The organism is Pantoea sp. JZ2, assembly GCF_035191405.1.
In the GTDB taxonomy this organism is placed as follows: Bacteria; Pseudomonadota; Gammaproteobacteria; order Enterobacterales; family Enterobacteriaceae; genus Pantoea; species Pantoea stewartii.
The window spans coordinates 1,146,813-1,202,545 of record NZ_CP045247.1 but is presented as its reverse complement, the minus strand read 5'-3'; the positions used below and the strand labels follow the sequence as shown (position 1 = coordinate 1,202,545).

At 53.0% G+C, this 55,733-nt stretch carries 62 protein-coding genes, 5 tRNA genes, 1 pseudogene and 1 other annotated feature (2 of these 69 cut by a window edge); of the genes and pseudogenes, 13 read left to right on the top strand and 55 right to left on the bottom strand.

All coding sequences use genetic code 11. From position 1 onward, the window contains the following. The 19 genes from GC087_RS05955 to GC087_RS05870 all read right to left on the bottom strand — a co-directional run. Positions 1-372, bottom strand: partial view of a hypothetical protein gene (locus tag GC087_RS05955; RefSeq protein ID WP_324029947.1) — the 5' portion only. Its footprint begins 225 nt before the window's first position; only the first 372 of its 597 coding nucleotides appear in the window; it begins with the start codon at positions 370-372; the stop codon falls past the left edge of the window. Then, a complete protein-coding gene (locus GC087_RS05950; protein WP_324029945.1) occupies positions 365-1,549 on the bottom strand; it encodes a baseplate J/gp47 family protein in 1,185 nt (394 codons plus the stop codon). Before GC087_RS05950 ends, GC087_RS05955 begins: the two co-directional genes overlap by 8 nt. Beyond that, entirely contained in the window at positions 1,546-1,875 is a 330-nt protein-coding gene (locus tag GC087_RS05945; RefSeq protein WP_324029943.1) for a DUF2590 family protein, read from the bottom strand. The genes GC087_RS05950 and GC087_RS05945 overlap by 4 nt, the downstream gene beginning before the upstream one ends. Continuing rightward, the gene (locus GC087_RS05940; RefSeq protein ID WP_324029941.1) at positions 1,875-3,839 is read right to left on the bottom strand and encodes a phage tail tape measure protein; all 1,965 of its coding nucleotides are present in this window, start codon (positions 3,837-3,839) and stop codon (positions 1,875-1,877) included. The genes GC087_RS05945 and GC087_RS05940 overlap by 1 nt, the downstream gene beginning before the upstream one ends. Continuing rightward, the gene (locus tag GC087_RS25815; RefSeq protein ID WP_416383429.1) at positions 3,836-3,940 is read right to left on the bottom strand and encodes a DUF6890 family protein; all 105 of its coding nucleotides are present in this window, start codon (positions 3,938-3,940) and stop codon (positions 3,836-3,838) included. The genes GC087_RS05940 and GC087_RS25815 overlap by 4 nt, the downstream gene beginning before the upstream one ends. 86 nt (positions 3,941-4,026) lie before the next feature. After that, the gene (locus GC087_RS05935; RefSeq protein ID WP_324029939.1) at positions 4,027-4,284 is read right to left on the bottom strand and encodes a putative phage tail assembly chaperone; all 258 of its coding nucleotides are present in this window, start codon (positions 4,282-4,284) and stop codon (positions 4,027-4,029) included. After that, positions 4,271-4,459: a hypothetical protein gene (locus GC087_RS05930; protein ID WP_324029937.1), complete on the bottom strand. Its 189-nt coding sequence runs from the start codon at positions 4,457-4,459 to the stop codon at positions 4,271-4,273. Before GC087_RS05930 ends, GC087_RS05935 begins: the two co-directional genes overlap by 14 nt. Then, positions 4,431-4,760, bottom strand: coding sequence for a hypothetical protein (locus GC087_RS05925; RefSeq protein WP_324029935.1), 330 nt, complete (start codon positions 4,758-4,760; stop codon positions 4,431-4,433). Before GC087_RS05925 ends, GC087_RS05930 begins: the two co-directional genes overlap by 29 nt. Beyond that, positions 4,760-5,101 (bottom strand): M15 family metallopeptidase, encoded by a 342-nt coding sequence (locus GC087_RS05920; RefSeq protein ID WP_119938295.1) that lies wholly within the window; start codon positions 5,099-5,101, stop codon positions 4,760-4,762. Before GC087_RS05920 ends, GC087_RS05925 begins: the two co-directional genes overlap by 1 nt. Then, positions 5,098-5,394 (bottom strand): phage holin family protein, encoded by a 297-nt coding sequence (locus GC087_RS05915; RefSeq protein WP_324029933.1) that lies wholly within the window; start codon positions 5,392-5,394, stop codon positions 5,098-5,100. Before GC087_RS05915 ends, GC087_RS05920 begins: the two co-directional genes overlap by 4 nt. Before the next feature lie 9 nt (positions 5,395-5,403). Then, complete coding sequence (locus tag GC087_RS05910) at positions 5,404-5,859, bottom strand: phage protein (protein ID WP_324029931.1); 456 nt, start codon at positions 5,857-5,859, stop codon at positions 5,404-5,406. Then, complete coding sequence (locus GC087_RS05905) at positions 5,856-6,983, bottom strand: DUF2586 domain-containing protein (protein ID WP_324029929.1); 1,128 nt, start codon at positions 6,981-6,983, stop codon at positions 5,856-5,858. Before GC087_RS05905 ends, GC087_RS05910 begins: the two co-directional genes overlap by 4 nt. Continuing rightward, on the bottom strand, positions 6,980-7,684 hold the full coding sequence (locus GC087_RS05900; RefSeq protein WP_324029927.1) for a phage virion morphogenesis protein: 705 nt from the start codon (positions 7,682-7,684) through the stop codon (positions 6,980-6,982). Before GC087_RS05900 ends, GC087_RS05905 begins: the two co-directional genes overlap by 4 nt. Beyond that, entirely contained in the window at positions 7,681-8,163 is a 483-nt protein-coding gene (locus GC087_RS05895) for a phage tail protein (RefSeq protein ID WP_324029925.1), read from the bottom strand. The genes GC087_RS05900 and GC087_RS05895 overlap by 4 nt, the downstream gene beginning before the upstream one ends. Then, a complete protein-coding gene (locus GC087_RS05890) occupies positions 8,160-8,612 on the bottom strand; it encodes a head completion/stabilization protein (RefSeq protein WP_324029924.1) in 453 nt (150 codons plus the stop codon). The genes GC087_RS05895 and GC087_RS05890 overlap by 4 nt, the downstream gene beginning before the upstream one ends. Before the next feature lie 93 nt (positions 8,613-8,705). After that, positions 8,706-8,897, bottom strand: coding sequence for a hypothetical protein (locus GC087_RS05885; RefSeq protein ID WP_114848438.1), 192 nt, complete (start codon positions 8,895-8,897; stop codon positions 8,706-8,708). Between the two features lies 1 nt (position 8,898). Continuing rightward, positions 8,899-9,612, bottom strand: coding sequence for a phage terminase small subunit (gene gpM / locus GC087_RS05880; protein WP_324029922.1), 714 nt, complete (start codon positions 9,610-9,612; stop codon positions 8,899-8,901). Positions 9,613-9,621: 9 nt separating this feature from the next. Further along, entirely contained in the window at positions 9,622-10,650 is a 1,029-nt protein-coding gene (locus GC087_RS05875) for a phage major capsid protein, P2 family (RefSeq protein WP_324029920.1), read from the bottom strand. Between the two features lie 34 nt (positions 10,651-10,684). After that, a complete protein-coding gene (locus tag GC087_RS05870; RefSeq protein ID WP_324029918.1) occupies positions 10,685-11,503 on the bottom strand; it encodes a GPO family capsid scaffolding protein in 819 nt (272 codons plus the stop codon). A gap of 185 nt (positions 11,504-11,688) precedes the next feature. Between GC087_RS05870 and GC087_RS05865 the strand changes: the two genes are divergently transcribed. Genes GC087_RS05865 through GC087_RS05855 form a run of 3 tightly spaced genes read left to right on the top strand, consistent with a single transcriptional unit; the run spans position 11,689 to position 14,812 of the window. Then, positions 11,689-13,473 carry a terminase large subunit domain-containing protein gene (locus GC087_RS05865; RefSeq protein WP_324029916.1) on the top strand — a complete coding sequence of 595 codons (1,785 nt, stop codon included), beginning with the start codon at positions 11,689-11,691 and terminating at the stop codon, positions 13,471-13,473. After that, on the top strand, positions 13,470-14,489 hold the full coding sequence (locus GC087_RS05860) for a phage portal protein (RefSeq protein WP_324029915.1): 1,020 nt from the start codon (positions 13,470-13,472) through the stop codon (positions 14,487-14,489). Before GC087_RS05865 ends, GC087_RS05860 begins: the two co-directional genes overlap by 4 nt. Further along, entirely contained in the window at positions 14,489-14,812 is a 324-nt protein-coding gene (locus GC087_RS05855; RefSeq protein WP_416383428.1) for an Ogr/Delta-like zinc finger protein, read from the top strand. The genes GC087_RS05860 and GC087_RS05855 overlap by 1 nt, the downstream gene beginning before the upstream one ends. 306 nt (positions 14,813-15,118) lie before the next feature. Here GC087_RS05855 and GC087_RS05850 read toward each other — a convergent pair whose 3' ends face one another. The 4 genes from GC087_RS05850 to GC087_RS05835 all read right to left on the bottom strand — a co-directional run bounded on the left by GC087_RS05850 (position 15,119) and on the right by GC087_RS05835 (position 19,258). Beyond that, positions 15,119-17,776, bottom strand: a complete 2,658-nt coding sequence (locus GC087_RS05850) for a toprim domain-containing protein (RefSeq protein WP_324029914.1) — start codon at positions 17,774-17,776, stop codon at positions 15,119-15,121. Between the two features lie 259 nt (positions 17,777-18,035). Further along, a complete protein-coding gene (locus GC087_RS05845; RefSeq protein WP_324029913.1) occupies positions 18,036-18,605 on the bottom strand; it encodes a 3'-5' exonuclease in 570 nt (189 codons plus the stop codon). Between the two features lie 9 nt (positions 18,606-18,614). Next, positions 18,615-18,953 (bottom strand): hypothetical protein, encoded by a 339-nt coding sequence (locus GC087_RS05840; protein ID WP_324029911.1) that lies wholly within the window; start codon positions 18,951-18,953, stop codon positions 18,615-18,617. 23 nt (positions 18,954-18,976) lie between these two features. Continuing rightward, a complete protein-coding gene (locus GC087_RS05835; protein WP_086626625.1) occupies positions 18,977-19,258 on the bottom strand; it encodes a Cox family DNA-binding protein in 282 nt (93 codons plus the stop codon). Between the two features lie 108 nt (positions 19,259-19,366). Between GC087_RS05835 and GC087_RS05830 the strand changes: the two genes are divergently transcribed. From GC087_RS05830 to pheA, 4 genes are all read left to right on the top strand, one after another. After that, positions 19,367-19,666 carry a helix-turn-helix domain-containing protein gene (locus GC087_RS05830; protein WP_324029909.1) on the top strand — a complete coding sequence of 100 codons (300 nt, stop codon included), beginning with the start codon at positions 19,367-19,369 and terminating at the stop codon, positions 19,664-19,666. Between the two features lie 66 nt (positions 19,667-19,732). After that, complete coding sequence (locus GC087_RS05825) at positions 19,733-20,734, top strand: phage integrase (protein ID WP_324029907.1); 1,002 nt, start codon at positions 19,733-19,735, stop codon at positions 20,732-20,734. A 173-nt stretch (positions 20,735-20,907) separates the two neighbouring features. Continuing rightward, positions 20,908-21,031 (top strand) — a sequence feature (Phe leader region). Next, positions 20,909-20,956 (top strand): hypothetical protein, encoded by a 48-nt coding sequence (locus tag GC087_RS05820; RefSeq protein ID WP_193750318.1) that lies wholly within the window; start codon positions 20,909-20,911, stop codon positions 20,954-20,956. (Overlaps the previous feature by 48 nt.) A 22-nt stretch (positions 21,032-21,053) precedes the next feature. Further along, the gene (gene pheA / locus GC087_RS05815) at positions 21,054-22,217 is read left to right on the top strand and encodes a bifunctional chorismate mutase/prephenate dehydratase (protein ID WP_033739505.1); all 1,164 of its coding nucleotides are present in this window, start codon (positions 21,054-21,056) and stop codon (positions 22,215-22,217) included. A 36-nt stretch (positions 22,218-22,253) separates the two neighbouring features. Here pheA and tyrA read toward each other — a convergent pair whose 3' ends face one another. Continuing rightward, positions 22,254-23,375 carry a bifunctional chorismate mutase/prephenate dehydrogenase gene (tyrA, locus tag GC087_RS05810; RefSeq protein ID WP_006120703.1) on the bottom strand — a complete coding sequence of 374 codons (1,122 nt, stop codon included), beginning with the start codon at positions 23,373-23,375 and terminating at the stop codon, positions 22,254-22,256. Between the two features lie 6 nt (positions 23,376-23,381). Then, positions 23,382-24,461, bottom strand: a complete 1,080-nt coding sequence (locus GC087_RS05805) for a 3-deoxy-7-phosphoheptulonate synthase (protein WP_033739508.1) — start codon at positions 24,459-24,461, stop codon at positions 23,382-23,384. A 284-nt stretch (positions 24,462-24,745) separates the two neighbouring features. Between GC087_RS05805 and GC087_RS05800 the strand changes: the two genes are divergently transcribed. Next, positions 24,746-25,273 (top strand): GNAT family N-acetyltransferase, encoded by a 528-nt coding sequence (locus GC087_RS05800; protein WP_324029905.1) that lies wholly within the window; start codon positions 24,746-24,748, stop codon positions 25,271-25,273. Positions 25,274-25,294: 21 nt separating this feature from the next. Here GC087_RS05800 and GC087_RS05795 read toward each other — a convergent pair whose 3' ends face one another. From GC087_RS05795 to ffh, 6 genes are all read right to left on the bottom strand, one after another. Next, positions 25,295-25,849, bottom strand: coding sequence for a hypothetical protein (locus GC087_RS05795; RefSeq protein WP_033739511.1), 555 nt, complete (start codon positions 25,847-25,849; stop codon positions 25,295-25,297). A gap of 398 nt (positions 25,850-26,247) precedes the next feature. Beyond that, positions 26,248-26,595, bottom strand: coding sequence for a 50S ribosomal protein L19 (gene rplS / locus GC087_RS05790; protein WP_006120707.1), 348 nt, complete (start codon positions 26,593-26,595; stop codon positions 26,248-26,250). Between the two features lie 42 nt (positions 26,596-26,637). Beyond that, positions 26,638-27,399 (bottom strand): tRNA (guanosine(37)-N1)-methyltransferase TrmD, encoded by a 762-nt coding sequence (trmD, locus tag GC087_RS05785; RefSeq protein ID WP_050504850.1) that lies wholly within the window; start codon positions 27,397-27,399, stop codon positions 26,638-26,640. 35 nt (positions 27,400-27,434) lie between these two features. After that, on the bottom strand, positions 27,435-27,983 hold the full coding sequence (rimM, locus tag GC087_RS05780; RefSeq protein ID WP_006120709.1) for a ribosome maturation factor RimM: 549 nt from the start codon (positions 27,981-27,983) through the stop codon (positions 27,435-27,437). A gap of 18 nt (positions 27,984-28,001) precedes the next feature. Next, on the bottom strand, positions 28,002-28,250 hold the full coding sequence (gene rpsP, locus GC087_RS05775; protein WP_033739514.1) for a 30S ribosomal protein S16: 249 nt from the start codon (positions 28,248-28,250) through the stop codon (positions 28,002-28,004). A 142-nt stretch (positions 28,251-28,392) separates the two neighbouring features. After that, the gene (ffh, locus tag GC087_RS05770) at positions 28,393-29,754 is read right to left on the bottom strand and encodes a signal recognition particle protein (RefSeq protein WP_006120711.1); all 1,362 of its coding nucleotides are present in this window, start codon (positions 29,752-29,754) and stop codon (positions 28,393-28,395) included. Between the two features lie 167 nt (positions 29,755-29,921). On the opposite strand from ffh, the gene GC087_RS05765 reads away from it, so the two are divergent. Together GC087_RS05765 and GC087_RS05760 are read left to right on the top strand one after the other, a co-directional pair. Then, positions 29,922-30,719 (top strand): cytochrome C assembly family protein, encoded by a 798-nt coding sequence (locus GC087_RS05765; protein WP_006120712.1) that lies wholly within the window; start codon positions 29,922-29,924, stop codon positions 30,717-30,719. 18 nt (positions 30,720-30,737) lie between these two features. After that, positions 30,738-32,024: an HlyC/CorC family transporter gene (locus tag GC087_RS05760; protein ID WP_033739517.1), complete on the top strand. Its 1,287-nt coding sequence runs from the start codon at positions 30,738-30,740 to the stop codon at positions 32,022-32,024. Positions 32,025-32,150: 126 nt separating this feature from the next. Here the strand turns inward: GC087_RS05760 and luxS are convergent, their stop codons facing one another. The 17 genes and pseudogenes from luxS to mltB form a co-directional block, all read right to left on the bottom strand. Next, positions 32,151-32,666: an S-ribosylhomocysteine lyase gene (gene luxS, locus GC087_RS05755; RefSeq protein ID WP_006120714.1), complete on the bottom strand. Its 516-nt coding sequence runs from the start codon at positions 32,664-32,666 to the stop codon at positions 32,151-32,153. A 151-nt stretch (positions 32,667-32,817) separates the two neighbouring features. Next, on the bottom strand, positions 32,818-34,422 hold the full coding sequence (gene gshA / locus GC087_RS05750; protein WP_033739518.1) for a glutamate--cysteine ligase: 1,605 nt from the start codon (positions 34,420-34,422) through the stop codon (positions 32,818-32,820). Positions 34,423-34,453: 31 nt separating this feature from the next. Next, positions 34,454-34,882 (bottom strand): YqaA family protein, encoded by a 429-nt coding sequence (locus GC087_RS05745; RefSeq protein WP_033739521.1) that lies wholly within the window; start codon positions 34,880-34,882, stop codon positions 34,454-34,456. Further along, positions 34,879-35,445, bottom strand: coding sequence for a fructose-1-phosphate/6-phosphogluconate phosphatase (gene yqaB / locus GC087_RS05740; RefSeq protein ID WP_044242548.1), 567 nt, complete (start codon positions 35,443-35,445; stop codon positions 34,879-34,881). Before yqaB ends, GC087_RS05745 begins: the two co-directional genes overlap by 4 nt. 747 nt (positions 35,446-36,192) lie before the next feature. Beyond that, positions 36,193-36,269, bottom strand: a tRNA-Arg gene (locus GC087_RS05735). A 178-nt stretch (positions 36,270-36,447) separates the two neighbouring features. Beyond that, positions 36,448-36,524, bottom strand: a tRNA-Arg gene (locus GC087_RS05730). A 188-nt stretch (positions 36,525-36,712) separates the two neighbouring features. Then, positions 36,713-36,789: transfer RNA gene (locus tag GC087_RS05725), tRNA-Arg, on the bottom strand. 135 nt (positions 36,790-36,924) lie between these two features. Beyond that, positions 36,925-37,001 (bottom strand) — tRNA-Arg (locus GC087_RS05720). Positions 37,002-37,009: 8 nt separating this feature from the next. Then, positions 37,010-37,102 (bottom strand) — tRNA-Ser (locus GC087_RS05715). Positions 37,103-37,386: 284 nt separating this feature from the next. Next, positions 37,387-37,572 carry a carbon storage regulator CsrA gene (csrA, locus tag GC087_RS05710; RefSeq protein WP_006120718.1) on the bottom strand — a complete coding sequence of 62 codons (186 nt, stop codon included), beginning with the start codon at positions 37,570-37,572 and terminating at the stop codon, positions 37,387-37,389. A gap of 249 nt (positions 37,573-37,821) precedes the next feature. Continuing rightward, positions 37,822-40,449, bottom strand: a complete 2,628-nt coding sequence (gene alaS / locus GC087_RS05705; RefSeq protein ID WP_324029903.1) for an alanine--tRNA ligase — start codon at positions 40,447-40,449, stop codon at positions 37,822-37,824. A 131-nt stretch (positions 40,450-40,580) separates the two neighbouring features. After that, positions 40,581-41,093: a regulatory protein RecX gene (locus GC087_RS05700; protein WP_080752857.1), complete on the bottom strand. Its 513-nt coding sequence runs from the start codon at positions 41,091-41,093 to the stop codon at positions 40,581-40,583. A gap of 114 nt (positions 41,094-41,207) precedes the next feature. Further along, on the bottom strand, positions 41,208-42,278 hold the full coding sequence (gene recA / locus GC087_RS05695) for a recombinase RecA (protein WP_006120721.1): 1,071 nt from the start codon (positions 42,276-42,278) through the stop codon (positions 41,208-41,210). A gap of 95 nt (positions 42,279-42,373) precedes the next feature. Beyond that, positions 42,374-42,867: pseudogene (gene pncC, locus GC087_RS05690) on the bottom strand (nicotinamide-nucleotide amidase). 105 nt (positions 42,868-42,972) lie between these two features. Continuing rightward, positions 42,973-43,749 (bottom strand): trans-aconitate 2-methyltransferase, encoded by a 777-nt coding sequence (gene tam / locus GC087_RS05685; RefSeq protein WP_033739528.1) that lies wholly within the window; start codon positions 43,747-43,749, stop codon positions 42,973-42,975. 195 nt (positions 43,750-43,944) lie between these two features. Further along, the gene (locus GC087_RS05680) at positions 43,945-44,280 is read right to left on the bottom strand and encodes a zinc ribbon domain-containing protein YjdM (protein ID WP_006120723.1); all 336 of its coding nucleotides are present in this window, start codon (positions 44,278-44,280) and stop codon (positions 43,945-43,947) included. A gap of 75 nt (positions 44,281-44,355) precedes the next feature. Next, positions 44,356-45,444, bottom strand: coding sequence for a lytic murein transglycosylase B (gene mltB, locus GC087_RS05675; protein ID WP_039338335.1), 1,089 nt, complete (start codon positions 45,442-45,444; stop codon positions 44,356-44,358). 335 nt (positions 45,445-45,779) lie between these two features. On the opposite strand from mltB, the gene mutS reads away from it, so the two are divergent. The 3 genes from mutS to GC087_RS05660 all read left to right on the top strand — a co-directional run bounded on the left by mutS (position 45,780) and on the right by GC087_RS05660 (position 49,822). Further along, on the top strand, positions 45,780-48,341 hold the full coding sequence (mutS, locus tag GC087_RS05670) for a DNA mismatch repair protein MutS (RefSeq protein WP_324030586.1): 2,562 nt from the start codon (positions 45,780-45,782) through the stop codon (positions 48,339-48,341). A 227-nt stretch (positions 48,342-48,568) separates the two neighbouring features. Then, a complete protein-coding gene (locus GC087_RS05665) occupies positions 48,569-49,042 on the top strand; it encodes a helix-turn-helix domain-containing protein (RefSeq protein WP_324029901.1) in 474 nt (157 codons plus the stop codon). A 48-nt stretch (positions 49,043-49,090) separates the two neighbouring features. Further along, on the top strand, positions 49,091-49,822 hold the full coding sequence (locus tag GC087_RS05660) for a 2-phosphosulfolactate phosphatase (RefSeq protein WP_324029899.1): 732 nt from the start codon (positions 49,091-49,093) through the stop codon (positions 49,820-49,822). A 69-nt stretch (positions 49,823-49,891) separates the two neighbouring features. Here GC087_RS05660 and rpoS read toward each other — a convergent pair whose 3' ends face one another. From rpoS to ispD, 7 genes are all read right to left on the bottom strand, one after another. Then, positions 49,892-50,884, bottom strand: coding sequence for an RNA polymerase sigma factor RpoS (gene rpoS / locus GC087_RS05655; protein ID WP_006120728.1), 993 nt, complete (start codon positions 50,882-50,884; stop codon positions 49,892-49,894). A gap of 51 nt (positions 50,885-50,935) precedes the next feature. Next, positions 50,936-52,060 carry a murein hydrolase activator NlpD gene (gene nlpD / locus GC087_RS05650; RefSeq protein WP_324029897.1) on the bottom strand — a complete coding sequence of 375 codons (1,125 nt, stop codon included), beginning with the start codon at positions 52,058-52,060 and terminating at the stop codon, positions 50,936-50,938. Between the two features lie 164 nt (positions 52,061-52,224). Continuing rightward, positions 52,225-52,851 (bottom strand): protein-L-isoaspartate(D-aspartate) O-methyltransferase, encoded by a 627-nt coding sequence (locus GC087_RS05645; RefSeq protein WP_006120730.1) that lies wholly within the window; start codon positions 52,849-52,851, stop codon positions 52,225-52,227. Next, positions 52,845-53,606, bottom strand: coding sequence for a 5'/3'-nucleotidase SurE (gene surE, locus GC087_RS05640; protein ID WP_006120731.1), 762 nt, complete (start codon positions 53,604-53,606; stop codon positions 52,845-52,847). Before surE ends, GC087_RS05645 begins: the two co-directional genes overlap by 7 nt. Before the next feature lie 267 nt (positions 53,607-53,873). Next, positions 53,874-54,914, bottom strand: a complete 1,041-nt coding sequence (truD, locus tag GC087_RS05635) for a tRNA pseudouridine(13) synthase TruD (protein ID WP_324029895.1) — start codon at positions 54,912-54,914, stop codon at positions 53,874-53,876. Beyond that, positions 54,911-55,393 (bottom strand): 2-C-methyl-D-erythritol 2,4-cyclodiphosphate synthase, encoded by a 483-nt coding sequence (gene ispF, locus GC087_RS05630; protein ID WP_006120733.1) that lies wholly within the window; start codon positions 55,391-55,393, stop codon positions 54,911-54,913. Before ispF ends, truD begins: the two co-directional genes overlap by 4 nt. Further along, a protein-coding gene (gene ispD, locus GC087_RS05625) for a 2-C-methyl-D-erythritol 4-phosphate cytidylyltransferase (RefSeq protein ID WP_324029893.1) crosses the window boundary here: on the bottom strand, positions 55,393-55,733 show its final stretch. 376 nt of this gene lie beyond the right edge of the window; only the last 341 of its 717 coding nucleotides appear in the window; its start codon lies off the right edge, out of view; its stop codon occupies positions 55,393-55,395. Before ispD ends, ispF begins: the two co-directional genes overlap by 1 nt.

The following is a 55,733-nucleotide window of genomic DNA, read 5'->3' as shown; positions in this document are numbered from 1 at the left end:
CCGTATCACGTCCCAGTCAATCCCCGGCTGGCGCTCCAGTAGCTCCACATAGCCGATCCCCAGCCGGTCAAAGATATTGATAAAGCCCGCAACAGAACCGGCATCAGCCGCATTCACAAAGGCATAAGCAACACGCCGGCGAAACAGCTTCAGCGGTTCGCCGTTAAAGCGGCTGATATCCCTGTCCCAGGCGATAAGGCCCAGTATCGTCTCGTTGCAGGTCAGCGGGTCAGACTGGCGCAGCGGCCACGTAACCCAGTCGTGAACATCTTTCCAGAAGGTCTGTGCCGCTTTTAGGAGCTTTTGCGGTTCCCCCTTATTCATCCAGGACGGCAGCACCATGCCGTCCAGCTTTTTAAGAAAATCATTCATCCTGTAAATCCACCGTCAGCGTGTTAAGGCGCGGTATGCTGAGTTCACTGGTGATATCTTTCAGTGAAAATTCCAGCGAATCCGTGTCCGGGAACGTCTTATGGATCTCCCGTCCCAGCTGAGAGAAGGAGAAGCGCGAGTATGGCCACGTCTTCTTCACTTCATAGTCAGTGTTTTCCCGGAAGGCGCAGCGGATAAGGTTTTCCACGCCCTCTTTCAGGCTGTCGCGCTGCTCCTGTTCCAGGTTGCTCAGGTTTTTGATCCAGACCGTGGCAACCAGATCGTGACGGCTTTCCGGCATGGCGAAACACTGTATATCATCGCCGTGGCCATGATGCCCCTGGGTATTGATGTAATCATTGACGGCATCAATAAACGGGTCGGACGCAACCCCGCTATCCAGCAGTAAATACGCATTAGCGGTACCCGGCCCGCGCGGCGCGTCATGCTCAAAGAAAATCCTGTCGATACTCAGACCCGCCACACCGGCAATCATCGAACGATAAACCGCGTCGGTATGGTAATTCCCCACCAGGTTAAACTGATTGCGGCAGCGTTCGCGCAGTTCGTCGTCGCTCTCCTCGTCAGCTCCCGGCACCGTCAGCCAGTTTTCTTCACTGGCGACGTGGCTGATACCGTCTACCGCCACCGGCAGAATGCGATAATAGCCCGGCGCCAGGTTGTACGCCCCGCCCGTTCCGGTGGCGTCGACTGCCAGCAGAGCGCTGGATGTACCGACAGGGATCGAGACATCAGCAACGGTGGACACGGCGTACACCCTGCCATTGATACGCTCAGTCTGTATCACCGTGCCGGCTTTGACCGTCACCGCCTGCTTTACATCGTCCTTAAAGAAACGGATCACGCCTTCGGCCCGGCTTGCCGGTTTCGGCGTGACGTTCACCGCCCAGGCAAGCAGGCGCAGCATTTTGCCGGCGGCCGTGGCCACAAACATACCGGGCAGCACCACCGCAACCAGCGCATCTTTGAGCCACATCACCGGCGCGGTCACAATCGCCGTAATCAGCCGCCAGAATGGCGACATACGGGACGTATTGGTAATCAGCCCTTCCCCGGCCACAACGGCATTAAAACGGGTACTCACCTCATCTTCCCTGGTTGGCATCCCGCTGGCCTTCACCACGTCTTCAAAATCGACCTGCGGTTTTTCCGTCATAGGTTCACCTGATAAGTCATGCTGCCAAAGTCATACGTACCGGCAGTCACCCACAGACGTTTAGCGCTTTCCTCGCGGATTTCCACCGTACCTGGCACGATGCGATCGTCACTTTCAACCAGCAGTTCCAGCTGGGTGAAAATATCCGCGCGTAAAGTCGGGCTGCGCTCGGCAATTAACTGCGTGGCCAGCCCGCTTTCAATAACTGAATGAACCACATCCTGCCCGATACTTTTGCTGTTATTGCACAACTCAGGCTCGCTGCCTGTATTAAGCACAAAGTTTCGCCCCTCTATAAGCAGGTCGATATAAAGTACGTCAATCATTAATTCAGCTCCTGAAATTCCATTAGCTGACCGGGCGACACCATTTCTTTAGGGTAAATATTCACAGTGCCAATTTTCCGGCTGTTATCCGTTACCGATTTTGAATTTTTGCTGACAGTGCTGCTGATTCCGCCCCGGTCAATGCCCTTTAATTCTCCACCCGTCGAAAGCGTGTTGGTTGTCAGCGACGACTGGCTTTCACTGGCCATTGAAATATTCACGCCAGGTATTTTGTTGAGCTTAACGACCATCCAGTTCCAGTATTTCAGGAACCCGCCTTTGATCGTCTGCCAGATGTTATCGAACATCGTCACTATGCCCGTCGCCATGCCCCTTAACGCGTTTGAGGGAGAAAAACCGGTAAGCAGCGCGGTAAAGCGTTTCCAGCCGTCCGCAATCCACTGCCATGCCTCAGAGAAGATCCCTGCCAGCCACTTAATGACCTCCGCCACCGCCTTAAATGCGGCACTGTCCATGACAGCGGCTTTAATAGCGTCCCAGTGTCTGACCAGCAGATAACACCCGACAACAAGCAGGGCTATCGCCCCGATAATCAGCAAAACCGGCCAGCTCATCAGATTGATACTGATCCCGGCCAGCATCGCGGCCATGCGTACCGCAAGCAGAACGCCACGCAGGGTTTTCAGCACAATGTTCCAGGCCAGAACGGCTTTCTGCGCCAGCCAGATAACAAGTGTGTATGACTTCACGACAGCGACCAGTAAGCGCCATACGCCGGTCAGCCCCATAATGATGAATTTAGAAATACCCATCACGATACTGGCGCTCGCGCCCACAGCGGCAAAACCCAGCAATGCCAGCGTGGCATAACCGATTACGCGCGCGATATTGGGAAACATCTGCATCCAGCGGGCAAAGGTCTGCCCCATATCGGCCAGGCGGTTCAGCAGGGGATACAGAACGGGGATTAACGTCAGGCCAGTCACCGTCTGAATGGCTTTCAGGATTTGCACAAAGCGATCCCACGGCTTGACCATCTTTTGCGCCATTTCCTGCGTGCGCTTCAGCCCGTCAGCCCCGCCCAGCTCGGTGATGTTGCGTTGAAGTAACGCTACATTGCCATACAGCTGTTTTACCACCGCTGAACTGTCACCAAAGGCCGCATCCAGCTCCGCCTGCGCTTTCAGGTTGCCATCCAGGCTTCTACCGTACCTGTTCTGGAGCTTCGTCAGCATGTCAGGCATGGACAGCATTTTGCCGTTCACATCGGTAAACGACAGCCCGAGCTTTTTAGCGCCATCAATCGCGCCGGTCATAAAGCCCTCGTAGGCGCTGCTGGCCTCCGTTCCGAGCGTACGCTGAAGCTGCCCCAGTACCGCCAGCTGTTCATCCATTCCAACGCCGTAGTTCGTCCCGACGCCTCGCGCACCTTCCATCAGGTCTTTAATGATTCCCATCCCGGTACCAAAGGTTTTGCGCATGTACACCATCTTGCCCGCCAGCTGTTCGGCAAACGGGACTTTTCCCAGCCTCGCCGCCTCAGCGGAAAAGTTGCCGAACATTTGTCCCATAAATTCCGACGTTTCAGCCGCGGTGGATTTCATGGCAAACGCCAGCGTGTTAGCCACCCTCGTCACCTTCGGCAGTTCTGTGCTGCTGAGGCCGGCAATGGAGGCGTTAATGTCTTCCGTTGACTTCACAAACTCTACAGCACTGGTGCCAAAGGTCATGCTGAAGCGCAGCGCATCACGCTGCACGGTTTTCAGCGAAGTATCATCAATCCCTTTTGCGGCGGCATCGTTCAGCGCATCATACATCTCAATCGCCGGCGACAATGCCCCCTGAATGGCCTGAGCAACGCCCCACATGGCAAGCCCGCCGGCACCAATCTGTTTAAAGGCATTTTTTGATTTTTCAGCAAAACCGGATACGCTGGCCTGCGCCTGTTTTAACGGGCGGGTCAGTTTATCAATCAGGCTTAATGTAAAATCTAATTGTTTCATTCCGAGCCTTTAAATGCCGTGCTGATTCCGTTAGCCACCGCAACACGCATATTCTCCCAGTGACGATTATCCAGCCATATGGCAGCGGAAATATCATCCACGGTATCTTCCCCGTGCGGGAGATAATAACGGCGCAATATCAGATATTGTTCGAGTCCATTCTCTTCAATGGTCTGGACTCGTCTGGTTAGTTTTTTACTTCAATTTCCAGTTCTGGCGCGTAAAGTTCATTAACCTTACCCGCAAGCTGAAGCGCAGCACCCGGACGTTTTAAAATTTCCGTCAGTGCTTCTTTACTTTCTGCTACAACAATGCGCGTCAGATAATTGTGCGCAGGCACAACTTTATTATCCATCGCCATTTCATTAATGAATTTGTTATAAGCCGTCTGGTTAGGTTCAAAGGTAATATCCTGACCACAAACAGTAAGATTAATCTTTTCCATAAATAATGCTCTCTCTTAAATTAATTTCATCAACAAGCTGGTTATGTCGGGCAGCGCACTGTCCGTATAAGTCCAGATAAAGGGTTAATAACTCAGCTGCATCCCGCCCTGTCGTCCCGGTCAGACGCGGCAGCTGCGTGGTACATTTAGTCTTCAGGTTTTCCTGATAGCGCACGCTCAGTGCCGGCTGCGGCCTCGTTGTACATGCTGACAAAATCATCAGACAGGCAACGATTGGTAAAAACCGGCTTGACCACTTCAGTACGAATCTCACGCGGTGGCGCATTTTTTAAAGCCTCCAGCTGCTCCTCCAGCTTTCGCCCCGACACGCTGGCCGCGTCTGCCAGCTGCTTCCCGGTGGCGGTGGCCGTCTGGCTAATCGCAAGGTCAATACTGTCCCGCTGCCACCCTGCCACCGTCCAGCCGCTACAGAACGTCAGGACAACCAGAATAATTCTCACCACAGGATGTTCCATCAACGAACCCCGTTGTGTTCCAGGCTGAAGTGATTGCCGTCCGGACGGGATTTGAAGCGCCCGCCCCACGTACCGCCAAGCGTCTCCCAGTACTCGCCCAGCGGCAGGTACGCCGCGCTGTCGGTCTGGTACTGGCCGTTAATGAACAGATTGAAGTCCACTGCCAGACGCTGGGTGTGCAGGCTGTTAGTGATACCGCTGCCTTTTTTCGCATTCAGCGCGGCCTGCTCAGGCGTGCGGTACGCTTCACCGAACGTCAGGCGATAACCGTGTTCTTCCGCCCACTGGATCAGATTTGCCACCATTACGGTGAAAAGCTGCTGTTTTTCGCTCAGAGTCATTTCCCTGCCCCTTTATTCAGAAAACCGCCGATCCCTTTTTTACGCAGCCAGGCTTCCACACCGTTCAGACCCAGAATCCCCAGCCCGGAACCAATGCCGACCAGCGCCAGCGGATGAATGTCCGGTACCACATACAGCGCCACCCCGGCCAGCAGTGACAGCGCACTGCCGACAATCAGACGACCTGCCAGTAAGCGAACGGTGATAGGCTCACCACTGCTCAGCATCTTTCCCAACGCAATCATCGCGCCCATGATGGCCAGCGCAATAAATCCCTTTTCGTACTCCTGCATCCCTGCCTCTTATCCAGTCAGATTTTCCGTGGATTCCGCTTCCAGATACGGAATCCCGTCGATGTTGATAAATTTGGGGCTGGTCACGAGAAACTTAATTTTTCGCGTAGACAGTGCCCCGCCTTTGGGATCGAGATCCAGAAGGTTGTTCAGCAGCAGCTTGCAGCCGAACGCCTCCACTTTGGTTTCTTCGTTGCCGGCTTTGGCATAGAAAAGAAAATCCAGCTCAGGAATGCCGCGCCATGAACCGGCAGACTGCGCACGGGCCTTAATGACCTTCAGCGCTTTGGTGGACAGCTCCAGCTCACCTTCGGCGGAAACATCGCCATCCACCCAGCCATCCGGCACGCCACGCGTTTGTGCAGCAGCGGTGTTATCAGTGATATCGAGTGAAATTTTCTCCGCATGTACCAGTTCGGCGTCCATGTAGAAATCAAAGGACATACCGGAAATACGTCTTGTCATGCGCTTGCCTCCAGGCTGGCATCCAGCAACAGGCTGATCGTGATTTGCAGCGGTACCTCATACGTACGCACCACCATGTAAATATCCACAGCCTTTTTATTCTTCCAGACGATCGTGATATCGCCATCCTGCGGCGGCTTCACCTCTCCGGGGAAGGAGACGCCGTTAATGTTCGCTGCCGTGGACATTTCGCGCAGCGGGCGGGCAAACAGCGTCTGGTGTGCCGCAATGCTGCCCGGCGTACTGTTAAGCGAACGGTCGGCTATTTTGCCGATAGCCAGCAAACGTACACGACGCGCGGCTTTATCTGCGATACGCAAGGTTTCGATGGACTGATAATCGCCCCCTTCAACGTCCAGCGTACGGCCATCAGACCAGTAGTAACCGTCATAGTCCGGATACCACATCGGTACGCTAAAACGCTGGGCTTCCAGCGCCTGCAGCGTGGCCAGCTCCAGCACCGCACCGGTGCCGTCCTTTGGTAGCTCATCGCTCCCCATGCTCAACAGCGCCCCAGTTTTCACCCGCGCGGGGCTGTCAGCGATGGTGACAGCGCGATTGCACAACCGGCCGGCAAGCACACCCGGTTCATTCCCCCAGAGACGGGGAACCAGCTGTACTGATTTCTCGGCAATACCATCCTGAAGCGTGGACAGGCGGGTCAGGTAGTCGGCCTGTGCCTCCTCATCCTGCATCCCCTGTACCGCCAGAATGAACCAGACCCAGCGGCCATATTTCGCCTTCAGTTCCGATCGCAACGTTGCCGCCTGGTTAACAATGGCTTTAGCGGACACATCATCTGACAGCACCACGCCTTCCACCGAACAGACTACCTGCGCAGCCTTAACCGCCTCCACCCACGCATCTGCTTCGCTGTCTGCGGCCAGCACATGGACAAATCCCCACCAGTTCTGGCCGGCGTTTGCCTGCGCGGCCAGAACATCATTTTTTAACGGGCTGTCACCGTCACCCAGCAGCGTGTCAAAATCGCTCTGCGCGTTGACGGCCAGCGTCTTCCCTTCATTTTTTGAACCGGTACCGATAAACAGCAGCGTGCGCTCCACCTCACTGGTTTCGCCCAGCAGCTGGTTCACCTGATTCACGGTTACGTTTGGCCAGGTCATGCTCTCCCCCTGATATCCTGCGAGTTAACATCCAGACCGAACCCGACAGCCTGAAGCTGTCGCGCCAGCGCTTTGTTAAAATCTTCCTGACCAATCCCCAGAAACGCCCTGGCAGGTAAATCAATCTGCCAGGACGTTTTGACCGACTTATCTTCCAGTATCCGGATAAGCAAACCAGCCTGGCGGGCGGTCATTTTTTCCTGTATTTCCTTATAGCCGGGTTTACGCCAGCGCTTACCACGCCTGACTTTGTACCCGGCTTTACGCAGGCGCTTCGCCTGTCGCAGCGAGGCAGGTTTATCCCCCTGCTCACGGCCTGCCACCTGCTTACGGTTGACGGTAACGCTCATCCCGTTTTGCTGGACATACCCCACGACGCCGGCAGAGAGTTTCCCTTTTGCGTTGCGGTAATGCCCGCCGGCAAGATACAGCCTGACGGACCCGGTTTCCGGCATCTCCCGGATGCGAATCAGTTTTGGCATGTTGCGCAGCATCTTGCCCTTACGCCGCGTCTGCCTGCCCTGCCATTTCGCGCCGTCTGGTGCCTGCTGGTTACGCACGTTGCGCCTGGATGCCGCCTCCACCCCGTATCTGGCCATGCGCCACAACAGACGGCGACGTTTGGCCGGGGGCAATTCAAGGCTGGCCAGCGCAGCCTGAAGCTGGCGGAACTGCTCCTGATTCAGCTCTCCCTGAATCATTGCTGCCCCTCTGTAAGCGGGATAATGGTCACTTCCTCCGCCGTCCAGATATCCGGCTCAGCCAGTCGCCAGCGCTGGCCATCAAAGGGGATTTCACCTTTGGGATCGGGAACCATATTCAGTTCTTCCGCCATCGGCAGCGTCACCACCATGATGGCCGTTTCCTGGTCGATGGTTTCGATATCAAATTCCGGCAGCTCGCTGTCAATGCCGGTTTCCTCCAGCAGCCCCCGCTCATCCAGCGTCAGCCAGGACATAAACAGCGCCATCAGGATTTTGGGATCGTACTCGCGGTAGGGGTAACGCTCCCACGTCAGGACGGCGTTATAGCGGATGATGGCAAGGCGATACTGCCCCAGCCCGTTATCCCGCTGCGCCGGAATGAACGTGATTTCATCCATCTGGCTGTCAAAACCCTGCATTGCCCGCTTCGGCATGTTCGCAATGAGAAAATCGGTCAGTTGCTTCAGCTGGCTCATATCATGGCCACCGTAATACGTTTAAGCCCCTTGATACGCCGTACCGTCAACGTGGATTCGGCAATCAGGCTGGAGCGGGTTTCGTCGCTCTCCTGCCCCGGATGGCTCTCACGCCGCCCAATGGACGCAAACTCGCCCATCAGGTCAGCTTTAGCGCGGGCATACACTGCCTTGCGGTAACGGGCGCACAGCAGGTTTTCGCCGTCGATTTCCACTCCTGGCACGGACTCCGCGCTGGCGTGGCCATCGCCCTGATATTTTGCGGCGACCTTAACGAGGTCATCATTGATTTCGCCGGCTGCGGTCAGCAGCGCCTGGCGAATGGTGGCCGCGTCGATATCGGCCGGAATGGTGCGCTGGGACTGAAAATCTTTCACGCTCATGTCTGGCCAGAAGCCGTCATTCGTAAGACAGGCATCATCAAAATCAATAGAGGTTCCGCTGAACATCCTGTTTCTCCGGAAAAAAGCGGGCTGGCCGGTTTCCACGGGCGATACGCTTATGCGATCCCCTCCACCGCGCCCGCTTTCGGGTCGGTAGCCTTATGCGCCGCGTTTTGCGGCCTGAATCTCGCCTTCTTCAAACCACGCATCAGATGCGCGGCCGTCAGCAGTCTGGTAGTGGATCAGATACTGGTTGCAGCTGTTGGTATATTCCGCGCGGGCCTTGATATGCCCCTCTTCGCCACTAATGGAAACTTCAACAACCTGTCCTAACTCATGCTTAAACGACATATCAAACTCCCGTAGTCTCTTTCTCCAGCGCCCGCAGACGTGCAGCGATACGCTGCAACATCGTGCCGACACCACATTTAGGGTCGAATCCCTTCGCCTGCTCCAGCATTTCCTTAGCCCGGAGCAATACTTCCCTGTCTTCCGTTGCCGCTGCGCGTGGTTCTCCGTTTTCATCGCGTAGCAGGTGCAGACCGGCAAACTTCAGGTATTTGGCCTTAATGACCTCATACACATTCCAGTGCTGCATCACGTTTTCCAGCGTGCGGCTGAAATACGGCTCTAAATCGTTCCCCTGCACGGCTTCCACTTCCGCCCAGGACAACACCGTATCCGCCACAAACACCGGGAACGTACTGCCGAACGCGGCAGGGGTTTCCTGCCCCCGTGTGATTGCCACATCCGCCCAGTCCAGCGCCTGGTCATACTGGCCTGTATCAAACAGCCAGACGACGCACCAAGCAAAAACAGGGTTTTGCTGCACACTGTCACCTTCCAGCCAGGTCTGAGCGGTAGGCATCCAGCGCGGTAACAGCACATCACGCTTAAACTCCATGCGCTCTGCGCGGCTCTCAATCGCTGCGGCCGCTGCCACATCCTTTTCCAGCGCGACGATCTGAATATGCAGGCTGGTTTCCGTATCCAGCGACTGCTGCTGTCGCAGTAACCGCTCTGCTTCAATTCGTGCGCTGTGGCGCTGTGCCGGTGACAGTTGCATCAATCCCCCTTATTCCCCATCCGGTGGCACGACAGGTGCCCCGATAGTTACCGCACTTTCATCAAACGCGGCGTACAGTTCCGGATACTCAACCGCATAACCTTCGTTACGCAGGTATTTGTTCTCGTACTGCTTACGGTCTTCCACAAATTCAGCCTTACGCTGGCGGGTGCCGCGCTGGGTGTAGATGTGCAGGTTCGGCAGCGTGGTGACAATCATGCGTTTACCCGGCATAAACGGCGGGACGTAAGCGGTGCGGCCGGCGATACTGTCAGACAGCAGCTGCGCGGCGATCTTCTCGGTCGGTTTATCCGCTTTCTGGTACAGGCGGAAAGACTCAGCCGCCACAAGATCAGCGCCAACCAGCACCACCAGACGCGGGTCATTACGGAACTGCGCCGGAATTTTGGTATTGATAAGGTCTGATGCCATTGCGTCGAGTGACACATACTCGCCTTTACCGTCGCCATCGAGCACAACCGCATCAGTGATGATCTGCTGGCCATCTTTCCACTCTTTGACGATTTGATGCCAGCCCTTGTTCACATCTTCGCCATTCGGGTTCTTCTCGGCGTCCGTGGTTTCCGCAACAGACTTACCGTTAAAGCCGATACGCAGCATATCCAGCGCAAATGACTGGTTGGTAAATTCCTGCACGCGCTGGAAAAACTCACCTTCGTCGCCGGCGTTCGCCCAGACAGAAAGAAGTTGCCAGGTCAGTGCGGCGCAGGAGTCTGTTTCGACCAGCTTGTAGTCATTGCCGCTCACGCCCACTTTCTTACGGAAGCGGCCATCCAGCACACGCCCGGTATACAGGCCAGAACTTCCGACCGGCACCACCTGCCCCTGTAACTGGTCAACATCAGCAACGGTGATCAGATTCAGGAAATCAGACTGCTCCATCAGCGCATTGCGCAGCTGGGTTTCTTTCGGGTCGGTCAGCGCAAACCAGCGATCTTCTTCGCTGGCACCGTAGGATTCACGCAGCCCGGTGTGGTACTGGCGCAGAAACTGACGGGCTTTTGCATTCAATTGCATATTCATTTTCCTTAAAGAAAATCAGCATCATCCCTTACAGGAAGTTGAAGCCTTTTTTGCCCTTGCTGAACTGCTTGTTCGGCAGCTTAGTGACCTTCTCGTTCAGCTTGCTGAAGCCCTTCACCAGCTCCGGCAGGTTGCCGACCAGACGCGCGAAATCTTCGGTATCCACCACCTCTTTCACGGTACCCACATCGTCCTGCACATCGGTCATAGCGGATTCAATCGCGCTCACACGGTCTTCCAGCGATGCCAGCGCATCGGCCAGCGCCTGCATGGCATCAGACGGTACGGTTTCCTCTGGTTGCGTTTCTTCCGGCTCTTCAATGCTGAAAAAATGACGCCAGCCTTTTTTCGCTGTTTTTGACATTCCCTTTTCCTTTTTAAATTCCCTGACTTCATCAAACGCGAGCGGCTTATATGGGCCGATGCGCTTTCCCTTTGTGCGGCTGAAACGTAGCCGTGTGGTATTTACCCCGGCCGGACTGTCAGTAACAGCCAGCCCTTCCAGATAGGTTTTCCCTGTACTTCTGAAATTGCCGTCCGGTGTAAACTCCGGTGATAAAAATAAAAGCTGACCCTTCGCATTTGCCTGAAGCAATGCAATTGCCGGACAGAGACGGGCATATAAACGAAGAATACCCTCATCATCCCGCCCGGTTTTTACTTCCAGCACTTCACCCATATTCCCGAAATTTCGGGTATGCTCCGGCCATAACAGCGCGGTATATACATTGGGATCATATAATTCAGCTGCATCAAGTAACCATTGTTCTTCAATGGCTCGCTTATCAACCGTTTCACCCGCAGTGGCGATACAAACCCAGTTTGTTGCCAGTTGTGAACCTGACATATTGCCTCCGTTCATTCTGCGGGTTTCAGTATCACCAATAAAAGGTATCTTCGCATTCCAGTTATTTCGGAGAAATTCGGATATACCAGTTAACCGAATCAAACAGAATTAATTTTCAAAACTTGCGGCTGAATTGCTGAATAATTCGCTTGTTAAATAAAACGGACATAAAGGCACGGAAGCCAATGGCGAAATACAGCGAAGAATTAAAAGGTGTAGCGCGGGCGCTTTACCTGAAGCGCTATACCCCGCAGGAAATAGCCAGTGAACTTAATTTACCCAACCGGCGTATCGTCTATTACTGGGCGGAGAAATATGCCTGGGCGGAACTGCTCAGCCACGAATCCACGGAAGACGCGCTCAATCGCCGGGTGCAGTCGCTGACGCTGCGTGAGGGCAAGTCGGAGCTGGAGCTGCGCGAGCTGGACAGTCTTGTGGCGCATCTGGTGAAACTCCGTGCGCAGCATAACAAGCATCAGGAAAAGCTGGCTGAAATTAAACACACTGAAGGTGATGCAGTTGCGTCGCGGCAGTCCGGCGACGGCGAAAGATCGCGTAAACGCGGAAAATACAAAAAGAACGATATCAGCAAACTCGCTCAGGAGGACTTCGACCGGTTCGCGCTGGAGACCCTGTTCGGCTACCAGAAACACCTGAGAGCGAACCTTCACCGGCAGGTCAGAAATATACTTAAAAGCCGCCAGATTGGCGCGACCTGGTATTTTTCGTTTGAAGCCTTTGAGAATGCGGTGATGACTGGCGATCCGCAAATCTTCCTCTCGGCATCCAAAGCCCAGGCGGAAGTCTTCCGCAGCTATATCGTGAACATCGCAGAGCAGTATTTCGGCGTGGAACTCACGGGCAACCCCATCCGCCTGTCCAACGGCGCGGAGCTGCGCTTCCTGTCCACCAACAAGAATACCGCCCAGTCCTACAGCGGCCACCTGTACTGCGATGAATATTTCTGGGTGCCGAACTTCGCCAGACTGAATGAAGTGGCCAGTGCGATGGCCACACACGACAAATGGCGCACCACCTACTTTTCCACGCCAAGCAGCAAAACCCACCAGGCATATCCGTTCTGGACGGGGGAAGAGTGGAAGCGTGGCGACAAAAAACGCGCCCGGGTCGAGTTCCCCACAGAGAAGGAACTGCGCAACGGTGGGCGGCTCTGCCCTGACGGTCAGTGGCGCTACATCATCACGATGGAAGATGCGATCGCTGGCGGTTTTAATCTGGCCAGCATCGGGAAGCTACGCAACCGCTACAACCGCGATACGTTCAACATGCTTTACATGTGCGTGTTCGTGGACAGTAAGGACAGCGTATTCTCGTTTTCCCATGTTGAACGCTGTTGTGTCGATCCTGCCACCTGGGAAGACCATGACGAAAACCTGCCCCGGCCGTTCGGCAACCGCGAAGTGTGGGCCGGCTACGACCCGGCCCGCAGCGGCGATACGTCCACCTTTGTGATTATTGCGCCGCCAATACTGGCCGTAGAAAAGTTTCGCGTGCTGCGCGTTTTCCACTGGCAGGGAATGAACTGGAAGTGGCAGGCCGCACAAATCAAGAAGCTGTCTGGCCAGTACAACATGACCTACATCGGCATTGATATCACCGGGCTGGGAAGCGGTGTCTTTGAAGATGTTCAGCACTTTGCCATGCGCCAGGCTGTCGCGATCCGCTACGGCGTCGAGACGAAAAACCGCCTGGTAATGAAGATGATCGACGTTATCGAAGACGGCCGCGTGGAATGGGATAAGGAGCAGACGGAAATCGCCGCCAGCTTTATGACCATCCGCCGTACGTCTACGGCCAGTGGCAACGCGATGACGTTCGTTGCTGACCGCACCGCAGAAACAGGACACGCAGACAGTTTCTGGGCTATCGCCCACGCTATCGACAATGAACCACTTAATTACGGAAACCAGCGTAAATCCCGCTGGGGAAACTTAGGGAAAGCAGCATGAAGAAACGCAAATTCAGGGAACGCCGCAGCGCCCCAAAACCACGTCATATGAGCCTTATCAGCCTGGGTAAGCCTGAACCCATTCTGACCACTGGCACAAACTATACCGATGTCTGGTACGACAACGAGGCAGAGCACTGGACGCTGCCGATTGACCGGCTGGCGCTGGCACAGTTGGTTAACCTGAATGCACAGCACGGCGGCGTACTGTATGCCCGCCGCAACATGGTAACGGCAAACTACGAAAATGGTGGGCTGACGCATGAACAGCTGGGCGCGGCGGTATTCGACTGGCTGACGTTTGGTGATGTGGCCATTCTGAAGGTGCGCAACGGCTGGGGGGATGTAGTGGAGCTGTATCCGCTGCCGGCGCTGTATACCCGCCAGCGTAAAACGGGGGAGTTTGTCGTGCTGCAACAGGCTGAACCGGTGATTTACCCGCCTGAAGATATCATTTTCCTGAAGCAGTACGACCCGCAACAGGCGGTTTACGGCCTGCCGGACTACATCAGCGGCATTCACTCCGCACTGCTGAACGGTGAAGCGACAATCTTCCGTCGCCGCTATTACCACAATGGCGCACATACCGGGGGCATTATCTATTCCAATGACCCGAACATGACCGACGAAGTGGAAGAAGATATTATCAGCAAGCTGGAACAGTCGAAGGGGATCGGGAACTTCAGCACCATGTTCGTGAATATCCCAAAAGGCGATCCGGATGGTATCAAATTTATCCCGATTGGCGATATCAGCGCCAAAGATGAGTTTCAGAATATCAAGAACATCAGCGCCCAGGACGTACTGACCGCGCATCGCTTTCCGGCAGGGCTGGCGGGGATTATCCCGACGAACGGCGCTGTGATGGGAGATATTGAGAAAGCGGCTAAAACCTACTGTAAAGCTGAAGTTCTGCCCATCCAGCGCATGTTTGCGGCGGCGGTGGCAAATCAGCCAGATATTCCACAACATTTGTACCTGAATTACCTGAAAGACAGCGAGCTGGAAGGTGATTAATGCCGGAAAAAAGGCTAAAATATAGGCGTTTTCAGGTTCATGGAGCGCGGAATATGCGGGTACTAAAAGTAAAATGTCCGGAATGCGGGGCAAAGGCGATCATCAGAAAGACCAACCCCAAGCACCGCCATATTTCAGATATTTACTGCGCCTGTTCCGACGTGGAATGTGGTCACACCTTCGTGCTTAACCTGACGTTTTCACACACGTTAAGCCCCAGTGCCAAAACCGGGGACTTGATGGTGCAGACTATCCTCAATTCCTTCTCGCCTGAACAAAAGCAAATGACGCTGGATCTACTGAAAGCAGGCATCGCGGCCTGAGTCCCCTTCGGAGGGCTTACGGCACTGAGTTTTTACCCCTGATATCAGTTATTTTACCGTCAGCCACCGTATAAATTTTGCCGGCAGGCCAAAGGTCATACAGGCGCAGAAAAGTCCGGTTGAAACATCTCCGGTTCCTGCGCCAGCTGTTCCTGAAATATTTTTCGCTGTCCTGCTTATACCGTGAATAGCCACCAGAACGGGAGCAAACTGCACGGACATTCCGCATATATCGCTCGTGCCGGTTTGCACGCTCAGTTGCATAAGACTGATACAACTCATGAATAAATGAACGTCTACCCACCGTTATTTCTCCCTACGGAATATCCAGCAACGGAATGTATCCGGCATTCTTTGCATTTCACCTTTGCCACGGTTGTGGCGTTCGCTTACCGCGCTACGCGTGGTTTTTGTGTCAATAAAACGGCGTTCATTGCCGTTTTTAAGCAACTTTTTAATCTCGGTTAACGTAAACGGAATACGCTGCCGGTGGGCGGCGGCGACTTCTTCAAGGTGGTTAAAGTTGACCGCAATTTCCCCTTCATCCGATGAATGGTTGATGCCGTACGGTGCCAGCTCGTCGAGATAATCAAACAGCTCCCAAAACTCCTGCACCAGAGGGTGATCCTTTTTAAGCGCCTGGCAACGTTCCACGGCCAGCGCGGTGATGGCCTCGCGGGTCTTCTCAATGCGTTCCACCGGTACCGGCACAACCAGCGCCAGCGCTTCCAGCAATCCGACCAGCTGCGCGTGGTTTTTGGCGATACGAATATGGCGAATGTTGGTATTAGACTCCAGCTCACTGCGGGCGTGTTCGTAGCCATGGCCGAACACCTTCATGATTTCTTTTTCGCGCATGGTGGCCAGCAGTGTAAACCCGGATACCTGGCTGACCGGAATCTGTTCAAGGCGCTCTGCGGCATAGCGGGTCTGAATGGACTGGCCGCGCTTGTCGGTATAGATGTGGATAATACGCTCCAGAAACGCCTTACTGCCGTCCGTGTCGGCGTTCTGCGCTATCACTATGCTGCCCCTGAATGGCGGCTCGTAAGTCTCGTTATTGTTCGATTTGATACCCACGGCGCGGGAAGCGCGGCCGTTGTACAGTGATTTCAGTTCGTCCCAGTCAAAAGCGCGTTGTTTGGCGTTATCGGTGGTGCGATCGCCTTCGATTAAAACCACCGGCAAGTTACCGACCTGAGCAAAGTTACGGCCACGCGCGGCGGCGGTAGATTTCGAAGGGTCAAACCCTTCATACTCTTCACGGCCGGCGAGCTTCCATAGAAATTCAATCAGCGTCGATTTACCCGTTCCTGGCTCCCCCACGATTTCAAGGAACGGGAAAGATTTATCACGCTCGCGGATTTGCTCAGCAAACAGCGACCCCAGCCAGAACGCCAGCGCCACATACCCTTTTTCACCAAAAGCCGTCCAGATATCGTCCACCCAGCCCGTGGTAAATTCGTTCAGCTTCGGATTCAGATCCAGCGACGGCGTGAGGCTCAGGCTCTTGACGCTGGCACTGTTAATTTCGAAGTAATCTTCATCGTTCATTTCGTACAATCGGCCATCGCAAACAGCCACGCGGTTATACAGCCAGGCGGCATAATCCTTGTTATAGCCTATGAAATTCTGCGTCTTAACCTCTTTGATTTCCGGGAGGCGCATCTGAATGAACTTATCCAGCTGTTTAGTACTACCGGTGTAAACCGCCCCTTTGGCGATGTGCAGTAGACGCTTTTTGAACTCGGCGGAGCTGGTGAGCTGATTGGCCGTGAAGATGTCTTTTACGGCTGGCCGGTTCGGCATATTGACCTTCACGTAATACCAGGACTCGTCCGTAGGTTCAGATCGTTGGAAGTAAAGCGGCGTCAGCCAGCAGTTGGCGATTTCGGTCACACCACCTGATTCTTTAACGGCCCGCTCTTTAGCCTCCCACTCCATCACCACTTCGGTACCGGTATTGGTGATGCGTTCATAGGCTCGCATATACCTGTCCAGATCCAGTTCAAACCAGTACATGCGGGAGTTATGCTCAAAGTAAAACGAATGCCATTCGTTATGCTGATGCATGAGCAGCGCTTTTTCAGTCGGGCTTTTCGCCAGCAGGATATCGCCATAGTAGCGATAATTTTTGATGTCCGATTTGCCAAGACGGCCACGTAACAGCAGGTCATTCCAGTCCAGGCTGGAGGATGTTTTCACCGGCTGCGCCGCGCGAACCTTCCAGCCGGCTTCCTCGCTACGTGCAGCAAAGGCCAGCGTATGCTTTGTGCCGGCTTTGTCGCCATCAAACGCCCATATCAGGCGTGGGCGGGGTTTCTCACCCAGCTCTTTAGCCAGGGTATCCAGCGCCGCCAGTGGGTAATTGTTGCTGCTCAGCGTGGCTACAGCGGGTAAACCCGCCTGGCACAGACTCAGTGCATTGAATATGCCCTCAGTGATCCAGATATCATTCACTTCCAGCAGGTTTACGGACGGCGGAACCCACCAGTGACCAACGTAGCTTCCTTTGATGTTCGCTTTCTGTTTACCGAAACGCTGCGGCTGGTCGATGATGCGCTCCCACGTCGCACCACAGGCCAGCTTAAATCTGACGGTAGCCGACCCCATGCCATCTTTGGCGAACGCGCCCTGGGTAAAGCAACCTTTCAGCGGTTCAGTATCCAGCCCCCGCGCCTCACGCAGATACGCCTCAGCGGCAGCGTGTGGGGTTTCAGGCGTGTCCTGGTACCGCTTAGACCAGTCCTCAAAGATTTCAGGGTACTGCTCTTTTACAACGACCTGATGGCCGCAGTTGTTTTCGCGGCCACACTTCAGGATCCACGGCTTTTCTATGCTGGTGAATAACTCGCGTTTATGGCATTTAGGGCAAATGCCCTGCTGCAAATATTTATCCCGTTCCTTGAATTCAAAATCCTGAACGAGCCGGCGCACAACGTCCTGCTGTATTGTGGCATTCATAATTAATCCAGATGTAGAAAGGTGTGAAAGGCAAAAAACTATATTCGGTATTGTTTGTTATATCGCTCATGCGTCATTAACTCCCAATGCCTGCCCTTATCTTTACTCAGTAACCGCCAGCGATAAGAGACATGCACAGAAAAATAATGATGCGGTTTTATAACCTGATATACTTTTTTGCCGCTGTAATATTCCGTCAGCACAGAAAATGCCTTGCATATGACACTTTCACTTGCATGAGAGGTCACTGTCAGCATAGTTATTTCACACTGGCTATTTTAATGAGATACATCCAGACGTAAGAAACAATTTTTGCCTGATGAATGGCATCATATAAGGCGTGATGTTTAACACCTTCAAATTGGATAATATTACGAACATTCAGCCCAAGCGTTTTGGACAACTCAACAACCGTTCTTACATCACGGTCATTCCAGTAGTTCCACAATGGGTCTGTGAATCCGCACTTCTCCGCTGCATTACGTAAAATAACGTTGTCGAAGGCTGCACCATTCCCCCATACCTGCACTTTAGATGGGTCAGAACCTTCAGTAATAAAGGCTTCCAGATTCGCTAACGCCAGAGGCAAATCCAGGCAATCATCATTCAGCAGTTCGCTACGTGCCTCTGCATCCTGACGCATCCACCAACGCACAGTATCAGCCCCCATTGTGAGGCCGTGTCCTACGCAGCTGTCCAGGCTTACACGCTGATAAAACTGCTCACCCATTTCGCCGGTTTCCGGATTGAAAAAAACAGCACCGATAGAAGTAATCGCCGCAGTTGGTTTATTATCCATAGTTTCAAGGTCAATCATTAAATGTTTCATATCGGTTCCTTAACGTGGGGAGGCTGCAACAGGTTTAAGATGCGAGTTAATACTCTTCAATTCGGAAGTCGCCAACGACATAAGCCCGGAAATGTTGTTTTCAGTTGGGATATTACCGCCAAAGACCATAAGTGTGATTTTGTGCAACTCCTCAAAATCATCACTGTCGTTATTAAAGCGAGCTGTAGACGTTATTCCCTCAAGACATTTCGCCAGTTGAATATTCAATTCCATTAACTGTAAACCATCACTGTGGACAGAGAATGTTTCTTTATCAATTGCTTTTGCCTGTGCATGATAATTTTGCAACAGGCTACGAATGAGAGTGGCGTATTTAGTTTTCATCATTAGACCCAATGGTATTTATTTTACTAACGAGCGCTTTTATCTGTCGTGAATAAACGGTTCTTCCAGTCATGCCATTCAGGCGGCGCAATCTGGGCCAAATGTGCTGCATATGCATCCCATTCCCCCCGATGAATATAGATTTCCCCACCTTTCTTTGATGGGTTCAGAGGGTCTTTCATGCGGATCACCGGCAATTTTCCAGCCATAGCCATTTTGCGAATCGCTGCGGGTGTTTTGCCTATATATGCAGCAAAAAGTTCTGGCGTTACCAGGTCTGAAAGCGCGTTTTCTGCTGGCTCCTTCATCTGTGGTATCCTCCGTTAGTTTGGGTTCCTAGGGCGCTTTAAGACGCTCTAGGGTTCTTTTTTTAGGGTTCTTCCGTGAGAACCAATGATAGTTGCGATACAAGAACCATGTCAAGAAATTATGCGGACAAACTCCGGCAGATCCGGAAAGCAGAAGGGTTAACTCAAAAAGAATTTGCAGAGCTTACTGGGGTTGCCCTTGGGACAATTAAAAAGTACGAAACTGGCCATCAGCCAGCTCGTGCAGAAGTTATGGAAAGTGTTATTGAGGTGAATACGTTTGAAAAATATACACTCTGGTTGATGACAAACAAGACGGCACCAATTGCGGGGCAGGTGTCCCCGTCTCTCTCCCCTGATGGGCACGACAACATGACATCAGCCCGTTCCAGCCGAAAAACTGGCTAAACATCTTTTTTTTCTATGCGTTAGCGCAAAACTTACATAATGATTGCGATGCCGGAGAGGATTTCCATGTCAATCAAAAAACTCGATGACGGGCGGTATGAGGTAGACGTCAGGCCCCAGGGCGCACGAGGAAAACGCATTCGTAGAAAATTCAATCGGAAATCAGAAGCAGAGATTTTCGAAAGATACGTGCTCACTAATTTCCATAATAAAGAATGGGCGCCTCGACCTGTTGATCATCGCCCCTTATCAGAACTGATTACTCTATGGTGGCATTATCACGGACGAAATCATAAATATGGGGAATCATACAAACAGCGGCTTGAGAAGGTTGATCGCGAGATGGGTTTTCCTCGCGTTTATATGCTCACAAAAAAATTTCTTATGGGATTTCGTTCAGAGAGGCTGCAACAGGTATCACCAGGAACACTCAACAGAGATTTTTCAATTCTTTCAAGCGTTTTTGAACTATTGGCGAAGGTAGAAGAGTTTCATTCTGATAACCCTATTCACGAAATCAAAAAGTTAAAGGTCAAATCCAAAGAAATGTCATTTCTCCAGGATGAAGAAATTACTCTTCTACTTGAAAATCTGACTGGAGATGAGCACCGGGTCGCCGTTCTCTGCCTCAATACAGGAGCAAGATGGGGTGAGGCCAGCGGCCTCCGGGCCGAAAATGTAGTGAACAACCGTGTTACTTTTGTTGAAACAAAGACGGGGCCACAAAGGACTGTTCCGATATCTCAAGAAGTAGCCGACTACATACTAACTCGCAAATCAGGAAAGCTATTTGATGCAAAATATTCCATCTTGCGAAGCGTGCTAAAACAGATAAAACCTAGCCTACCGCGAGGACAGGCTGTACATGTATTACGCCATACCTTCGCAACTCATTTCATGATTAACGGTGGCAATATCGTCACTCTTCAAAGAATCCTAGGCCATACCAGAATTGAACAAACAATGGTTTACGCACACTTCGCCCCTGACTACCTCACTGATGCGATCAATTTCAATCCTCTAAGAGGCGGAGTGTCCATATCATGTCCACAGGCTGGGGTGTCTTAGGGTGTTTTAGTCTTTATTAGGATGATATCCATTTTCAGATAAATTCATAACGCATTGAATATAAAAAAATAAATGTCTATTCGACGTTATGCAGTGCTCCTCCGGGCGCGTTTTTTGTTGACAGCTTTTCGTGAGTACGGTTACTCTCAGGTCAGCTCAATTTTGGAACGCCTCATGAAAATACTGTCGTTTTTCTTCGCTTTCTTTTTTACCTTCCCCTGAACGGGAGGCCATTCGTCGTGTAAAAAGAAAGCGAAGACGAACAACAAAGCCTCCCAATCGGGAGGCTTTTTTATTGGATAGCTTACAGGTGAGCCTTATGACCCCGGACAATCCGCTTCTGGCGCTGCGTGAAAAAATCAGCGCCGTGGACGAAAAACTACTGACGTTACTTGCCGAACGGCGTTTGCTGGCTGTGGAGGTGGCAGAAGCGAAACTCGCCACCCATCGTCCTGTCCGTGATATCGAACGTGAGCGCGCGCTGATCGAACACCTTATTGTGCTGGGCAAAAAGCATCAGTTAGATGCGCATTACATTACCCGTCTGTTTCAGTTAGTCATTGAAGACTCCGTGCTGACACAGCAGGCATTGCTGCAAAAGAACCTGAACCATCCGCATGCACAGGCTGCGCGCATCGCGTTTTTAGGGCCAAAGGGCTCTTATTCTCATCTGGCTGCGCGACAGTATGCTGCCCGCCATTTCGACAGCATGGTGGAATGCGGTTGCCTGAAATTCCACGACATTATTAAACAGGTTGAGAACAACGCGGCAGACTACGCTGTCCTGCCCATCGAAAACACCAGTTCCGGCTCCATCAATGATGTTTATGACCTGCTTCAACAGACCAATTTGTCGATTGTCGGTGAAATGACGTTGCCCATTGAGCACTGCATGCTGGTGAGCGGCCCGAGCGACCTGGAACAAATCGAAACGGTTTACAGCCACCCACAGCCTTTCCAGCAGTCCAGCCACTTTATCAACCGTTTTCCACACTGGAATATTGTTTACACAGAAAGTACCGCCGCCGCGATGGAAAAAGTGGCCGCGCTCAACTCGCCGAAGGTTGCGGCTATCGGCAGTGAGGCCGGAGGTGAGCTTTATCAGTTACGCGTGCTTGAGCGCCATCTGGCTAACCAGCAGCAGAACCATACTCGCTTTATTGTTCTGGCACGCAAACCTATTGATGTCTCCGATCAGATTTCGGCCAAAACCACGCTGATCATGGCAACCGGTCAACAGGCAGGTGCACTGGTTGACGCCCTTTTGGTCCTGCGCCAGCACAATCTCATCATGAGCAAGCTGGAATCCCGTCCAATTAACGGCAATCCCTGGGAAGAGATGTTTTATCTGGATGTGCAGGGTAATTTGCAGTCTGAGAAAATGCAGCAGGCACTGGAAGAACTTCGCGCCATGACGCGTTCACTGAAAGTTCTTGGCTGCTATCCCAGTGAGAATGTGATTCCTGTGGAACCCAAGCAATAGAAATGAAAAAGGCATCCGGTTGGATGCCTTTTGCTTTTAAGGACGGCTGTCGTTAGCCGATCGCAGTAAGCTTCTGCTTTCAACCAAAAAGCGTTTTGCGTGATCGCCAAACCAGGCCTCAACCCGATTGAAGCTGGCGATAAAGGCGTGCTTATCGCCTTGTTCCAGCAAAGCAATCGCTTCGCCAAATCGCTGATAATACCGCTTGATAAGATTCAGGTTATTTTCAGACGACATGATGATATCCGCATAGAGCTGGGGATCCTGAGCAAACAGGCGCCCAACCATTGCCAGCTCCAGCCGGTAGATAGGCGATGACAACGCCAGTAGTTGGTCAAGATTGACGTTCTCTTCCGCCAGATGCAGCCCATAAGCAAACGTCGCAAAATGGCGCAGGGCCTGAATAAAGGCCATGTTCTGATCGTGCTCTTCCGCACCGATACGATGAAGGCGCGCGCCCCAGACCTGGATCTGCTCCAGAAACCACTGGTAGGCTTCCGGTTGTCGCCCATCACACCAGACCACAACCTGCTTGGCCAGGCTGCCGCTGTCAGGCCCAAACATTGGATGCAGACCCAATACTGGCCCGCGATGTGCGGCCAGCATCGCCTGCAAAGGGCGATGTTTAACCGAGGCAAGATCCACCAGTATGCAGTCATCCGGCAAGGGAGGAAGCCGGTTAATCACCGCCTCTGTCAGATGAATAGGGACACTGATCATCACCATACCGGCATCCGCCAGCAATGTATCCGCCTTGTCCCAGTCATCTTTGTCCAGCGTCTTTACCGCATAGCCAGACAACGTCAGCATTTTATTGAACAGGCGCCCCATCTGCCCTTCACCGCCGATAATCACGATTGGGCGAAGCGCAGGACACAATGTTTTAAAACCTTTATCGTTTTCGCTGGCATAAGATTCACGCATCACCCGGCGTAATACGTCTTCGATCAAGTCCGCAGGAACACCAAGGGCCTCAGCTTCTTTACGACGCGACGCCAGCATCGATGCTTCACGTTCAGGGACATAGACCGGCAAACCATGGCGGCTTTTGACTTCACCCACTTCAGCGACCAGTTCCAGACGTTTTGCCAGCAGATCCAGTAAAGCTTTATCTACCGTATCAATTTGTTCACGTAATGCGTTTAGTTCCGCGACCATTACCTATCAGACCTCGTGTGAAAAACGCGCCGCCAGCGCCCCTTGTAGCTCATGATGCATGCCACGCAGTAAATCTTCGGTAACCTGCCAGTTGATGCAGGCATCCGTGACGGAAACACCGTACTTCATCTCGCTGCGCGGCTGCTCAGAAGACTGGTTGCCTTCATGGATGTGACTTTCCAGCATCAAGCCAATAATTGAGCGGTTACCTTGTTTGATTTGCGCAACGGCAGATTCCGCTACACCGGGCTGACGGCGGTAATCTTTATCGGAGTTACCATGGCTGCAATCTATCATTAAGGCCGGACGGAGTCCCGCTTTTAGCATGGCGGCTTCGCACTGCGCCACATCTTCAGGGCTGTAGTTGGGCGCTTTTCCTCCGCGTAAAATGACGTGGCCATCCGGGTTACCCTGCGTTTGCAGCAGGCAGACCTGGCCCGACTGATTGATCCCGACAAACCGGTGAGGCATCGCCGCCGCACGCATGGCATTAATCGCCGTGCCCAGGCTGCCATCAGTCCCGTTTTTGAAGCCAACCGGCATGGAGAGTCCTGACGCCATCTCACGGTGCGTTTGCGATTCCGTTGTACGCGCACCGATCGCCGACCAGCTGAAGAGATCGCCCAGATACTGTGGGCTGTTAGGATCCAGCGCTTCCGTAGCTAAAGGCAGGCCCATGTCGACCAGATTAACCAGCAATTCACGTGCAATATGCAGCCCTGCTTCCATATCAAATGAGTTATCCATGTAAGGATCGTTGATCAACCCCTTCCAGCCAACGGTTGTGCGGGGTTTCTCAAAGTAGACGCGCATAACAAGATAGAGTTGATCACTCACCGTTTCGGAAAGAGTTTTTAAACGACGCGCATAATCAAGAGCGGCTTCTGTGTCATGAATAGAGCAAGGACCGCACACCACTAACAGGCGTGGATCGCGACCGGCAATGATATCGGCAATGGTCTGGCGCGATGCCGCGATTTGCGCCTGCTGCGCAGGGCTTAACGGAAACTTGGTTTTCAGCTCTTCAGGGGTGATCAACACTTGTTCATTCGCAATGTGAACATTGTTTAGCGCGTCTTTTTGCATCTTGCTGTCCTTTACACTCATTTATGCGTTTACAGGATCCTCACAGAGGATGTGGCACTACTGTACCATAACTGATACACGCAACAATGCTGGATGTACACTTTATTTACCACTAACCATAAAATCATTGGCAAAATAAATTAAATACCAATAAAAACATAATATTAATAAAAAACAAAAGAACTCAAAAGTCGCTGAATGTGTAAACTTTAATATACATACAAGAATTTTACGTGGCGGTATCGCCTGTTAAGATAAGCGCATTCCCACAGAGAGGCAGAAATATGGTTCAGATCCCACCAACAATCCGGCTACGTCCTTTTCAGTTAAACGATGTCGAGGCATTTACCGCGGCGGTAAATGCCTCACTTGATACCCTTTTGCCCTGGATGAGCTGGGCACACGAAAACTATCAGCCTCATGAGGCCGAAAGCTGGATTCGCTTTACCCACTTACAACGGGCGGTACGAGAATCAGAAGAGTTTGCGATTGTGGATGCGCAGGATCGTCTGTTAGGCGGTGCTGGTTTTCGTTTTGCCAGCGAGCCGGGCGCGTTGTGTTCCCTCGGTTACTGGGTGCGCAGCGATGCACAGCGCCAGGGCGTGGCTACGCAGGCGGTGAAGTTATTACTGGAATTTGGCTTTGCGCGGCCGGATGTGCAGGCAATCGAACTGCTGGCGGTGGAGAACAACTATGCCAGCCGGCGAGTGGCAGAAAAAAGCGGTGGGCGCTTTATCGATTACCGTTATGGCTTAATTGTCCTGGACAGCGGGCCAGTAAACGCGGCGATCTATCATTTTCAGCGCCCCTGATGTCAGGTCAGCCGGGCGTTCTCAGAGGCTATAAGCCTCAACATAAGCGATAAGCCAGTCGTCAACGGTCATGCTTTCATTTGTCCGCCAGACAATAACCATGCCGTACTCAATCCGGTCCAGTTCGAATGCGCGTAACTCTCTGTAAAAATGACTATAACCTTTAATAAATCGCCCATCGCAGGATTCCACATCGACGCGTTGGTAAACGACCTTGCCCTCATAGTCAAAATAACTGAAGCCGATCTCTTTCATGTTCAGCCAGGGCATATCCACATCAACTAACGGGATATGCGGCTTAACAGCCGTGGCTTTCTGCTTCTTACGCGCCATTTCCTTTCTGTGTTCACGGCCAGCCCAGACAATGATGAGGTTCAGCGCCACCAGAATCAGGGCCGGACCATATAATCCAATGGCGAGAAACAGGGGAAACAACACGAACACCATGAGGGACCACAGCACGGTCAGAATGCGGCAAAGCCATAGATTGCTGTTGCCTTCCAGCGCATAGCGGGCTGAACGAAATGAGGCGATGGAAAGTAAAAATCCAGAAAGAAAAAAAAGAGCGTCCTTCACAACCTGTCCTTATGATAATGCGCACCTTCCCGGGCAACCCCTCTCATGGGCGAGACGACGAAAATCGGGGAGGCAATATTTATGCAGCCGCTCATAACAGCGTGCTTTTATTTTGCAGTACGGCCCTGTCTTCAACGCGCGAACGGCGGGACACATGTTACCTGAAAACACCGGCAGAGACGCCATCCCTTGCTGACGGGAGTGATCGTGATCGTCCTTCACGCCGGGATTCGTCATCCTAAACGACAATCAGCCCTGTCAGGCCGACAGACCCGGACTGCGGGCTGCATCGGGTAAGTCTTTTCTGTAAAAGCGTTTCTCTGGCAATAAAAAAAGGGGCTGGCATGCTGCCAACCCCTTGTTTGCTATTAACTTTTAGATGTCGCGTTAGCGATACCTTAGCTAAGACGCTCTTTGATACGAGCAGACTTACCAGTACGCTCACGCAGGTAGTACAGTTTGGCTTTACGCACAGCGCCACGACGTTTAACAGCGATGCTGTCAATTACCGGAGAGTGAGTCTGGAAGACACGCTCAACGCCTTCGCCGTTAGAAATTTTGCGAACAGTGAATGCAGAGTGCAGACCGCGGTTACGAATAGCGATAACCACGCCCTCGAATGCCTGCAGACGTTTTTTAGAACCTTCAACGACCCATACTTTCACTTCCACGGTATCACCCGGACGGAAGGAAGGTACGTCCTGTTTCATCTGCTCTTGTTCAATTTGCTTAATAATGTTGCTCATAATTAAATCTCTTATCCTGGGTAAACTGATAGTCAGGGAAGATTACTCTTCCGCATCATCGTTTTGTTGCTGGTGTTCCTGTTGGAACGCCTTAAGCAACCTTGCTTGCTCTTCAGTCAGAGCCAGGTTTTCCAGAAGTTCAGGTCTTCTCAGCCAGGTACGGCCTAGCGACTGTTTCAGGCGCCACTGGCGAATATCGGCATGGTTGCCCGACAGTAATACTGGCGGAACCTCCATCCCTTCTAACACTTCAGGTCGGGTATAGTGTGGACAATCCAGCAATCCCTCCGAGAACGAATCCTCATCGGCTGACGCCTGCTTGCCGAGTACTCCCGGAATGAACCGGGCAACTGCGTCAATCATCGTCATTGCGGGCAGTTCCCCACCGCTGAGAACGTAATCACCGATTGACCATTCTTCATCAATTTCGGTCTGGATTACGCGCTCATCAATCCCTTCATAGCGGCCACAAACAAGAATTAACTTGTCGCGTGACGCCAGTTCGCAAACGCCCTGTTGGTCCAGTTTGCGCCCCTGAGGTGAAAGATATATCACCCTGGCACCCTCTCCCGCCGCTGCTTTCGCTGCGGAGATGGCATCCCGTAAAGGTTGTACCATCATCAGCATTCCCGGTCCGCCACCATAAGGACGATCGTCCACAGTACGGTGCCGGTCGTGCGTGAAGTCACGTGGACTCCAGCTTTGAACGCTGAGCAGGCCATTTTTTACTGCCCGGCCAGTTACCCCGTAATCGGTAATAGCGCGAAACATTTCTGGAAACAGGCTAATTACACCAATCCACATTGTTTTCGCCGTTACGTTACCGTTTGATTCGGAGATCAAAAACCAGGATCCCAATCTACTTCAATAAGGCCAGTAGCGAGATCGACTTTCTTGATAACCTGTTCATCAAGAAACGGAATTAACCGCTCCTGTACACCAAACGCATCTTTCAGGTTTGCCTTCACGACGAGAACGTCGTTCGAACCGGTTTCCATCATATCGATGACTTTACCCAGCTCGTAGCCTTCAACGTTGACCACCTTGCAACCCATCAGGTCTTTCCAGTAGTACTCACCGTTTTCCAGCGCAGGCAGTTGCGTAGAGTCGACCTGAATTTCGCAATTGGTCAACTGTGCCGCCGCATCCCGATCGTCAATGCCTTTGACTTTGATGATCAGGTCCTGATTGTGGTGCTTCCAACTATCCAGTTCCACCTGCTGCCATTTACCGGCGCGCTGGATAAACCAGGGTTGGTAGTCAAAGATGCTTTCAGCGTCTTCAGTGGAGGAAAACACTTTGAGCCAGCCGCGAATGCCGTATGCAGCGCCCATTTTGCCCAATACAATCGGGTTAACAGGTGCCTGTGCGGCAAGTTGTCTGCTCATGCTCACCACCGTGACAGATTAAGCTGCTTTCTTTGCTTCTTTGATCAGCGCGTTAACGCGATCAGAAAGCGTTGCGCCCTGGCCAACCCAGTGCTCGATACGATCCAGATCCAGACGCAGTGCTTCAGCCTGACCAGAAGCGATCGGGTTGAAGAAACCTACGCGCTCGATGAAGCGACCGTTGCGTGCATTGCGGCTGTCAGTAACGACGACCTGATAGAACGGACGCTTTTTAGCGCCGTGACGTGCCAAACGAATTGTTACCATAACATCCTCTTCAGTTAATAAAACACCCGGCCCCCATCGAGGAACGGGGTCCGGGTGCTGTATAAAAAGCCCGAAAATTTTACTCATTTTGGCGCAAAAAGCAACCTAAACTGAGCCATCCCAGGCTTTTTTGTGGAACCCCTTAGCGTCCGGGGAAACCTGGCGGCATCATACCTTTCATGCCGCGCATCATTTTCGCCATTCCGCCCTTCTTCATTTTCTTCATCATCCGCTGCATGTCGTCGAACTGCTTTAATAAGCGGTTAACGTCCTGCACCTGCATACCGGAGCCGGTGGCAATACGGCGCTTACGTGAGCCTTTGATGATTTCTGGTTTTTCGCGCTCTTTGCGCGTCATTGAATTGATGATGGCTTCCATGCGCACCAGCACTTTGTCATCCATCTGCGATTTCACGTTGTCAGGCAGTTGCCCCATGCCCGGCAGCTTGCCCATCAGGCTCGCCATTCCGCCCATGTTGCGCATCTGCTTCAGTTGCTCAAGGAAATCATTGAGATCAAAACCGTCGCCGGTTTTCAGCTTCTTCGCCAGTTTTTCCGCTTGCGCGCGGTCAACTTTGCTCTCGATATCTTCAATAAGCGAGAGGACGTCGCCCATACCAAGGATGCGTGAGGCGATACGGTCCGGATAAAACGCTTCCAGCGCATCGGTCTTCTCGCCCATCCCCATAAACTTGATTGGCTTGCCCGTGATATGGCGAATCGACAGCGCGGCACCGCCGCGCGCGTCACCATCCACTTTCGTCAGGATAACCCCGGTCAGCGGCAGCGCTTCATTAAAGGCCTTCGCGGTATTCGCCGCATCCTGACCGGTCATGGCATCCACGACAAACAGGGTTTCAACCGGATTAATCGCGGCATGAACCTGTTTAATCTCGTCCATCATCGCTTCGTCTACGTGCAGACGACCTGCGGTATCCACCAGCAATACATCGTAAAACTTGAGTTTGGCTTCACGCAGCGCGTTGTTGACGATATCAACAGGCTTCTGGCTCAGATCGGACGGGCAGAAATCCACCCCCACCTGTTGTGCCAGGGTTTCCAGCTGTTTGATCGCCGCCGGGCGATAAACATCCGCAGACACCACCAGCACTTTTTTCTTGTGCTTTTCACGCAGGAATTTACCCAGCTTACCCACACTGGTGGTTTTACCCGCACCCTGCAGGCCCGCCATCAGCACGACAGCCGGCGGCTGCGCGGCCAGATCCAGCGCGTTGTTTTCTGCGCCCATCGCCGCAACCAGTTCATTGCGGACGATTTTGATAAATTCCTGCCCCGGCGTCAGGCTTTTATTGACGTCATGGCCCACCGCGCTTTCTTTTACGCGGTTAATGAAATCCCGCACCACCGGCAGCGCAACGTCAGCTTCCAGCAATGCCATGCGCACTTCGCGCAGCGTGTCTTTGATGTTGTCTTCAGTCAGCCTTCCGCGGCCGCTGATATTGCGCAGGGTTTGCGACAAACGATCGGTTAAATTGTCAAACATTGTCTCTCACTTAAAAAAAATCGCGAGGCGCCATATCGGCAGAATGCGGCGGATTATAACACGAAGCCGAGCCGATCTCTTCAATTCCACCTCAGATCGTTTGGAGCCTGCTTCGCCTGGCGCTATACTGCCCTTTTCCTTTATCTGACTGATGCCTGAAAGGAACTATGTCCGTTTTCGCGATTGTGGCGCTGTTCGCCTACTCCCTGAGTCTTGCACTCATCATCCCCAGCCTGTTGAAACGTCAAAGCGGCTGGCGTCGGTTAGCTGTGTTGTCGGCCTGTGTGGCGCTTGTCACCCACGCCGTCGCCCTGCAGCAACGAATTTTCGCTGTCGATGGCGGGCAAAACCTCAGCCTGCTGAATATTGGTTCGCTGGTCAGCCTGCTGATCTGTGCCATTATGACCATTGTTGCCTCACGGAATCGTGGCTGGTTACTGCTGCCGATTGTCTACAGCTTTGCCTTAATTAACCTGGCTTTTGCCACATTTGTACCGAACGCATTCATTACCCATCTTGAAACAACGCCAGGCATTATGATCCACATTGGCCTGTCGCTGTTTGCCTATGCCACGCTGATTATTGCTGCGTTGTATGCGTTACAGCTGGCATGGATTGACTACCAGTTGAAAAACAAAAAGCTGGCCTTCACGCAGGATATGCCACCGCTGCTGACCATTGAACGGAAGATGTTCCACATCACCCAGGTAGGCGTGGTGTTACTGACGCTGGTGCTGTGTACGGGCCTGTTCTATATGCACGATCTGTTCAGCGCCGAGAACGTGGATAAAGCCGTGCTGTCCATTATTGCCTGGTTTGTCTATATCGTTTTGCTCTGGGGCCACTATCATGAAGGCTGGCGCGGTCGCCGTGTGGTGTGGTTCAACTGCAGCGGCGCTGTGCTGCTGACGATGGCTTATTTCGGCAGTCGCGTGCTTCAGCATCTGCTTATTCACAGTTCTTAATCAAAAGGAAGTTTTGCGGTGGAACATGTTTCGACCACGACCCTGATTGTCACGCTCATCATCATGGTGTTGGTTTCAGCCTACTTTTCGGGTTCTGAGACCGGCATGATGACGCTCAATCGGTATAAATTGCGTCATCAGGCAAAAAATGGTCACCGCGCCGCCCGCCGCGTTGAAAAGTTGTTAAAGCGTCCCGATCGCCTTATCAGTCTGGTGCTCATCGGGAATAACCTGGTCAATATCCTTGCGTCCGCCATTGGCACCATTGTGGGAATGCGCCTGTATGGTGACGCCGGTGTGGCGATTGCGACGGGTGTTCTGACCTTTGTCGTGCTGGTTTTTGCCGAGGTGCTCCCTAAAACCGTTGCTGCACTTTATCCAGAAAAAGTCGCCTATCCCAGTAGCTTTCTGCTGGGCCCGCTGCAGTACGTTATGCTGCCGCTGGTCTGGTTACTGAATACCATTACGCGTCTACTGATGCGTCTTGTCGGCATTCGGGCTGAAGGGGCTATCAGTTCCGCGTTAAGTAAAGAGGAACTGCGCACTATCGTTTATGAATCACGTACGCACATGTCCCGACGCAACCAGGACATGTTGCTGTCCGTACTGGACCTGGAAAAGGTCAGCGTGGACGATATTATGGTGCCACGCAATGAAATCGTCGGCATCAATATCAATGACGACTGGAAATCCGTGATTCGTCAGCTCAGCCACTCACCGCACGGTCGTATTGTACTGTTCCGCGACTCACTGGATGACTGCGTGGGCATGCTGCGCGTGCGTGAAGCCTGGCGCATGATGACGGAGAAAAAAGAGTTCACTAAAGAGATGTTGCTGCGTGCCGCTGATGAAATTTACTACATCCCGGAAGGCACTCCGCTTAATACACAGTTGGTGAAGTTTCAGCGCAACAAGAAAAAGACCGGTCTGGTCGTTGATGAATATGGCGATATTAAAGGGTTAATCTCTATCGAGGATATTCTGGAAGAAATTGTCGGGGACTTCACTACCTCGATGTCGCCGTCGCTGGCCGAAGAGGTCATGCCGCAAAACGATGGCTCGGTGCTCATTGAAGGCAGCGCCAATATTCGTGAGATCAACAAAGCTTTCAACTGGCAGTTACCCGAGCAGGAAGCGCGCACGATTAACGGCATGCTGCTGGAGGCGCTGGAAGAGATCCCCACCGTTAATACGCGAGTCCGGGTGAATCATTACGACGTCGATATCCTGGATGTGCAGGATAATATGATTAAGCAGGTGCGCATTACGCCACAGACGCCGCTTAAACAGTCTGTAGGCTCCTGAGCAGAATAAAGCCGCCTTTTAGGGCGGCTTTTTATTGGCCTGGCTCCGGCTTTTTGCATAAACGGCGAGCCGTAACCCAATAAAAAACGCCGCGTATGCGCGGCGTTTTTGTGAGAACAGCCCAGACTAGATGTGCAGCTCTTTCAGCTTTTCAGCAGGCAGTTTCAGATCGTCATTATGGTTAACGCCGATCTCCTGTGCCAGCACATTACGGGCAATTTGCTGCGCTTCATCCAGCGAATGCAGCTTGTAACTTCCACACTGGTATTCATTCAGCTCAGGAATCTGGTTCTGATCTTTCACTTTCAGCACATCTTCCATCGCGCCTTTCCAGGCCTGTGCCACACGTTGCTCATCTGGCGCACCAATCAGGCTCATGTAGAAGCCGGTACGGCAACCCATAGGTGAAATATCGACAATTTCTACGCCATCACCGTTGAGGTGGTTACGCATAAAACCTGCAAACAGATGCTCAAGCGTATGGATGCCACGTTCAGTCAGAATATCGATATTGGGGCGACAAAAACGCAGATCGAAAACGGTAATCGTATCGCCATGCGGCGTCTTCATGGTTTTTGCAACACGCACGGCGGGCGCGGCCATGATGGTATGATCTACAGTAAAACTATCCAGTAATGGCATACGTCACCTCTTAGTCTGAAAAATTTTTTATGAACGATGAAACTTTTCCGATCGCCCAGCGTCTGAATATATGAAAGACGCGCATTTGTTATCATCCATCCCTGACAACAGAGATGTTAATTTGGCCACAGTGATGTGGCCTTTTTCTTTTCTACCCTTCCCGGCTGGCCAGATAGGTTTCAAAATCCAGCGTATCACTCGCTTCGAGCTGCTGTTGCGCCGCAACAGATGCCTGCGCCTGTTGCGCAAAGTCTTCTGGCTTTAACACTTCCAGCGGCTCATTAACCAGCAACTGACGATACTGTTCCGCCAGCATAATCCCCGTGCCCGTTACGCCGTGTTCTTTCATGGCATTCAGAATACGCGCCGAATAGGTTAGCTCAGGATCGTCAAAGGATGCTACCAGTTCATCGCAGACCTGCTGATATTCAGTGGTGCCCTGATTACTGTCCAGCGCTTCTGCGACGCGGCGCAGGTCGGCGAACAAGGTTTTGCCCACCTCGCGCAGTGAATATTCCGCCTCACCACATCCTACCGCAATCTTCAGGTCAGGCTTACGTCCTTCCAGCACCACGCGGTTCCAGTTCTGCCGGCTACATTGTAATTCATCAGCGCTCATTTCAGGCGCGTCTGCCAGCGTGCACCAGATCAGGAACAGATCGAGGAAGCGGACCTGATTCTCATCCACACCAACAGGTGAGAAGGGATTAATGTCCATGGAACGCACTTCAATGTACTCAATACCACCCCGTAACAGCGCATCTGATGGAGCTTCTCCGGAACGGGTAACGCGTTTCGGACGAATCGGCGCATAGAGTTCATTTTCAATCTGCAATACGTTGGTATTCAGCTGTAACCAGTTGCCCTCAGCATCCCGGGTGCCCATCTTCACAAAGTCTTCTGAAGGCGTTTTAATCGCTTTTTTCAGTGCGCTGACGTAACCCTCAAGGGAATTAAAGGTAATGCCCAATGCGCTTTGTGACTTGTTGGTGTAACCCAGGTCGCTCAGACGTAACGATGTCGCGTAAGGCAACCACAGCGTGCCTTTGTCATCGTGTTTAAACGGCAGTGCGCTTTCTTTGCCCTGCAGGAAGCTGGAGCAGATAGCAGGTGATGCGCCAAACAAATAAGGAATGACCCAGCCAAAGCGATAATAGTTACGAATCAGGCGCAGATAGCCCGCAGAAATCGTCTCTTTACCACTTTCGTAATCTTTTACGTCTGCCCATGCCTGCCAGAACGACAGCGGCAGAGAGAAATTATAGTGAATGCCGGAGATGGTTTGCATCAGCGCACCATAGCGGTTTTTAAGCCCCTGGCGATACAGCGTTTTCATCCGACCAATATTCGATGTGCCATACTGCGCCAGCGTAATCTTATTGGCGTCCTCAATCAGGCAAGGCATGCTGAAAGGCCACATGCGTTCGTCACCGAGCTCATCCGCAACATGGCGGTGGACATCGCGCAAAAACGCCAGCATATGCTCAATGCTGTGATCGACTGGGGTAATGAACTCCAACAGCGTCTCAGCAAAGTCAGTGGTGATCCAGTCATGCTTAAGCGCCGATCCGAGCGACGCAGGATGCGCAGTCGTTGCAAGATGTCCATCCGGCTGCACGCGCAACGTTTCACGTTCGATGCCACGACCAATGCCTTTTAATGCATCAGGATGCGCCTCCAGCCAGGATAACGCTTTTGATACGTCGGGGATCACATTAACCTCCGGCTGTGTGAATAATTTATTTTTGTTCAGCATAGTGTTAACCCTAGCCCCGAATCTGTACGAATCAATGCCACCATTCCATGCCCTGTAATGTGGCGGTCGCAATAACGATGTAACGCAGAGTTTTGCCAATCGCCAGAAACAGCACAGTAGGTAGCCAGGCAAAACGCAACCAGCCTGCAAGCACGCAGAGCAAATCACCCACTACCGGCAACCAACTCAATAACAAAGCCGCCGGCCCAAGCCGCTGCAACCATGCCATTGCTGTTTCATGCCATTGCCCCTGACGTTTTAACGGCAATAAGCGACCCAAAATTATGTTGGTCAAGCCACCCAGGGTATTCCCTAACGATGCGACTCCAATCAACCCGTAAACTGATGCGCTTTTCGCGATCAGCAATGCAACCAACAGCGCCTCTGAACTACCCGGAAGTAGCGTCGCACTAAGAAAGCTGCTGCTCAATAAAGACAGATATGCCAGCGTCTCGCTCACAGCAGACGGACATCAACCACTGCCATACCTGCGGCTTTCGCTGCCTGTACGCCAAAATCTGCGTCTTCAAATACCACACAACGCGCCGGTTCAACGCCCAGTAATGCCGCACAGCGCAGGAACGTCTCGGGCTCCGGTTTGTGATGCTCGACGTCATCCGCCCCAACCACCGCCGAGAAGAGATCTCTGACACCCAGATGATTAAGAAGTGCATCTGCCATGGCGTGCTGGCTACCGGTGCCAACAGCCAGTGGTCGACGTCCGTGATAAGCCTTAACGACGTCCATTAACGGAAGCGGCTGGACATTTTCCAGCAGCATCGCTTTCACTGCTGCCGTTTTTTCTGCGGCAAGCAGATAAGGATCGTGATCGGCGTTATTGGTTTCGACAATTAGCTGCGCCAGCCGCCATGATGGCGCACCATTGAAATCCATCATGCGCGCTTCATCAAACGTTAAGCCATAACGCGTCAGCACCTGACGCCACGCTTTTCGATGTGTCGGTTCTGTATCAAGAATAGTCCCGTCCATATCGAAAATCAGGGCGTCGTATTGATCGTAGATTGTCACAGAGGACCTCCAACAAATGAGCCACTACTTTAGCTGAATGTGCGTAGGTTGTCGCCAGGCGGGATGAACAGCAAATGCTTTGAAAGCATTAGCTATTTTAGTTTTCAGATAAAGGTGATCGTGATGGAAAGCCTGTAACCCTTCGAATTTCCAATGGTTTTAGCAGGAAAGCAGAACGTAAGCATTATGTTAAGAAAGCCGAAGTGCCTGCCATCCGGGACAGAAAGTTTACGTCGCGATAAACACGATATTCCTTACAAAATCAGCCTGATCGAGAGGAATTCAATACTATGTTTATGACTAAAACAGTTAAGTTGGCGTTCTGGATTGCGACGGTAAGGCTGGCTGTTACGCACCTGCTGCACCAGGACGGCGTTGAATGAAATACACGACGCCAATCCTTGCTTTTGCGTTTAGCACGCGTGGCGAGGTTGTGTGGACTGTCAGGTGGAGCGCAGAGAAAAGGCGTTTGAAGATTAATCGCGATACACCGGGAGGATGATTCGGCTCGCGCCTTACCCTTCGGGCCGTTGCTGACGCAACGCTGGTTCTGACTGACAGACTGAATGGCTTACAGACCAGGAACACATGTTCGTACTGAAAAGTAGGGTGCATCCGGGAGGATGATTCGGCTGACGCCTTACCCTTCGGGCCGTTGCTGTCGCAACGTTATCCTCTCTGGTTCTGACTGACAGACTGAATGGCTTACAGACCAGGAACACACGTCCACACTGAAAAGTATGGTGCATCCGGGAGGATTCGAACCTCCGACCGCTCGGTTCGTAGCCGAGTACTCTATCCAGCTGAGCTACGGATGCATTTAGAAAGCTTTATGGGACGGCAGAAGCCAGTCTGGGGATAATACGAAGAATGGTGCATCCAAGAGGATGATTCGGCTCGCGCCTTATCCTTCTGTCCGTTGCTGACGCAACGTTGGTTCTGACTGCCAGACTGATTGGCTTACAGACCAGGAACACACGTCCACACCGAAAAGTATGGTGCATCCGGGAGGATTCGAACCTCCGACCGCTCGGTTCGTAGCCGAGTACTCTATCCAGCTGAGCTACGGATGCATTTAGAAATCTTTTATGGAACGGCAGAAATCAACCTGGGGATAATACGAAGAATGGTGTATCCGGGAGGATGATTCGGCTGGCGCCTTACCCTTCGGGCTGTTGCTGTCGCAACGTTATCCTCCCTGGTTCTGACTGACAGATTAAATGTCTTACAGACCAGGAACACACGTCCATACTGGAAAGTATGGTGCATCCGGGAGGATTCGAACCTCCGACCGCTCGGTTCGTAGCCGAGTACTCTATCCAGCTGAGCTACGGATGCATTATGAAATTCTTGTACAACGCAGGGTGCTAACGACTCACCATGAAGGAATTGCTAATTCACTTTACAACTCTGTTCCGATACCGTTCTCTGCTGGCGCGTAGCCTTGCATCAACGTGTCCATATTCAACGATATGGTGCATCCGGGAGGATTCGAACCTCCGACCGCTCGGTTCGTAGCCGAGTACTCTATCCAGCTGAGCTACGGATGCATCGGAAATGGCGGTGAGGGAGGGATTCGAACCCTCGATACAGCTTTTGACCGTATACTCCCTTAGCAGGGGAGCGCCTTCAGCCTCTCGGCCACCTCACCTTACGCGTTCTTCCGAACTGTGCTTCTGAACTTTGTTTCCGCTCATCGGCACTGCGTGGCGCACATATTACTTTCCCGGACTTATAAGTCAAACAATTTTTCGGAAGGTTTTTTCTGTTTGCACAAATGACAGGCAATTGGGACAAAATGACGGCAAAAAGGGTGAATAATCAACAATGAAAGATGATGAAGTTAACAAAAATGGGCGATAAACAGAAAAAAGGAAATTAAGCGGCGGGAGGAAAAAGGGGAGCGTCTCGCACAGGTGCGAGACGCAGAATCTGTCAGACGTTAGTTTGTTGCGTTTTTTCGGCCTGGATGCGCTGGTAAATCTCTTCGCGATGCACAGACACTTCTTTGGGTGCGTTAACACCAATACGGACCTGGTTACCTTTGACGCCCAGCACCGTTACAGTCACCTCATCGCCAATCATGAGGGTTTCACCAACTCGACGAGTTAGAATAAGCATTCTTTGCTCCTTGAAAGATTAAAAGAGTCGGGCTCATACAGCTTCCCGGCGTTATCCATCACTTAACGCTGTACACAGGTTATGAGAAATACACCATTGCACATCAACGCGCCAATACATTCTGCTGATAAATAGTTTAGCCGAAATACGCTACATCAACCCGACTTTGTCACTAGCAAATTTAACACCGTATTAAAAAGCGCCGGAACACCAGTTCTGACGCTTGCTACGATGAATTATTTTATTTCATCACAGACGGCTCGAAACCCATCCTTCAACACCTGCCAGCGCACCTTTCAGTGCCGTAGCATCACTGCCACCTGCCTGCGCCATATCAGGTCGACCACCGCCTTTCCCGCCCACTTTCGGGGCAAGTTCAGCAATCAGCTCTCCCGCTTTTACGCGGTCGGTAAGATCTTTTGTTACGCCAGCAATCAATGACACTTTGCCCTCAGCGACAGTGGCCAGAACAATGATGGCCGAACCCAGCTGATTTTTAAGATCATCAACCATAGTGCGCAACATTTTCGGATCGGTGTTACTGAGCTCTGTCACCAGCAGCTTCGCGCCGTTCACATCAATGGCGTTGTTGCCAAGCTGGGCACTTTCCTGCGCCGCCTGCTGATCGCGCAACTGCTGTAATTCTTTTTCCAGCGACCGCACGTGATCAACCAGCCCACGCACTTTGTCGTTCAGGTTACTGCTGTTGGCTTTCACCAACTGAGCAATGTCCTGTAACTGACTGCTCTGGGCATAAACCTGCGCCAGTGCCGCTTCACCCGTGACCGCTTCAATGCGGCGAATACCGGCTGCGCTACCCGATTCAGCCTGAATACGGAACAGACCAATATCCCCCGTACGTGCAGCGTGCGTACCACCACAGAGTTCAACAGAGAAATCGCCCATGGTCAGTACACGCACGCGTTGGTCATATTTCTCGCCAAACAGCGCCATTGCGCCTTTCGCCTTCGCCGCCTCAAGATCCATCACGTCGGTTTCTACCGGTAAGTTGCGACGGATTTGCGCGTTCACAATGTCTTCGACCTGACGAATCTCCTGAGGTTTCATGGCCTCAAAATGAGAGAAGTCAAAACGCAGGTATTTATCGTTAACCAGAGAGCCTTTCTGTGCGACGTGCTCACCCAGCACCTGACGCAATGCAGCGTGCATTAAGTGCGTTGCGGAGTGATTCAGACGGATACGTGCACGACGTGCTTCATCAACCACCGCCTCCACGCGGTCGCCAATGCGCAGCTGACCGCTGCTCACTTTGCCAATATGCCCGATTGCCTGGCCATATTTCTGCGTATCCTGAACCTGGAATTCAACGTTATTGCCTTTCAGCACACCGGTATCGCCAACCTGACCACCCGACTCGCCATAGAAAGGCGTTTCATCCAGCACTACCACCGCATCCTGGCCTGCCGAAACGGCATCAACCGCTTCACCTGCGACGAACAGCCCTTTCACCGTCGCGGCCAGGTCCAGTTGGTCATAGCCTTTAAAGGATGAGGCTGCATCTGTGCGGATGACATTGCTGTAGTCAGCGCCAAAGCCGCTGGCTTCACGGGCCCGTTGACGCTGTTGTTCCATGGCTTTTTCAAAACCGGCTTCGTCAATTTTGAGATTACGCTCACGGCAGACATCGGCCGTTAAATCGGCAGGAAAACCAAAGGTATCGTACAAACGGAAGACAGTTTCACCATCCAGCGTATCGCCTTTCAGTTTAGCCAGTTCGTCATCAAGCAGGGCCAGGCCACGCTCCAGCGTTTTCGCAAACTGCTCTTCTTCGCTCTTCAGAACATTTTCAACCTGAGCCTGTTGGCGCTGCAGCTCTTCGCCAGCCGCCCCCATCACCTCAATCAGTGGCGCAACCAGTTTGTAGAAGAACGCCTCTTTCGCACCCAACATGTTGCCGTGACGCACTGCACGACGAATGATACGGCGCAGAACATAACCGCGGTTTTCGTTCGACGGGATCACGCCATCCGCAATCAGGAATGCACAGGAGCGGATATGATCGGCAATAACGCGCAACGACTTATTGCTCAGATCGGTCGCACCAGTGACCTCAGCAACCGCGTTAATCAGCTTCTGGAACAGATCGATTTCATAGTTGGAATTCACATGTTGCAGGACCGCCGTGATGCGTTCCAGCCCCATTCCGGTATCTACCGACGGCTTAGGTAATGGCAGCATGGTGCCATCCGCCTGACGGTTAAACTGCATGAAGACGATGTTCCAGATTTCGATGTAACGATCGCCGTCCTCTTCAGGACTGCCTGGCGGCCCGCCCCAGATATGATCGCCATGATCGTAGAAAATCTCGGTGCAGGGACCACAAGGACCCGTGTCCCCCATCTGCCAGAAGTTATCTGACGCGTAAACACTGCCTTTGTTGTCGCCAATACGGATAATACGTTCGCGCGGAACACCAATATCATTGGCCCAGATGTCGAACGCTTCGTCATCGGTTTCATAGACAGTAACCCAAAGGCGCTCTTTCGGCAGCCTGAACCATTGGTCACCGGTCAGCAGTTCCCAGGCATAGGCAATGGCTTCTTTTTTGAAATAGTCGCCGAAGCTGAAGTTGCCCAGCATTTCAAAAAAGGTGTGATGGCGTGCGGTGTAACCGACGTTTTCAAGGTCGTTATGCTTCCCGCCCGCACGAACGCAACGCTGCGACGTGGTGGCGCGGGTATAGTCACGCTTGTCCTGACCGAGAAACACATCTTTAAACTGGTTCATTCCGGCGTTAGTAAACAGTAACGTCGGATCGTTGTTCGGTACCAGGGAGCTGCTTGCTACAACCTGATGTCCCTTACTATTGAAAAAGTCGAGAAACGCTTGACGGATCTCAGCAGTGCTCTTGCTCATATATATCCTGGAATCACGCTAACGAAAGGTCCTTCTTTATCAGGCGTACCGCGTTATCACGGCAGCAAGCTTAAGGAACCAAAAGGGGTAAGATAAATATTCTTCGGAGGGAAGTAAAATCACATCGGCCTTTAGTCGTCAAAATTTCTGAAAACCTGCTGAATATCTTCACTCAGAAAGCCTTTTGCATGAAGATAGCGTTGCACTTTTGCTTTTTCTTTCCATTCGGTCGGCAACGGATGGCCAAATTTCTTTTCTGCCAGTTCCGCTGCGCAGGCTGACCAGTCGATCTCCGTCTCTTCCATGGCGAGATCAATCGCATCACGGCTTATGCCCTTTTGCCCCAGCTCCAGCCGGATCCGTTGTGGGCCAAAGCCTTTACGGCTGCGGCTCTGAATAAATCGCTCTGTGAAGCGCTCATCGTTCAGCCAGCCATTTTCGCTGCACCAGTTGATGACCCTTTCCAACAGCTCGGGAGTGATAATTTCAGGTTCTTTTTGTTTTATCCACGCACTGCGCTGGGCAGATAACTGCAGTTTTTGTTTGAGCTCTTCGCGACTGTGATCGCGCTGACCCAGCAGGCGCATTGCCCGATCGAGCAGGCGTGAAAAAGAGATAACGTGTGGCTGAGGTTGTTCAGACATACTGCGCACCTTTAACAAACGGAAAGAGAGTATGGAGGCAGAGGAGGAAAGAGGAAAGGCAAGTGAGAGGTTAACGTCAAACGGGAGCAGATTTCTCTGCTCCCGTTTCAGGCATTAATAGTCTTCGTTTGCTTCGCTGGCTGCATTCTCAACGTCGTCAGCGGAGAAGTCCGCTGCGTCGTTTTGCTCAGCGCCGTTGAGCAACATGTCGCGCAGTTTCAGGTCAATTTCGTTTGCGACAGCCGCATTTTCCTTGAGGAAGTTGCTGGCGTTTGCCTTACCCTGACCAATTTTATCGCCTTTATAGCTGTACCAGGCACCCGCTTTTTCAATCAGCTTGTGCTTCACACCGAGGTCTACCAGCTCACCGAAGGTGTTGATCCCTTCGCCATACATGATCTGGAACTCAGCCTGCTTAAAGGGCGCAGCAATTTTGTTCTTAACCACTTTAACGCGGGTTTCACTACCGACGACGTTATCACCCTCTTTGATGGCGCCAATACGGCGGATATCAAGGCGAACTGACGCGTAGAACTTCAGTGCGTTACCGCCGGTAGTGGTTTCCGGGTTACCGAACATCACACCAATTTTCATACGAATCTGGTTGATGAAGATCAGCAGCGTATTCGACTGTTTCAGGTTACCGGCCAGCTTACGCATCGCCTGGCTCATCATACGCGCCGCCAGGCCCATATGTGAGTCACCGATTTCGCCTTCAATTTCGGCTTTTGGTGTCAGGGCAGCAACGGAGTCGACGATAATCACGTCAACGGCACCGGAGCGCGCCAGCGCGTCACAGATTTCCAGCGCCTGTTCACCCGTATCGGGCTGTGAACACAGCAGGTTATCGATATCAACGCCCAGTTTCTTGGCGTAGACCGGATCCAGTGCGTGTTCAGCATCGATAAAGGCACAGGTTTTACCTTTACGCTGTGCGGCGGCAATCACCTGCAGCGTCAGCGTGGTTTTACCCGAGGCTTCAGGACCGTAGATCTCGACGATACGGCCCATCGGCAAACCACCCGCACCTAATGCGATATCCAGGGACAGGGAGCCTGTTGAGATGGTTTCCACATCCATTGAGCGGTCTTCACCCAAGCGCATGATGGAGCCTTTACCAAATTGCTTCTCAATCTGGCCGAGCGCGGCAGCTAAAGCCTTCTGTTTGTTTTCATCAATTGCCATTTCTACTCCTAATCATGCCGGGTAAACACGCACACATGGTGCCTGTGCACTTTCTGTTGCGAATAATTATACTGTATAGTCATACAGTATCAAGTTTAATTTTTCAGAAATTTACTGGCCAATGTCTGCAGCGCCCAGGCAACCGACTGACGGCGCACCGCATCACGGTCACCATCAAACTGCTGGCGAAAAGCCATGACAATATCGTCGGGGCCGGCAAAGCCAAACCACACCGTTCCCACGGGTTTGTCTTCACTGCCCCCTCCGGGCCAGCAATGCCGCTCACGGAAATGGCGTAATCGGCCCGCGCCTGCTGCCGGGCACCGACAGCCATTTCGCGCACTACGGCTTCACTGACCGCGCCAGATTGCGCCAGTGAGGCGGCACTGACGCCGACTAATTCCTGCTTGGCTTCATTACTGTAGGTCACGAATCCCCGTTCAAACCAGGCCGAGCTTCCACTGATGTCCGTAAACACCTTGGCGATCCAGCCGCCGGTGCAGGATTCGGCGCAGGTCACCGTAGCATTACGCTGCTTCAGCGCCTCACCAATCTGCGCACTCAACGTCTGCAACTGCGAATCATTCATTTTGTCGCTCCCTGTCAACGAGTACTGAACATGGTGCAAGCCCTGCCCTTTTTCAAGCGCCTGGGGTAAAGCAATGCAGAAATTGCGTGTGACTATCCAGATATTTTAGCGATTACGTGTCGCCACCATGAAAAGCCGGGGAAACGCCAGTAAGACCTTGCCGTCCTGCCGCGCCGGATACGCGGTCATGAGGCACTGGTGATAGGCGGCCAGAAACTGTTCCTGTTCAGATACGCTAAGTGGCGCAAGAAACGGACGCAGCCCGGTGGCTTTCAACCAGTGGATGATGGCCTGGGCATTATCCATAACGTGATAATAGGTGGTCCGCCAGATATCAACGGCACACCCGGCCGTTGTCAGCACATCGTAATAGTGTTCAGTTGAAGGTAATCGCTTGCGCTCGGCCGCCTGCGCGCTGATTTTGTCACGCCACGGCCCGGAAGTGGCCACATCTCGCATTAACTGATGTGAAGGCTCATCCAGATTATCAGGCATCTGGACGGCCAGCGTACCGCCGGGTGCCAGCTGATTTACGAGATGTGGTAAGAGCGAGGAATGGCCGCCCAGCCACTGTAGCGAGGCATTCGCATAGATAACCTGCTGTGGAATCGCGGCCTGCCAGGTGGCGATATCAGCCTGAATAAATGCGCATTGTGGTAGACGTTCACGCGCCTGCTCCAGCATGGCAGCAGAACTGTCGAGGCCCGTAATCTGCGCCTGTGGCCAGGCATCGACAAGCAGTTCGGTACTGTTGCCGGGGCCGCACCCCAGATCGGTAACGAAACGGACATCTTCAACCCTGATTCTGGACAGTAATTCCTGAGCCGGTCGTGTTCTTTCGGCTTCGAACTTGCGATACAGCGTGGGATCCCAGTCTTGCATAACGTTTCACCTCTCATGCGCTCCGGACACACAGAACATAGACGTATAAATACGCATAAAGTGCCCGTTCAGGCAACAAAAGGGATAATGTCTGGTGGGGCTGTCAACGGATTTTGGCAGAGCCGGTGAGTACCGGTAACGCATCAGGGCGACGTGAGGACACATAAAATCGGGCGCACTGGGCGCCCAATACCATCAGTTCTTTTTGACAAACTCAGACTTCAGCTTCATCGGACCGAATCCGTCAATTTTACAATCGATATTGTGGTCGCCTTCTACCAGCCGGATACTCTTCACGCGGGTGCCAATCTTCAGCACAGAAGAGCTGCCCTTCACCTTGAGATCCTTGACAACCGTTACGCTGTCGCCATCTGCCAGTATATTGCCGTTAGCATCGCGAACGACCTGTTCCTGAGCGCTGTCGCTGCCTTCAGCTTGCGTCCAGATATGACCACATGACGGACAGTTTAGGTTCTCAGCATCCTGCCAGGTGTAATCAGCCTGGCAAACGGGACAAGCAGGTAAAGACATAACGACTCCAGATAATAACGGCGGCACAAAATACAGGGCCGCCATCATATAGCCTTACAGTTAATAAGGGTAGTATTAAAACAGCGAGCCCTTACGCGCCTTACTGACGGCTTCACCCAACTGCCACACAGCCATCGCATAATGCGTGCTGTTGTTGTAACGCGTAATGGCATAGAAGTTAGGTAAACCGTACCAGTACTGATAACTGGTGCCTAAATCCAGCCGCAGCAGGCTGACCTGATCATTGCCGTCCAGCGGACCCTGGGGAGAAAGTCCTGACGCGGCCAGCGTACTGACGCTGTAACGGGTCTTAAAGCCATTCTCCAGCATCGGTGCCTGGCCGCTGGCCGGCACGGCCACATTCTCGCCAGGACGCCAGCCATTCTGCTGAAAATAGTGCGCGACGCTGCCTATCGCATCGACCGGATCCCATAAATTAATATGGCCATCACCATTGAAGTCGACTGCGTAAGCTTTGTAGGACGATGGCATGAACTGGCCATAGCCCATCGCACCGGCAAACGATCCTTTGAGATCGAGCGGATCGTCTTTTTCATCACGCGCCATCAGCAAAAAGGTTTCCAGTTCGCTGCTGAAATAGGCAGAACGGCGTGGATAATCAAAGGAAAGCGTAGCCAGTGCATCCAGAATACGGGTTTTGCCCATAACACGGCCCCAGCGCGTTTCGACGCCAATAATGCCGACGATAATTTCCGGAGGAACGCCATAGACCTGCTGCGCGCGCTGCAGAGCATCCTGATATTGATTCCAGAACGCCACGCCATTTTGTACGTTATCCGGCGTAATAAACTTATCGCGATAGCGGATCCAGGCACCGTTAGGCCCACTTGGTGGTGTATACGAGGGAGCCTGGCGATCCATCAGACGCAGGACATAATCCAGTCGTTTTGCCTGGCCGATGATGGCGTGGAGTTGCTGACGGTCAAAGCCGTGCTTCGCCACCATTTTATCAATAAATTGTTCTGCAACAGGATTACTGGCGAAATCACCAAACATCGGTTGAACCGCATGTGCGGGTTCCAGTAAAAATCCGCCTTTCGGCGCAATCAGTTCCGCAGGAGGCTGCGGCTGCGAAGAGTGTGGCTTACTGCTACAAGCGGCAAGCAGGGCAAAAAGCGGAAGAAGAGCAAGCTTAGAACGCATTGGATATCCATATAACAAGCCAGACCAGGGATGTTAATGTTAATCGTTCAGCAGGAAGACATACAAACGTGATCGTATAAAAAATCGCTTTTTTTACCGCTGCATCGGCACGTTTTGTGAAGTGGCCCGAACGCTGAGGCCTCCCTTTACTGACGCGCTTTCTGTCACCCCGCGGCTTTGTTAAGTTCATGACTCGCCGTGGCAACCCTGATGATGCAGAAGCCGTAAACTGGTAAGATTCCTGCACGGTACAGACATCCCTGTCTGTCTCTCTGTTAAACCACCGCCTTGACCGTGACGGGCAAAAGGAAGAGTCAACCTTGAGTAAAGATGAGATGAAAAAAGCAGAGCAAATGGACTTGAGCACCCATACGCCAATGATGCAGCAGTATTTACGCCTCAAGGCCGAGCATCCTGACATCCTGCTGTTTTATCGCATGGGCGATTTCTATGAGCTGTTTTACGACGATGCGAAACGCGCCTCTCAGTTATTAGACATTTCCTTAACCAAGCGCGGTGCCTCGGCGGGCGAACCGATCCCTATGGCCGGTGTCCCGCATCATGCGGTTGAAAATTATCTGGCGAGGCTGGTGCAACTCGGTGAGTCGGTCGCCATCTGTGAACAAATTGGCGACCCGGCGCTCAGCAAAGGGCCGGTCGAACGTAAGGTCGTCCGCATTGTTACCCCGGGGACGATCAGTGATGAGGCACTCTTGCAGGAGCGGCAGGATAACCTGCTGGCCGCTGTGGTGCACGGTGCGCGCGGCTATGGTTATGCCACGCTGGATATCAGTTCAGGCCGGTTTCGTCTGAGTGAGCCCATGGATCTGGAAACCATGGCGGCCGAACTGCAGCGAACCAATCCTGCCGAACTCCTTTATCCAGAAGATTTTTCGCCGATGTCGCTCATCGATCAGCGTCGTGGTCTGCGCCGTCGTCCTTTGTGGGAATTTGAAATTGATACCGCGCGTCAGCAGCTTACTTTGCAGTTTGGTACGCGGGATTTAAACGGTTTTGGTGTGGAGCAGGCCCATCTCGGCCTGCGCGCGGCGGGTTGTCTGCTGCAGTATGTCAAAGATACCCAACGGACCAGCCTGCCACATATCCGCGCCATCAGCATGGAACGTCAGCAGGACAGCATCATCATGGATGCCGCCACCCGACGTAATCTTGAAATTACCCAAAACCTTGCAGGCGGTACCGAGAACACCTTAGCCGCGGTGCTGGATAAAACCGTCACGCCAATGGGCAGCCGGATGCTAAAACGCTGGCTGCATATGCCGTTGCGTGACAGCAGCGTCATCGCGAAACGACAGGAATCAATCGCCGAGCTGCAGGCGCTGAGCGACGTGCTTCAGCCCGTTCTGCGCCAGGTCGGTGATTTAGAGCGTATTCTGGCCCGTCTGGCGCTACGCACGGCGCGTCCACGCGATCTGGCGCGCATGCGCCATGCGTTTCAGCAGTTGCCGGAACTCAACGATCTGCTGGCAAACGCCGGGTCCGCCCACCTGAAAACCCTGCGTACCCAGATAGGTGACTTTAGCGACCTGCGCACGCTGCTTGAGCAGGCCGTTGTCGAATCCCCACCCGTATTAATCAGAGATGGCGGTGTGATCGCCCCGGGTTATCACGCTGAGCTGGACGAGTGGCGCGCCCTGGCGGATGGCGCGACGGATTATCTGGATCGCCTGGAGATCCGCGAACGTGAAAAACTCGGTCTGGACAGCCTGAAAGTCGGTTTTAACGGCGTGCACGGTTATTACATTCAGGTCAGCCGGGGTCAGAGCCATCAGGTGCCTATTCACTATGTCCGCCGTCAGACTCTTAAGAATGCTGAACGCTATATCATTCCCGAGCTGAAGGAGTATGAAGACAAGGTCCTGACGTCAAAAGGCAAAGCGCTGGCGCTGGAGAAAAGCCTGTATGAAGGCCTGTTTGATCTGCTGCTGCCGCACCTTGAAGCGTTACAGTTAAGTGCGGCGGCGCTGGCCGAACTGGATGTACTGAGTAACCTCGCGGAACGCGCATGGACGCTAAACTACTGCAGTCCCACGCTGCACGACAAGCCCGGGATTAAAATCACCGCCGGCCGCCATCCGGTAGTGGAGCAGGTCCTGAAAGAACCTTTTATCGCCAACCCGCTCTCGCTGGCACCACAACGCCGCATGTTGATCATCACAGGCCCGAATATGGGCGGTAAAAGTACCTATATGCGTCAGGCTGCGTTAATCGCGCTGATGGCCTGGATCGGCAGTTTCGTTCCCGCCGAAGAAGTGGTCATTGGTCCACTGGATCGTATCTTCACCCGTGTGGGCGCAGCAGATGATCTGGCCTCCGGCCGCTCGACATTTATGGTCGAAATGACGGAAACGGCCAATATTCTGCACAACGCGACTGAAAACAGCCTGGTCCTGATGGATGAAATCGGCCGCGGCACCTCTACGTATGACGGCTTGTCGCTTGCCTGGGCTTGTGCGGAAAATCTGGCGAACCGAATCAAAGCGATGACCCTGTTTGCAACGCACTACTTTGAACTGACGACCCTGCCTGAAAAACTGGAAGGCGTGGTTAACGTTCACCTGGATGCGGTAGAACATGGCGATACGATTGCGTTCATGCACAGTGTGCAGGACGGTGCCGCCAGTAAAAGCTACGGGCTGGCCGTGGCCGCGCTGGCCGGCGTGCCAAAAGAGGTGATTAAACGCGCGCGTAATAAGCTGAAAGAGCTCGAAACGGTTTCCAGTCAATCCGCAACGTCAAACGTTGACGGCTCGCAGTTGCCGTTGCTGGTGGAAGAAACGTCTCCCGCCGTGGAAGCGCTGGAAGCACTGGATCCCGATACGCTGACACCGCGCCAGGCGCTGGACTGGATTTACCGCCTTAAAGCACTGGTCTGATGACGGCCGCCCTTTCGCAGGGCGGCTACGGACTTCCCGTTACGCGTTTCTCTGCGCCCGCTTTCTTTATCCCTGCTGGCGCATCCTTCTGCTACCGCTTTACGCGATTACAGGCTGATAAAGCGGTGTCATAATGCTGTCGTGTGCCTGTCGTGCTGCGATCGTGTTTCTGTCGACACTTACCGGCGATGCTGCAAACCGATTGTTTACTCTTTCGGAGACTCATTATGCGTAACCTGAACAATGTCAGAGAATATCGTCTGGCACGTGCCTGGTCACAGGAACAACTGGCTGAAATGGCCGGCCTCAGCACCCGAACCATACAGCGCATCGAAAACGGCGATCCGCCCAGCCTGGAAACATTGAGCGCACTGGCAGCCGTGTTTGAGATTAACGTGACCGATCTGACCGATGCCCCTGCGAATAACGGTGAAGCGCTGGACAGCTACATTTCTGACGCCCGCCAGCAGCTCGCTGCCGAGAGCCGGTTTTACCGTTCTCTGTTTAGCGCTGTGGTGGTATGCGCATTGCTGTATGTCCTGAACTACTTTACGGCGCCCAATGACCGCTGGTCACTCTGGGTCGCCGCCATTTGGGGCGCCTTACTGCTCGTCAGAGCATTGCGTCTGTTTATATTTAAGGATGCGATCCGCCGCTGGCAGCAAAAACGGCTGCAAAAATTATTGCGCAGGCAGGGCTAACTTCCGCCGGTTGCACATCTCTGTTACACCACACTGCGGGAAAAGCCTATGAACTGGTATCGTCAGGACGCGTTTGCTGTTCGTCTGGAATGGGGGATCCCGGCCATTGATCATTTTGCCGGGGACGTGGATATCATCGTGATTATTGACGTGATGTCCTTTTCTACCTGTGTCAGCGTGGCAGTGGAGAACGGGGCGCGCGTCTATCCTTATCCCTGGAAAGATCACTCTGTCACGCAGTATGCGCAGTCCGTCGGTGCCATCGCGGCTAACAGCGACAGGCGATTCAGTGGCGAGGGCTACAGTCTGTCACCGCGAACGTTACTCAGTGTTCGTCCGGATGAAAAACTGGTGCTGCCCTCCCCTAATGGCTCCGCAACCTGCTTCAGGGCGCGGGAACGGGGCGTCCCCGTGCTGACAGGCTGCCTGAGAAACCTGACCGCAACGGCCGAAGCCTGCCGCGCCTTCAGCCGTATTCTGATTGTCCCCTGTGGCGAACGTTGGCCAGACGGGAGCCTTCGCCCCTGTATTGAGGATTATGTGGTAGCGGGGGGAATCATTGCCGCGCTGGCACAACGCACGCTTTCACCTGAAGCGCAGACCGCTGTCGCCGCCTGGCACGCTCATCAGTCCCAGAATTTCGCGGCACTGTTTCACTGCGCGTCCGCAGTCGAGCTGATACAAAGAGGCTTTCCGGACGATGTGACACTTTGCCTGACAAAAGATGCCGCCCGTCAGCCCTGTTTTCTGACAAGGGAGTATTTTGCCGGACAGGCTTAAGCGTAAATAACAGACAAAAAAAAGCGATGGGGGTTACCCATCGCTTTCTGTTGACGTGCCGTGTTCAGCTTATTCGCGGAACAGTGCTTCAATGCTGAGGCCCTGACCTTGCAGGATTTCGCGCAGACGGCGCAAACCTTCAACCTGAATCTGGCGCACACGCTCGCGGGTTAAACCGATTTCACGGCCAACATCCTCAAGCGTTGCCGCTTCATAGCCCAACAGGCCGAAACGACGAGCCAGCACTTCGCGCTGCTTGGCGTTCAGTTCGAACAGCCATTTAACGATACTTTGCTTCATATCGTCGTCTTGCGTGGTATCTTCTGGGCCGTTGTCTTTTTCATCGGCCAGGATATCCAGCAGCGCTTTCTCAGAATCGCCCCCTAAAGGAGTATCAACTGAGGTAATACGTTCGTTGAGACGCAACATACGGCTTACGTCATCAACCGGTTTATCCAGTTGTTCTGCAATCTCTTCCGCACTCGGCTCGTGGTCGAGCTTGTGAGAAAGTTCACGCGCAGTACGCAGATAAACGTTCAATTCTTTCACAATGTGGATAGGCAAACGAATTGTCCGGGTCTGGTTCATGATTGCCCGTTCAATGGTCTGACGAATCCACCAGGTGGCATACGTTGAGAAACGGAATCCACGTTCTGGATCAAATTTCTCAACGGCGCGAATCAAGCCGAGGTTACCTTCCTCAATCAGGTCCAGCAGGGCCAGACCGCGATTGCTGTAACGTCGTGCAATCTTCACCACCAGTCGTAAGTTACTTTCGATCATGCGGCGACGAGAAGGAATATCACCTCGTAATGCCCGGCGAGCGAAGAGTACCTCTTCCTCGGCCGTCAGCAATGGAGAATAGCCAATCTCCCCAAGATAGAGCTGAGTAGCGTCAAGGACACGTTGCGTCGCACCCTGCGCCAGCAACTCCTCTTCTGCTACATCATTGTCGCCAGAGTCATTTTCGACGAGCGCCTTCTCATCAAAAATTTCTGCTCCATTCTCTTCGAATTCCGCATTCTCATGTAACTCGTTTACTTTCAGCGTATTCTGGCTCATAAGTGGCTCCTACCCGTGATTCCAGGGCAGACTCCAGAGGACTCTGCCGGATTATCGCTGCGGTAAATAACGCAACGGGTTTACGGATTTCCCCTTGTAACGAATTTCAAAGTGTAATCTAACTGAACTGGTTCCGGTGCTACCCATGGTAGCGATCTTTTGCCCAGCCTTAACTTCCTGTTGTTCCCGGACCAGCATTGTATCGTTGTGGGCGTAGGCACTCAGGTAATCATCATTGTGTTTGATGATGATTAAATTACCGTAACCACGAAGCGCGTTGCCTGCATAAACCACCCTTCCTGAAGCAGTGGCCACAACCGGCTGTCCGCGCGAACCTGCGATATCGATCCCTTTGTTACCACCCTCGGTGGCAGAGAAGTTATCGATGATCTTACCTTCGGTCGGCCAACGCCAGCTTCCAACAGGCGTTGAACTGTTTGTTGTACTGCTCACCGTCGGTGGTGCGGTAACGGCTGGAGCTGTTGTCGTTGCAACATTTGCTCCCTTCGAAGGCAACAATTTACTGCCATTCGAGTTACCTGAATCATCAGAATACGTAATAACAGGCTGCTGTGCAACAGGGGCCTGTTTTATTTGTGGTGCGGTGACGATGCCACTTTGTGATGCATCCGCCGCGGTAATCGCGTTGCCCCCGGTAATAGGCTGGCCGGAGCCGTTGTCGACCTGCAAGGTTTGCCCAACATTTAGGCTGTACGGTGGCTGTACGTTGTTGCGCTGCGCCAGATCGCGGAAGTCATTGCCGGTAATCCAGGCAATATAGAAGAGGGTATCGCCGCGTTTTACGGTGTACGTTTGTCCAGAATAGCTTCCTTTAGGAATATTCTGATAACTTCTGTTGTACACAATTCGCCCGTTCTGGGTTTCAACTTCATTACTTGTATTATTACCGGTACTAATGATTCCCGGCTTATTCTGCGGCACAGGCGTATTTCGGCTTAACATGCCGCCCTGCGATGGCATCGTCGGCACACCACTGGAAACAGGCGCAGTACCAGTGCTGGCCATATTACCGTTATCATTCATGCTGCTGCCGTCGCCGATATTACTTATTGGCGCTTGTGTATTGTCGCCTGAACTACAGCCTGCCAGCCAAAAACTCACCAGTGAAAGCGCCGCCAGACGGCGTAACTGAAAAATTGTGCTTCCCGTGCTCATTAATCCCCCGTGGTGGCAACCTTTAAAAACTGACTTTCTCTTTTCACCAGCACATTACACTGTGTGGCACGTTAAACGCTGTATTTTCGTTGAACTGACTGGATAGTAACAATATCAACTACCGTGTGCCATGAAACAGTTATTAAGAAATGCTAACACGGTCATCAGGCCAGATCGCCCTGAACCAGCGGGACGAAACGCACCGGCTCAATCGTTTCCTCGGTGATTTCACCGCCACGTCGGCGCAGGCGTTTAAGCACCTGCTGCTCTTCACCGACAGGTAGCACCATAATGCCACCTTCTGCCAGTTGTGCTATCAGCGCAGTCGGAATTTCGGGGGGCGCCGCCGTCACAATAATGGCATCGAAAGGCCCGCGCGAGGGCCAGCCCTGCCAGCCATCACCGTGGCGGGTAGAGACGTTATGTAAATCGAGCTGTTTCAGACGGCGCTTTGCATGCCACTGCAGACCTTTGATGCGTTCGACAGAGTAAACATGCTCAACCAGATGAGCCAGAATCGCGGTCTGATAACCAGAACCGGTCCCGATTTCCAGAACACGCGAGTGCACATCGAGCTCCAGCAGGGCGGTCATCCGCGCCACCATATAGGGCTGTGAAATCGTCTGGCCTGAGCCGATGGGGAGCGCCATGTTATCCCAGGCTTTGTGCTCAAAGGCCTCATCGATAAAGCGCTCACGCGGCACGTCGGCGATGGCTTTTAACAGGTGTTCGTCATGAATCCCCTGTTGACGCAGTTGCGCCAACAGTGTCTCGATACGCCGACTCACCATACCAGGTTTACCTCAGCGTTATCCAGCCAGCGACTCAGCACGTCCTGAGCCTTATGCGCGGTGAGATCAACATGCAGCGCGGTGACGGACACATAACCTTCATCCACGGCGGCAAAATCAGTATCAGGGCCGGCATCCAGTTTTTCGCCCGGTGGTCCTATCCAGTACAGCGGATTGCCGCGCGGATCGGTTTGGGCAATCACCTGATCGGCCGGATGCCGACTGCCACAGCGCGTCACGCGAATGCCTTTCACCTCCGCCAGCGGCAGATCGGGCACATTGATGTTCAGTATGCGTCCGGTGCGCAGCGGCTCACGACTCAGCGCTTTTAGCAGCGCACAGGTTACCGCCGCCGCAGTGGCATAGTGCTCGTGACCATTGAGCGAAACCGCAATGGCGGGCAAACCCAGATGACGTCCCTCCATGGCCGCGGCCACCGTGCCGGAATAGATAACGTCATCACCCAGATTGGGGCCGGCATTGATCCCCGAGACCACAATATCGGGTCGGGGTTGCATCAGCGCGTTTACGCCCAAATACACGCAATCGGTGGGCGTGCCCATTTGCACCGCAATGTCCCCGTTTTCATGGGTAAAGGTGCGCAACGGGGTTTCCAGCGTCAATGAGTTGGAGGCACCACTGCGATTGCGATCCGGTGCCACCACCTGCACCTCGGCAAATTGACGCAAAGCCTTTGCCAGCGTCTGAATACCAGGCGCATGGATGCCATCATCGTTGCTGAGCAATATCCGCATTTAATTCTGACCTTTTCTGTTCAACCGGGTCGCCGTAATAAGGACCTGTTTTGAAGCATGGCAACAGGTTATGACTGGACAGCGACTTTTGCATTCTAGCGGTGAGCGAGAGGAAGTGGTAGACGAAAATAAAACGCACAGGCAGGAAAAAGGTAACACATTTGCTTGAAAGGAAAGATTTCGTGCGATGCTGGCCCCCTGCTACGCCGCCCATTGTGCACGCCAGCGCGTCCCTCACCCGCGCGACTGGCCAGGTGAGGGCGTGGCTTATTCGTCAGGTAAATCCGCTGTGTCGTCAGTGATGACCAGCTCTCTGACCACGCTGGTGGCAAAGCTGCCCGCCGGTAACCAGAACTGCAACGTCAGGGTGGCGTCATCCAGCCACTGCCAGTGCAAATCGCGCGGCACCACCAGCATGGCACGCCGGCTGGCCTCCACCCGTTCACGCACCAGCAGCGCGCGCAGTTCTACGGCATCCGCCAGACAGTGCTCTTCGAACGCCAGCGCGTCGCCCTGTGGCCCCGCCTCGCCTTTTCCGGGCAAGGGTGCCGTGATACGCAGCGCGTGCTGATCCACGCGCGCCTGCAAGGCCTCCCTTTCCTCGGGCTGGGCGACAAACCAACTGCCACACCCGGTAAGCTGCAATGCATCCCCGTTCATGACCTGAGTCAGGCTACCCTGCTGCTGCAAACGCAGACTGGTGACCTGATTGAATAACGCACTGCGTGCAGCAGAGAGCATCAGGCCACGTTTATTGCGGTCACGTATCTGGATTTCCTGACGCGCCAGTTTCAACGCCGTCTGCAGATTGTTGCCGTTGCGCCCAAAGCGTTGCTCGCCAAAGTAATTAGGCACACCGCGTTCACGAATCTGCTTAAGGCGGGCCTCGACGTCATCGCGCTGGCTGACCTGTCGTATGGTCAACCGAAAGGCGTTTCCGGCCAGCGCGCCGACGCGCAATTTGCGCTTATGACGCACAACCTCAAGGATTTCGACACCTTCTGATGCAAAGCCTGTCAGGTTGGGCATCGCATTGCCCGGCACACGGAAGCAGAGTGTTTGCTCGGTCACGGCGTGGCGGTCTTTCATGCCGGCATAACTGAGGTCGCGGGCAGGAATTTTCATAAATTTTGCCAGGGCTTCGGCAACAAAACGCGTATTGGCACCCGTTTTACGAATGCGCACCAGCACATGCTCACCTTCACCGTCAGGGCGATACCCCAGGTCTTCCTTCACCTCGAAGTCTTCCGGGCGGGCTTTAATTACGCCCGTCGCGCCAGGCACACCGTGGAGGTACTGCAACGTCATGCCGACTCCGTTTTCAGCAGCAACGCGACCGCTTCACAGGCAATGCCTTCGCCGCGTCCGGTGAACCCGAGCTTTTCCGTCGTGGTGGCTTTAACGTTCACCTGGTCCATATGGCAACCCAGATCCTCAGCAATATTGATGCGCATCTGGGGTACATGCGGCAGCATTTTAGGTGCCTGAGCGATAATCGTGACGTCCACGTTACCGATGCGATAGCCTTTCGCCGCAATACGGCGCCAGGCTTCCCGCAGCAAACCGCGGCTGTCTGCGCCTTTGAACGCCGGATCGGTATCCGGGAACAGCTTGCCTATATCGCCCATTGCCACCGCGCCCAGTAAGGCATCGGTCAGAGCATGCAGTGCCACGTCGCCATCCGAATGGGCGATAAAACCATACTCAAATGGAATTCGCACACCGCCAATCACCAGCGGACCTTCTCCACCGAAAGCGTGAACGTCAAAACCGTGACCGATACGCATCATGCGCTCTCCTTTGACTGAATCTGACTAAGATAAAAAGCCGCCAGGGCTAAGTCTTCCGGGCGGGTAACTTTAATGTTATCGCTGCGACCTGTGACCAGTTCAGGATGGTAGCCACAATATTCCAGTGCCGAGGCTTCATCGGTAATGATCGCGCCCTCGTTCAAGGCGCGGGTCAGGCAGGCGGTAAGGAGCGCGTGGGGAAAAAGTTGCGGCGTCAGGGCATGCCACAGATGGTCACGTTCGACCGTATGCGCAATCGCTGACTGGCCGGGTTTCCCCCGCTTCATGGTGTCACAGACCGGTGCCGCCAGAATGCCACCCGTTTTGCTCTTTCCTG

Coding starts and splice junctions, on each gene's coding strand:
- GC087_RS05950 (WP_324029945.1), bottom strand. CDS start 1,549: ATGACGGAAAAACCGCAGGTCGATTTTGAAGACGTGGTGAAGGCCAGC.
- GC087_RS05945 (WP_324029943.1), bottom strand. CDS start 1,875: ATGATTGACGTACTTTATATCGACCTGCTTATAGAGGGGCGAAACTTT.
- GC087_RS05940 (WP_324029941.1), bottom strand. CDS start 3,839: ATGAAACAATTAGATTTTACATTAAGCCTGATTGATAAACTGACCCGC.
- GC087_RS05935 (WP_324029939.1), bottom strand. CDS start 4,284: ATGGAAAAGATTAATCTTACTGTTTGTGGTCAGGATATTACCTTTGAA.
- GC087_RS05925 (WP_324029935.1), bottom strand. CDS start 4,760: ATGGAACATCCTGTGGTGAGAATTATTCTGGTTGTCCTGACGTTCTGT.
- GC087_RS05920 (WP_119938295.1), bottom strand. CDS start 5,101: ATGACTCTGAGCGAAAAACAGCAGCTTTTCACCGTAATGGTGGCAAAT.
- GC087_RS05915 (WP_324029933.1), bottom strand. CDS start 5,394: ATGCAGGAGTACGAAAAGGGATTTATTGCGCTGGCCATCATGGGCGCG.
- GC087_RS05910 (WP_324029931.1), bottom strand. CDS start 5,859: ATGACAAGACGTATTTCCGGTATGTCCTTTGATTTCTACATGGACGCC.
- GC087_RS05905 (WP_324029929.1), bottom strand. CDS start 6,983: ATGACCTGGCCAAACGTAACCGTGAATCAGGTGAACCAGCTGCTGGGC.
- GC087_RS05900 (WP_324029927.1), bottom strand. CDS start 7,684: ATGATTCAGGGAGAGCTGAATCAGGAGCAGTTCCGCCAGCTTCAGGCT.
- GC087_RS05895 (WP_324029925.1), bottom strand. CDS start 8,163: ATGAGCCAGCTGAAGCAACTGACCGATTTTCTCATTGCGAACATGCCG.
- GC087_RS05890 (WP_324029924.1), bottom strand. CDS start 8,612: ATGTTCAGCGGAACCTCTATTGATTTTGATGATGCCTGTCTTACGAAT.
- GC087_RS05885 (WP_114848438.1), bottom strand. CDS start 8,897: ATGTCGTTTAAGCATGAGTTAGGACAGGTTGTTGAAGTTTCCATTAGT.
- gpM (WP_324029922.1), bottom strand. CDS start 9,612: ATGCAACTGTCACCGGCACAGCGCCACAGCGCACGAATTGAAGCAGAG.
- GC087_RS05875 (WP_324029920.1), bottom strand. CDS start 10,650: ATGCAATTGAATGCAAAAGCCCGTCAGTTTCTGCGCCAGTACCACACC.
- GC087_RS05870 (WP_324029918.1), bottom strand. CDS start 11,503: ATGTCAGGTTCACAACTGGCAACAAACTGGGTTTGTATCGCCACTGCG.
- GC087_RS05865 (WP_324029916.1), top strand. CDS start 11,689: ATGGCGAAATACAGCGAAGAATTAAAAGGTGTAGCGCGGGCGCTTTAC.
- GC087_RS05860 (WP_324029915.1), top strand. CDS start 13,470: ATGAAGAAACGCAAATTCAGGGAACGCCGCAGCGCCCCAAAACCACGT.
- GC087_RS05855 (WP_416383428.1), top strand. CDS start 14,489: ATGCCGGAAAAAAGGCTAAAATATAGGCGTTTTCAGGTTCATGGAGCG.
- GC087_RS05850 (WP_324029914.1), bottom strand. CDS start 17,776: ATGAATGCCACAATACAGCAGGACGTTGTGCGCCGGCTCGTTCAGGAT.
- GC087_RS05845 (WP_324029913.1), bottom strand. CDS start 18,605: ATGAAACATTTAATGATTGACCTTGAAACTATGGATAATAAACCAACT.
- GC087_RS05840 (WP_324029911.1), bottom strand. CDS start 18,953: ATGATGAAAACTAAATACGCCACTCTCATTCGTAGCCTGTTGCAAAAT.
- GC087_RS05835 (WP_086626625.1), bottom strand. CDS start 19,258: ATGAAGGAGCCAGCAGAAAACGCGCTTTCAGACCTGGTAACGCCAGAA.
- GC087_RS05830 (WP_324029909.1), top strand. CDS start 19,367: ATGTCAAGAAATTATGCGGACAAACTCCGGCAGATCCGGAAAGCAGAA.
- GC087_RS05825 (WP_324029907.1), top strand. CDS start 19,733: ATGTCAATCAAAAAACTCGATGACGGGCGGTATGAGGTAGACGTCAGG.
- pheA (WP_033739505.1), top strand. CDS start 21,054: ATGACCCCGGACAATCCGCTTCTGGCGCTGCGTGAAAAAATCAGCGCC.
- tyrA (WP_006120703.1), bottom strand. CDS start 23,375: ATGGTCGCGGAACTAAACGCATTACGTGAACAAATTGATACGGTAGAT.
- GC087_RS05805 (WP_033739508.1), bottom strand. CDS start 24,461: ATGCAAAAAGACGCGCTAAACAATGTTCACATTGCGAATGAACAAGTG.
- GC087_RS05800 (WP_324029905.1), top strand. CDS start 24,746: ATGGTTCAGATCCCACCAACAATCCGGCTACGTCCTTTTCAGTTAAAC.
- rplS (WP_006120707.1), bottom strand. CDS start 26,595: ATGAGCAACATTATTAAGCAAATTGAACAAGAGCAGATGAAACAGGAC.
- trmD (WP_050504850.1), bottom strand. CDS start 27,399: ATGTGGATTGGTGTAATTAGCCTGTTTCCAGAAATGTTTCGCGCTATT.
- rimM (WP_006120709.1), bottom strand. CDS start 27,983: ATGAGCAGACAACTTGCCGCACAGGCACCTGTTAACCCGATTGTATTG.
- rpsP (WP_033739514.1), bottom strand. CDS start 28,250: ATGGTAACAATTCGTTTGGCACGTCACGGCGCTAAAAAGCGTCCGTTC.
- ffh (WP_006120711.1), bottom strand. CDS start 29,754: ATGTTTGACAATTTAACCGATCGTTTGTCGCAAACCCTGCGCAATATC.
- GC087_RS05765 (WP_006120712.1), top strand. CDS start 29,922: ATGTCCGTTTTCGCGATTGTGGCGCTGTTCGCCTACTCCCTGAGTCTT.
- luxS (WP_006120714.1), bottom strand. CDS start 32,666: ATGCCATTACTGGATAGTTTTACTGTAGATCATACCATCATGGCCGCG.
- gshA (WP_033739518.1), bottom strand. CDS start 34,422: ATGCTGAACAAAAATAAATTATTCACACAGCCGGAGGTTAATGTGATC.
- csrA (WP_006120718.1), bottom strand. CDS start 37,572: ATGCTTATTCTAACTCGTCGAGTTGGTGAAACCCTCATGATTGGCGAT.
- alaS (WP_324029903.1), bottom strand. CDS start 40,449: ATGAGCAAGAGCACTGCTGAGATCCGTCAAGCGTTTCTCGACTTTTTC.
- GC087_RS05700 (WP_080752857.1), bottom strand. CDS start 41,093: ATGTCTGAACAACCTCAGCCACACGTTATCTCTTTTTCACGCCTGCTC.
- recA (WP_006120721.1), bottom strand. CDS start 42,278: ATGGCAATTGATGAAAACAAACAGAAGGCTTTAGCTGCCGCGCTCGGC.
- tam (WP_033739528.1), bottom strand. CDS start 43,749: ATGCAAGACTGGGATCCCACGCTGTATCGCAAGTTCGAAGCCGAAAGA.
- GC087_RS05680 (WP_006120723.1), bottom strand. CDS start 44,280: ATGTCTTTACCTGCTTGTCCCGTTTGCCAGGCTGATTACACCTGGCAG.
- mltB (WP_039338335.1), bottom strand. CDS start 45,444: ATGCGTTCTAAGCTTGCTCTTCTTCCGCTTTTTGCCCTGCTTGCCGCT.
- mutS (WP_324030586.1), top strand. CDS start 45,780: ATGAAAAAAGCAGAGCAAATGGACTTGAGCACCCATACGCCAATGATG.
- GC087_RS05665 (WP_324029901.1), top strand. CDS start 48,569: ATGCGTAACCTGAACAATGTCAGAGAATATCGTCTGGCACGTGCCTGG.
- GC087_RS05660 (WP_324029899.1), top strand. CDS start 49,091: ATGAACTGGTATCGTCAGGACGCGTTTGCTGTTCGTCTGGAATGGGGG.
- rpoS (WP_006120728.1), bottom strand. CDS start 50,884: ATGAGCCAGAATACGCTGAAAGTAAACGAGTTACATGAGAATGCGGAA.
- nlpD (WP_324029897.1), bottom strand. CDS start 52,060: ATGAGCACGGGAAGCACAATTTTTCAGTTACGCCGTCTGGCGGCGCTT.
- GC087_RS05645 (WP_006120730.1), bottom strand. CDS start 52,851: ATGGTGAGTCGGCGTATCGAGACACTGTTGGCGCAACTGCGTCAACAG.
- surE (WP_006120731.1), bottom strand. CDS start 53,606: ATGCGGATATTGCTCAGCAACGATGATGGCATCCATGCGCCTGGTATT.
- truD (WP_324029895.1), bottom strand. CDS start 54,914: ATGACGTTGCAGTACCTCCACGGTGTGCCTGGCGCGACGGGCGTAATT.
- ispF (WP_006120733.1), bottom strand. CDS start 55,393: ATGCGTATCGGTCACGGTTTTGACGTTCACGCTTTCGGTGGAGAAGGT.